At 71.8% G+C, this 54,493-nt stretch carries 55 protein-coding genes and 1 pseudogene (2 of these 56 running past the window's edge); 24 read left to right on the forward strand and 32 right to left on the reverse strand.

Annotated elements, in window-relative coordinates; genetic code table 11:
• Positions 1-21, forward strand: the 3' portion of a protein-coding gene (locus ACHBTE_RS12320; protein WP_394723732.1) for an esterase/lipase family protein. Its footprint begins 942 nt before the window's first position; the window shows 21 of its 963 coding nt (coding positions 943-963); its start codon lies beyond the left edge, outside the window; its stop codon occupies positions 19-21.
• Between the two features lie 118 nt (positions 22-139).
• Here ACHBTE_RS12320 and ACHBTE_RS12325 read toward each other — a convergent pair whose 3' ends face one another.
• Both ACHBTE_RS12325 and ACHBTE_RS12330 read right to left on the reverse strand, forming a co-directional pair.
• Complete coding sequence (locus ACHBTE_RS12325; RefSeq protein ID WP_394723733.1) at positions 140-2,068, reverse strand: collagenase; 1,929 nt, start codon at positions 2,066-2,068, stop codon at positions 140-142.
• A 215-nt stretch (positions 2,069-2,283) separates the two neighbouring features.
• A complete protein-coding gene (locus ACHBTE_RS12330; protein WP_394723734.1) occupies positions 2,284-3,243 on the reverse strand; it encodes a LysR family transcriptional regulator in 960 nt (319 codons plus the stop codon).
• Between the two features lie 181 nt (positions 3,244-3,424).
• On the opposite strand from ACHBTE_RS12330, the gene ACHBTE_RS12335 reads away from it, so the two are divergent.
• Positions 3,425-4,870, forward strand: coding sequence for a glyceraldehyde-3-phosphate dehydrogenase (locus tag ACHBTE_RS12335; RefSeq protein WP_394723736.1), 1,446 nt, complete (start codon positions 3,425-3,427; stop codon positions 4,868-4,870).
• 264 nt (positions 4,871-5,134) lie between these two features.
• Positions 5,135-5,389 carry an EF-hand domain-containing protein gene (locus ACHBTE_RS12340; protein WP_394723737.1) on the forward strand — a complete coding sequence of 85 codons (255 nt, stop codon included), beginning with the start codon at positions 5,135-5,137 and terminating at the stop codon, positions 5,387-5,389.
• 76 nt (positions 5,390-5,465) lie between these two features.
• Here the strand turns inward: ACHBTE_RS12340 and ACHBTE_RS12345 are convergent, their stop codons facing one another.
• Positions 5,466-6,650 (reverse strand): hypothetical protein, encoded by a 1,185-nt coding sequence (locus ACHBTE_RS12345; RefSeq protein WP_394723739.1) that lies wholly within the window; start codon positions 6,648-6,650, stop codon positions 5,466-5,468.
• A 386-nt stretch (positions 6,651-7,036) separates the two neighbouring features.
• Here ACHBTE_RS12345 and ACHBTE_RS12350 point away from each other — a divergent pair, with 386 nt between their 5' ends.
• Complete coding sequence (locus tag ACHBTE_RS12350; RefSeq protein ID WP_394723938.1) at positions 7,037-8,914, forward strand: protein-arginine deiminase domain-containing protein; 1,878 nt, start codon at positions 7,037-7,039, stop codon at positions 8,912-8,914.
• An 89-nt stretch (positions 8,915-9,003) separates the two neighbouring features.
• On the opposite strand, the gene ACHBTE_RS12355 is transcribed toward ACHBTE_RS12350, so the two are convergent.
• Positions 9,004-9,885, reverse strand: coding sequence for a PhzF family phenazine biosynthesis protein (locus tag ACHBTE_RS12355; protein ID WP_394723740.1), 882 nt, complete (start codon positions 9,883-9,885; stop codon positions 9,004-9,006).
• A gap of 499 nt (positions 9,886-10,384) precedes the next feature.
• Here ACHBTE_RS12355 and ACHBTE_RS12360 point away from each other — a divergent pair, with 499 nt between their 5' ends.
• The gene (locus ACHBTE_RS12360; protein ID WP_394723742.1) at positions 10,385-10,909 is read left to right on the forward strand and encodes a MarR family winged helix-turn-helix transcriptional regulator; all 525 of its coding nucleotides are present in this window, start codon (positions 10,385-10,387) and stop codon (positions 10,907-10,909) included.
• A gap of 9 nt (positions 10,910-10,918) precedes the next feature.
• On the opposite strand, the gene ACHBTE_RS12365 is transcribed toward ACHBTE_RS12360, so the two are convergent.
• The 6 genes from ACHBTE_RS12365 to ACHBTE_RS12390 all read right to left on the reverse strand — a co-directional run bounded on the left by ACHBTE_RS12365 (position 10,919) and on the right by ACHBTE_RS12390 (position 16,724).
• The gene (locus ACHBTE_RS12365; RefSeq protein ID WP_394723744.1) at positions 10,919-12,664 is read right to left on the reverse strand and encodes a PP2C family protein-serine/threonine phosphatase; all 1,746 of its coding nucleotides are present in this window, start codon (positions 12,662-12,664) and stop codon (positions 10,919-10,921) included.
• Positions 12,661-13,734: a SpoIIE family protein phosphatase gene (locus tag ACHBTE_RS12370; RefSeq protein ID WP_394723939.1), complete on the reverse strand. Its 1,074-nt coding sequence runs from the start codon at positions 13,732-13,734 to the stop codon at positions 12,661-12,663. The genes ACHBTE_RS12365 and ACHBTE_RS12370 overlap by 4 nt, the downstream gene beginning before the upstream one ends.
• A complete protein-coding gene (locus ACHBTE_RS12375) occupies positions 13,734-14,177 on the reverse strand; it encodes an anti-sigma regulatory factor (RefSeq protein WP_394723746.1) in 444 nt (147 codons plus the stop codon). Before ACHBTE_RS12375 ends, ACHBTE_RS12370 begins: the two co-directional genes overlap by 1 nt.
• Entirely contained in the window at positions 14,174-14,596 is a 423-nt protein-coding gene (locus tag ACHBTE_RS12380; protein ID WP_394723748.1) for an STAS domain-containing protein, read from the reverse strand. Before ACHBTE_RS12380 ends, ACHBTE_RS12375 begins: the two co-directional genes overlap by 4 nt.
• The gene (locus ACHBTE_RS12385) at positions 14,593-15,492 is read right to left on the reverse strand and encodes an STAS domain-containing protein (RefSeq protein ID WP_394723750.1); all 900 of its coding nucleotides are present in this window, start codon (positions 15,490-15,492) and stop codon (positions 14,593-14,595) included. Before ACHBTE_RS12385 ends, ACHBTE_RS12380 begins: the two co-directional genes overlap by 4 nt.
• A 62-nt stretch (positions 15,493-15,554) precedes the next feature.
• On the reverse strand, positions 15,555-16,724 hold the full coding sequence (locus ACHBTE_RS12390; RefSeq protein ID WP_394723751.1) for a PP2C family protein-serine/threonine phosphatase: 1,170 nt from the start codon (positions 16,722-16,724) through the stop codon (positions 15,555-15,557).
• A 155-nt stretch (positions 16,725-16,879) separates the two neighbouring features.
• Between ACHBTE_RS12390 and ACHBTE_RS12395 the strand changes: the two genes are divergently transcribed.
• A complete protein-coding gene (locus tag ACHBTE_RS12395) occupies positions 16,880-17,359 on the forward strand; it encodes a MarR family winged helix-turn-helix transcriptional regulator (RefSeq protein WP_394723752.1) in 480 nt (159 codons plus the stop codon).
• A gap of 216 nt (positions 17,360-17,575) precedes the next feature.
• Here ACHBTE_RS12395 and ACHBTE_RS12400 read toward each other — a convergent pair whose 3' ends face one another.
• Complete coding sequence (locus tag ACHBTE_RS12400) at positions 17,576-17,977, reverse strand: STAS domain-containing protein (RefSeq protein ID WP_394723753.1); 402 nt, start codon at positions 17,975-17,977, stop codon at positions 17,576-17,578.
• A 343-nt stretch (positions 17,978-18,320) separates the two neighbouring features.
• Between ACHBTE_RS12400 and ACHBTE_RS12405 the strand changes: the two genes are divergently transcribed.
• Positions 18,321-18,791 (forward strand): ATP-binding protein, encoded by a 471-nt coding sequence (locus ACHBTE_RS12405; RefSeq protein ID WP_394723755.1) that lies wholly within the window; start codon positions 18,321-18,323, stop codon positions 18,789-18,791.
• 121 nt (positions 18,792-18,912) lie between these two features.
• Here the strand turns inward: ACHBTE_RS12405 and ACHBTE_RS12410 are convergent, their stop codons facing one another.
• Entirely contained in the window at positions 18,913-19,794 is an 882-nt protein-coding gene (locus tag ACHBTE_RS12410; protein WP_394723756.1) for an RNA polymerase sigma factor SigF, read from the reverse strand.
• Positions 19,795-20,184: 390 nt separating this feature from the next.
• On the opposite strand from ACHBTE_RS12410, the gene ACHBTE_RS12415 reads away from it, so the two are divergent.
• From ACHBTE_RS12415 to ACHBTE_RS12430, 4 genes are all read left to right on the forward strand, one after another.
• Positions 20,185-21,045, forward strand: coding sequence for a SigB/SigF/SigG family RNA polymerase sigma factor (locus tag ACHBTE_RS12415; RefSeq protein WP_394723758.1), 861 nt, complete (start codon positions 20,185-20,187; stop codon positions 21,043-21,045).
• A 92-nt stretch (positions 21,046-21,137) separates the two neighbouring features.
• The gene (locus ACHBTE_RS12420; RefSeq protein ID WP_394723759.1) at positions 21,138-21,431 is read left to right on the forward strand and encodes a DUF5133 domain-containing protein; all 294 of its coding nucleotides are present in this window, start codon (positions 21,138-21,140) and stop codon (positions 21,429-21,431) included.
• A 77-nt stretch (positions 21,432-21,508) separates the two neighbouring features.
• Positions 21,509-21,880: a PRC-barrel domain containing protein gene (locus ACHBTE_RS12425; protein WP_394723760.1), complete on the forward strand. Its 372-nt coding sequence runs from the start codon at positions 21,509-21,511 to the stop codon at positions 21,878-21,880.
• A gap of 159 nt (positions 21,881-22,039) precedes the next feature.
• Positions 22,040-22,480 carry an ATP-binding protein gene (locus ACHBTE_RS12430; RefSeq protein WP_394723761.1) on the forward strand — a complete coding sequence of 147 codons (441 nt, stop codon included), beginning with the start codon at positions 22,040-22,042 and terminating at the stop codon, positions 22,478-22,480.
• Between the two features lie 63 nt (positions 22,481-22,543).
• On the opposite strand, the gene ACHBTE_RS12435 is transcribed toward ACHBTE_RS12430, so the two are convergent.
• The 10 genes from ACHBTE_RS12435 to ACHBTE_RS12480 form a co-directional block, all read right to left on the reverse strand.
• Positions 22,544-22,981, reverse strand: coding sequence for an ATP-binding protein (locus ACHBTE_RS12435; protein ID WP_394723762.1), 438 nt, complete (start codon positions 22,979-22,981; stop codon positions 22,544-22,546).
• 335 nt (positions 22,982-23,316) lie between these two features.
• Positions 23,317-24,693 carry an MFS transporter gene (locus tag ACHBTE_RS12440; RefSeq protein WP_394723764.1) on the reverse strand — a complete coding sequence of 459 codons (1,377 nt, stop codon included), beginning with the start codon at positions 24,691-24,693 and terminating at the stop codon, positions 23,317-23,319.
• A 13-nt stretch (positions 24,694-24,706) separates the two neighbouring features.
• Positions 24,707-25,318, reverse strand: coding sequence for a TetR/AcrR family transcriptional regulator (locus ACHBTE_RS12445; protein ID WP_394723766.1), 612 nt, complete (start codon positions 25,316-25,318; stop codon positions 24,707-24,709).
• Between the two features lie 47 nt (positions 25,319-25,365).
• A complete protein-coding gene (locus ACHBTE_RS12450) occupies positions 25,366-26,268 on the reverse strand; it encodes a 3-hydroxybutyryl-CoA dehydrogenase (protein ID WP_394723767.1) in 903 nt (300 codons plus the stop codon).
• A gap of 33 nt (positions 26,269-26,301) precedes the next feature.
• Positions 26,302-27,474, reverse strand: a complete 1,173-nt coding sequence (locus ACHBTE_RS12455) for an acyl-CoA dehydrogenase family protein (RefSeq protein ID WP_394723769.1) — start codon at positions 27,472-27,474, stop codon at positions 26,302-26,304.
• 38 nt (positions 27,475-27,512) lie between these two features.
• A complete protein-coding gene (locus ACHBTE_RS12460) occupies positions 27,513-28,685 on the reverse strand; it encodes an acyl-CoA dehydrogenase family protein (RefSeq protein ID WP_394723771.1) in 1,173 nt (390 codons plus the stop codon).
• Positions 28,686-28,723: 38 nt separating this feature from the next.
• Positions 28,724-30,778 (reverse strand): acetate--CoA ligase family protein, encoded by a 2,055-nt coding sequence (locus ACHBTE_RS12465; RefSeq protein WP_394723772.1) that lies wholly within the window; start codon positions 30,776-30,778, stop codon positions 28,724-28,726.
• A 1-nt stretch (position 30,779) separates the two neighbouring features.
• Positions 30,780-30,971 (reverse strand): ferredoxin, encoded by a 192-nt coding sequence (locus ACHBTE_RS12470; RefSeq protein ID WP_394723774.1) that lies wholly within the window; start codon positions 30,969-30,971, stop codon positions 30,780-30,782.
• A 71-nt stretch (positions 30,972-31,042) separates the two neighbouring features.
• Complete coding sequence (locus ACHBTE_RS12475) at positions 31,043-32,287, reverse strand: NADH-ubiquinone oxidoreductase-F iron-sulfur binding region domain-containing protein (RefSeq protein WP_394723775.1); 1,245 nt, start codon at positions 32,285-32,287, stop codon at positions 31,043-31,045.
• Positions 32,284-32,700 carry a hypothetical protein gene (locus tag ACHBTE_RS12480; RefSeq protein ID WP_394723776.1) on the reverse strand — a complete coding sequence of 139 codons (417 nt, stop codon included), beginning with the start codon at positions 32,698-32,700 and terminating at the stop codon, positions 32,284-32,286. Before ACHBTE_RS12480 ends, ACHBTE_RS12475 begins: the two co-directional genes overlap by 4 nt.
• Positions 32,701-33,103: 403 nt before the next feature.
• Between ACHBTE_RS12480 and ACHBTE_RS12485 the strand changes: the two genes are divergently transcribed.
• The 7 genes from ACHBTE_RS12485 to ACHBTE_RS12515 all read left to right on the forward strand — a co-directional run bounded on the left by ACHBTE_RS12485 (position 33,104) and on the right by ACHBTE_RS12515 (position 41,216).
• Positions 33,104-34,279, forward strand: coding sequence for an aromatic ring-hydroxylating dioxygenase subunit alpha (locus ACHBTE_RS12485; protein WP_394723777.1), 1,176 nt, complete (start codon positions 33,104-33,106; stop codon positions 34,277-34,279).
• Positions 34,280-34,463: 184 nt separating this feature from the next.
• The gene (locus ACHBTE_RS12490; RefSeq protein ID WP_394723778.1) at positions 34,464-35,588 is read left to right on the forward strand and encodes a spermidine/putrescine ABC transporter substrate-binding protein; all 1,125 of its coding nucleotides are present in this window, start codon (positions 34,464-34,466) and stop codon (positions 35,586-35,588) included.
• Positions 35,589-35,591: 3 nt separating this feature from the next.
• Positions 35,592-36,488: an ABC transporter permease gene (locus ACHBTE_RS12495; RefSeq protein ID WP_394723780.1), complete on the forward strand. Its 897-nt coding sequence runs from the start codon at positions 35,592-35,594 to the stop codon at positions 36,486-36,488.
• Positions 36,485-37,366, forward strand: coding sequence for an ABC transporter permease (locus ACHBTE_RS12500; RefSeq protein WP_394723782.1), 882 nt, complete (start codon positions 36,485-36,487; stop codon positions 37,364-37,366). Before ACHBTE_RS12495 ends, ACHBTE_RS12500 begins: the two co-directional genes overlap by 4 nt.
• A gap of 2 nt (positions 37,367-37,368) precedes the next feature.
• Positions 37,369-38,439: an ABC transporter ATP-binding protein gene (locus tag ACHBTE_RS12505; RefSeq protein ID WP_394723783.1), complete on the forward strand. Its 1,071-nt coding sequence runs from the start codon at positions 37,369-37,371 to the stop codon at positions 38,437-38,439.
• A gap of 31 nt (positions 38,440-38,470) precedes the next feature.
• Positions 38,471-39,790: a flavin monoamine oxidase family protein gene (locus tag ACHBTE_RS12510; RefSeq protein ID WP_394723785.1), complete on the forward strand. Its 1,320-nt coding sequence runs from the start codon at positions 38,471-38,473 to the stop codon at positions 39,788-39,790.
• Entirely contained in the window at positions 39,783-41,216 is a 1,434-nt protein-coding gene (locus ACHBTE_RS12515; RefSeq protein WP_394723787.1) for an aminobutyraldehyde dehydrogenase, read from the forward strand. Before ACHBTE_RS12510 ends, ACHBTE_RS12515 begins: the two co-directional genes overlap by 8 nt.
• Before the next feature lie 36 nt (positions 41,217-41,252).
• Here ACHBTE_RS12515 and ACHBTE_RS12520 read toward each other — a convergent pair whose 3' ends face one another.
• From ACHBTE_RS12520 to ACHBTE_RS12530, 3 genes are all read right to left on the reverse strand, one after another.
• Positions 41,253-41,681, reverse strand: coding sequence for a hypothetical protein (locus ACHBTE_RS12520; RefSeq protein ID WP_394723788.1), 429 nt, complete (start codon positions 41,679-41,681; stop codon positions 41,253-41,255).
• Between the two features lie 12 nt (positions 41,682-41,693).
• The gene (locus ACHBTE_RS12525) at positions 41,694-42,392 is read right to left on the reverse strand and encodes a hypothetical protein (protein ID WP_394723790.1); all 699 of its coding nucleotides are present in this window, start codon (positions 42,390-42,392) and stop codon (positions 41,694-41,696) included.
• Between the two features lie 124 nt (positions 42,393-42,516).
• Positions 42,517-43,134, reverse strand: a complete 618-nt coding sequence (locus ACHBTE_RS12530) for a DUF2867 domain-containing protein (protein ID WP_394723792.1) — start codon at positions 43,132-43,134, stop codon at positions 42,517-42,519.
• A 95-nt stretch (positions 43,135-43,229) separates the two neighbouring features.
• Here ACHBTE_RS12530 and ACHBTE_RS12535 point away from each other — a divergent pair, with 95 nt between their 5' ends.
• Positions 43,230-43,790 carry a TetR/AcrR family transcriptional regulator gene (locus tag ACHBTE_RS12535; RefSeq protein WP_394723794.1) on the forward strand — a complete coding sequence of 187 codons (561 nt, stop codon included), beginning with the start codon at positions 43,230-43,232 and terminating at the stop codon, positions 43,788-43,790.
• Positions 43,791-43,898: 108 nt separating this feature from the next.
• On the forward strand, positions 43,899-44,405 hold the full coding sequence (locus ACHBTE_RS12540; protein WP_394723796.1) for a hypothetical protein: 507 nt from the start codon (positions 43,899-43,901) through the stop codon (positions 44,403-44,405).
• Here ACHBTE_RS12540 and ACHBTE_RS12545 read toward each other — a convergent pair whose 3' ends face one another.
• The 3 genes from ACHBTE_RS12545 to ACHBTE_RS12555 are packed head-to-tail and all read right to left on the reverse strand — an operon-like array spanning position 44,406 to position 47,436.
• Entirely contained in the window at positions 44,406-45,395 is a 990-nt protein-coding gene (locus ACHBTE_RS12545; protein ID WP_394723797.1) for an acyl-CoA dehydrogenase family protein, read from the reverse strand. It abuts the gene before it with no gap.
• Positions 45,395-46,564, reverse strand: a complete 1,170-nt coding sequence (locus tag ACHBTE_RS12550; protein WP_394723799.1) for an acyl-CoA dehydrogenase family protein — start codon at positions 46,562-46,564, stop codon at positions 45,395-45,397. The genes ACHBTE_RS12545 and ACHBTE_RS12550 overlap by 1 nt, the downstream gene beginning before the upstream one ends.
• Positions 46,564-47,436 carry an enoyl-CoA hydratase gene (locus ACHBTE_RS12555; protein WP_394723801.1) on the reverse strand — a complete coding sequence of 291 codons (873 nt, stop codon included), beginning with the start codon at positions 47,434-47,436 and terminating at the stop codon, positions 46,564-46,566. Before ACHBTE_RS12555 ends, ACHBTE_RS12550 begins: the two co-directional genes overlap by 1 nt.
• A gap of 116 nt (positions 47,437-47,552) precedes the next feature.
• Between ACHBTE_RS12555 and ACHBTE_RS12560 the strand changes: the two genes are divergently transcribed.
• Genes ACHBTE_RS12560 through ACHBTE_RS12570 form a run of 3 tightly spaced genes read left to right on the forward strand, consistent with a single transcriptional unit; the run spans position 47,553 to position 50,193 of the window.
• Positions 47,553-48,344, forward strand: coding sequence for an SDR family oxidoreductase (locus ACHBTE_RS12560; RefSeq protein WP_394723802.1), 792 nt, complete (start codon positions 47,553-47,555; stop codon positions 48,342-48,344).
• Between the two features lie 51 nt (positions 48,345-48,395).
• The gene (locus tag ACHBTE_RS12565) at positions 48,396-48,983 is read left to right on the forward strand and encodes a TetR/AcrR family transcriptional regulator (protein ID WP_394723803.1); all 588 of its coding nucleotides are present in this window, start codon (positions 48,396-48,398) and stop codon (positions 48,981-48,983) included.
• Positions 48,984-49,035: 52 nt separating this feature from the next.
• Positions 49,036-50,193: an acetyl-CoA C-acetyltransferase gene (locus tag ACHBTE_RS12570; RefSeq protein ID WP_394723804.1), complete on the forward strand. Its 1,158-nt coding sequence runs from the start codon at positions 49,036-49,038 to the stop codon at positions 50,191-50,193.
• A gap of 99 nt (positions 50,194-50,292) precedes the next feature.
• Here the strand turns inward: ACHBTE_RS12570 and ACHBTE_RS12575 are convergent, their stop codons facing one another.
• The 4 genes and pseudogenes from ACHBTE_RS12575 to ACHBTE_RS12590 all read right to left on the reverse strand — a co-directional run bounded on the left by ACHBTE_RS12575 (position 50,293) and on the right by ACHBTE_RS12590 (position 53,898).
• Positions 50,293-51,357, reverse strand: coding sequence for an NAD(P)H-dependent flavin oxidoreductase (locus ACHBTE_RS12575; protein ID WP_394723805.1), 1,065 nt, complete (start codon positions 51,355-51,357; stop codon positions 50,293-50,295).
• Positions 51,354-52,109 carry a CoA-transferase subunit beta gene (locus ACHBTE_RS12580; RefSeq protein ID WP_394723806.1) on the reverse strand — a complete coding sequence of 252 codons (756 nt, stop codon included), beginning with the start codon at positions 52,107-52,109 and terminating at the stop codon, positions 51,354-51,356. Before ACHBTE_RS12580 ends, ACHBTE_RS12575 begins: the two co-directional genes overlap by 4 nt.
• 158 nt (positions 52,110-52,267) lie before the next feature.
• A pseudogene (locus ACHBTE_RS12585) lies at positions 52,268-53,113 on the reverse strand (CoA transferase subunit A); the annotation flags it as partial.
• A gap of 14 nt (positions 53,114-53,127) precedes the next feature.
• Entirely contained in the window at positions 53,128-53,898 is a 771-nt protein-coding gene (locus ACHBTE_RS12590; protein WP_394723807.1) for an enoyl-CoA hydratase family protein, read from the reverse strand.
• Positions 53,899-53,975: 77 nt separating this feature from the next.
• Here ACHBTE_RS12590 and ACHBTE_RS12595 point away from each other — a divergent pair, with 77 nt between their 5' ends.
• Positions 53,976-54,493 carry the 5' portion of an SDR family oxidoreductase gene (locus ACHBTE_RS12595; protein WP_394723808.1) on the forward strand. Its footprint extends 289 nt past the window's final position, so the window shows 518 of its 807 coding nt (coding positions 1-518); the start codon lies at positions 53,976-53,978; its stop codon lies off the right edge, out of view.

Raw genomic sequence — 54,493 nt, forward strand, 5'->3', positions numbered from 1 at the left:
GCCCGGCGTCCCGTCTGCTGAGGCCCCCGCCCCCCGTGGCCGCGCGGCTCACCCGCGCGGCCACGGGGTAGCGTCTCAGCACTGCCCGATCTCAGGGCTGCCTGGTCTCAGCGCAGCCTGCTCTCAGCGCAGCCTGCTCTCAGCGCTGCTCGGTCTCCGCGCAGGCGCCGGCGGCGCAGGCCGTCAGCCACGCGTCGAAGTCGGCGTCGTAACGGGTGCCGATGTCGGTCGCGTAGACGGCGTGACCGCCCGCGTAGTCGCCGACCCGGAAGCGGGCGAGCATGCGCTGGATGTCGGCCGGGTGCTTCTCGAACATGTACCGGACCGCGAGATAGCCCCACGGGTATGTGCGGGCCACGTCGCTGTTGGTGTACGTGTTCTGGAACAGGGTGCTCAGCCGGTAGGTGTGTCTGCCCGCCTCGGCCACCGCCTGGTCGTAGGTGAGGCCGCGGTAGCCGTAGGAGACGTACTCGGCGAGTCCCTCGATCCACCAGACGTCCGGCACCGAGGTCTGCTGGGCGAAGTCGCCCTTCATGTCGAACCGGGCGTCGAGGTAGTGCGTGTACTCGTGGTTGAGGTTCCAGATCCTGGCGGCGTGCTGGTCGTCCTGGCTCTTCTGGTACATGACCGCGAACGGCTCGTTGCCGGGATCTGCCGGGTCGCCGATCAAGGTCATGCCGCCGTTGTCCGTGCTGATGCCGAAGATCGCTCCGGCGTAGGTCCGGTAGTCCTCGCGGCTGGCGAAGACGAACAGGTCGAGGGTCGACAGATACTGCCCCGGGATGGGCCCGTCGTCCTTGACCAGGTCGTGGACGTACGCGTCCTGGCCCCGTACGTCGGCGCATGCCCCGGCGAGGTCGGCGGAGGTGAGCGACTGGGCCCGGAAGGTGAGCGTGGCGTCGCAGTCGTGGGTGATCGGCAGGGCGGCGCGCGTCAGTCGGCCGGTGAGGTCGCAGACGCCGTAGTAGGCGCAGTCGGTGCCGTCGTAGGCGTCGGCCTGGATGGCGACGGCCACCCAGAGACCCGCCGTGGGGCCGGTGATCCGGGTGAGGTCCAGCAGGTGCCTGGCCTTGGGTCGGACGGTGGTCCGCAGCGGCGGGTGCTCGACGTGCCGGGTCAGGGTCATCCCGGCGTTGGAGGCGAGGTAGGCGCGGTCGGTGCCGAGCAGGTCCAGGTGGTCGCGCGCGAAGGCGTGCAGAGTACGCAGGACGGACGGATCGGCTGCGACCGCCCTGATGTACTCCGGGTTCCAGTTGCCGCGCCACAGCGGGGTGTGGACGGCGTTGACGGACGCCAGCATGCTGGGGATGGCGTCGTAGGAATGGTCGTAGTCCCACAATGTCCGCTGGTAGAACCGCAGATAGCGGGCCTGCTGGTCGGCGCTGTCGGTGAGGATGACGACCTCGCTCAGCACATCGCCGTTGGCTGCGCTGACATCCCGGGAGTGCGGGCGGGCGAAGAAGGCGTCCAGGCCGCGGACGGTGTGCTGGGCCAGGGACGGGCCGTACGGGCCGACGTCGGCCGGGTTGTTGAACTGCACGTAGTAACCGGCCCGCAGGAACAGCACGAGCTGCCAGACGCGGCCGGAGTTGTCGCCGCGATAGGCCCGTGCCCTGCTCGTGAACGCCCTCGCGACGGCGACCATCTGGGCCTCGCGGAAGACGGCGCGCGCGTCGGTGCCGGTGACCGCGAAGAGGGTGTTGACGCAGCTGGTGGTCGATGCCTTGACGAACGCGACGAGCTCGGCGCCGGTCCTGCGTCCGAAGTCGGCCGGCGTGCACGGCGCCGCCTTAGGACCGGCCGCCACACTCGGCCGCGGGGAGGCGGAAGGCGTCAGCGGCGGCAGGAGGGACGGGCTGACCGGGCGGTCCTGTACGGCGGGACGGGCGTCGGAGTGGACGGCCGGGCCGGTCGGCGGTGGCGGTGATGCCGGCCTCGCGGGTGTGGCCGCAGCGGGGACCGGGTCGGGCCGGGCGGCGAGTGCCGGGGTCGACAGCAGGCCGGTGAAGGTGACGCTGGCGGCGAGCGCGGACGCCATGCGTCTGGGCAGCACGAAGCTGTAGCGCATCGGGATTCCTCCACGGACGGATGCGCCTCGGAGTGGGGTGCTGAGGCGTGTGAGGCACTGTCTCAGCGCCATCGGACCCCAACAATGGCGTGTGACATAGCACATGGCGCCGACGGGCCATAACGCGCGGGCACCGACAGGGACGTCCGCGCGGGCGCCGACAGACGCGTCCGCGCGGGCACTGACGGGAAGGTCCGGTTCGGGGCGCGGCTGCGCTACGCCCCGGGTACGCTCCAGGTCCGCGCGGCCCAGGTCCTCAAGTGCGGGGACTGCGCGACGAGTTGGCGGTGGGCGTCGGCCGCGGACTGGAACATGGCGTCGGCCACGTCCTCGGGAACGGCCGTACGCCGCCAGGCCAGCACGTATCGACACCACAGCGGCGACCCGGCCAGCGGCTTGACGACCACGTGCGGGACGGGCCGCATGGTGGGCTGCACCACGGCCACGCCCAGCCCGTCGGCGATCATCCCCTGCAACTGCTGCTGGTCGCCGAGGAATTCATGGGTGACCGCGGGGGCGAACCCGGCCGCGCTGCAAGCCGCGTAGAACACGCCCGGCCAGCCGGCCCCGTCGTCCGGCGTCAGGAACCACGCCTCCTCGGCGAGGTCGGAGAGCGCGACCTGGGATCGCTGTGCGAGCGGATGCCGGGAGGGCAGCGCCACGAACGTCGGCTCGGTGACGATCCCGCGGTGGGCGACCGCGTCGGAGTGCTCGAGCTCCCGGCCGGGGTAGTCGGCGGCGATGGCCGCGTCCACCTCGCCCTCCTCCAGCAGTTCGACGATGCGCGAGGAGGCGTACACACTGCTCACGGCGAGCGAGAGGTCCGGCAGCCGGGTACGGACGCCGGACATCATGCCCGCCAGCATCGGCGAGTTGGTCGCCGCCACCCGCAGGGTCCGGCGCTCGGGTCCGGCGCCGGAGGCGGGGCGGCGGCCGATGGCGGCGGCGCGGGCCAGGACGTCCCGCGCTTGAGCGACCACCTCGAAGCCGTAGGGCGTCAACCGCACTCCGGCCGGGCCGCGTTCGAACAGCGACTCTCCGAAGTACCGCTCGATCCTCCTGAGTTGGGTGCTCATGGCGGGCTGCGAGTAGCCCAGCTCCGCCGCGGCCCGGCCCACGCTTCCCGCATCGGCGATCGCGCACAGCACGCGCAGATGCCGTAGCTCCAGCTCCACCCTTCGCCCTTCCTCGGCCGCCGCGACGGCAGCGGCGCGAATACTCCCGTCATATTGCACCTCAGACAGCGCCCAAATTACCGCAAAATCGGGCACTTCCAGGCCGCTCGGACCCCCCTTTGAAGGATAGTCGCACCCTGCGGTTAGCATATGAGCGCCACCTAGCTCGAAAGATAGGCCCGTGACTGTCAACGACGACTCGTTCACCAATTGGAAGAACCGCGAGGAGATCGCGGAGTCGATGATCCCGCTCATCGGGAAGCTGCACCGGGAGCGGGACGTCACCGTCCTCCTCCACAGCCGCTCCTTGGTGAACAAGTCGGTGGTCAGCATCCTCAAGACCCACCGGTTCGCCCGCCAGATCGCCGGTGAGGAGCTCTCGGTCACCGAGACGCTGCCGTTCCTCCAGGCCCTCACCGCGCTCGACCTCGGCCCGTCGCAGATCGACATCGGCATGCTGGCCGCCACGTACAAGAGCGACGACCGCGGCCTGTCCGTGGAGGCCTTCACCGCCGAGGCCGTCGCCGGTGCCACCGGCGCGAACAAGATCGAGGGCAGTGAGGGACGCGACGTCGTCCTCTACGGCTTCGGCCGCATCGGCCGTCTCGTCGCCCGCCTGCTGATCGAGAAGGCCGGCTCGGGCAACGGGCTGCGGCTGCGCGCCATCGTCGTCCGCGGCGGCGGTGACCAGGACATCGTCAAGCGGGCCTCGCTGCTGCGCCGTGACTCCATCCACGGCCAGTTCCAGGGCACGATCACGGTCGACGAGGCCAACAGCACGATCAACGCCAACGGCAACGCGATCAAGGTGATCTACGCCAACGACCCCAGCGAGGTCGACTACACGGCGTACGGCATCAAGAACGCCATCCTCATCGACAACACCGGCAAGTGGCGCGACCGCGAGGGCCTGTCCAAGCACCTGCGGCCGGGCATCGACAAGGTCGTCCTGACCGCTCCGGGCAAGGGCGACGTCCCGAACATCGTGCACGGCGTCAACCACGACACGATCAAGCCGGACGAGCAGATCCTGTCCTGCGCCTCCTGCACCACCAACGCCATAGTCCCGCCGCTGAAGGCCATGGACGACGAGTTCGGTGTGCAGCGCGGGCATGTGGAGACCGTCCACTCGTTCACCAACGACCAGAACCTGCTGGACAACTATCACAAGTCCGAGCGTCGTGGCCGCAGCGCGGCGCTGAACATGGTCATCACCGAGACCGGTGCCGCCTCGGCCGTCGCCAAGGCGCTGCCCGACCTCAAGGCGAAGATCTCCGGCAGCTCGATCCGTGTCCCCGTGCCGGACGTCTCGATAGCGATCCTGAACCTCCAGCTCGCCCGCGAGACGTCCCGTGAGGAAGTCCTCGACTACCTGCGCGATGTGTCGCTGACCTCGCCGCTGCGCCGCCAGATCGACTTCATCTCGGCGCCCGACGCGGTCTCCAGCGACTTCATCGGCTCGCGCCACGCCTCGATCGTCGACGCCGGCGCGCTCAAGGTGGACGGGGACAACGCGATCCTCTACCTCTGGTATGACAACGAGTTCGGCTACTCCTGCCAGGTCATCCGGGTCGTCCAGCACGTCTCCGGGGTGGAGTACCCGACCTTCCCGGCACCGGCGCTCTGATCCGATCCGCTCGATCCGGCCCGTCCGCCGCCCCCGCGCCGTCGCGCGCGTGGCGGTGGGCGGGCCGCTTTCGCGTCCGGGCTTCGCGGGCTTCCCCGGTGCCTTGGTGCCTCGGGTGCCTCGGGCGCCTCAGGTGCCTCAGGTGCCTCAGGTGCCTCAGGTCGGCAAGCCGGGCGGGAAGAGGGAACCTGGAAGGTGGCCCGGACGTCTTCTCGTGCGAGTGCGGCGAGCGACCTGCTTGCCGACAGGAACGAAGGTGACACGATGAGCGACAAGGCCCGGAAGTTGTTCGAGGCGCTCGACCTCGACCATAACGGGACCCTGACCCGCATAGAGGTGATCACCGCCTTGCGGACGAAGGGCCCCTCGCTCGCGGCGTCCGGAGATCTTCCGTTCTGGGGCCTCGGCGACGACGACGCCTCCTCGGCGCTGTTCGACGCCGCCGACCAGAACGGGGACGAGGAACTGACGCTGGAGGAGTTCGCGGCGGTCGTGGACCGCCGTTTCGGCTGGTCCTGAGCCGCTGCCGGCTGCACCGCCGGTCACGTCCACGAGGCGCCGTGCAACGCGGAGCGTGTGCGCGACTACTGTCGGCTCACGGTTGCTGCCGCGCCGTACCTGACCCCGCGGGCGCCTGCACGGGAGCGGGCACCCCGGTCTCCCGGGATCCGCCGGCCGTCGCCCGCAGGGTCGCGGTGGCCGCGATGCCCGCGATCAGGCCCCAGGTCAGGGCGGCCGGGACACCGCCGCCGAGGCCGGCCGAGAGGTACATCAGGTCCCATCGCAGGCTCGAGCCGTCGGTCACGACCCGCACCACCTGACTCGCCAGCAGTGCGAGAACCGTCGCGCAGACCGTGCCGGCCGCCATCGCCGGGAAGGTGACCCGGGTGAGCAGTCCGGGCAGCGTCCGCAGAGCCCACCACACCAGCGCGAGCAGCAGCACATCGATCGCCCGGTACAGGAGCCAGTCGCCGAGCGGGGCGCCCGACGGGCCCGCCCAGGCGCCCAGCAGCAGCCACTGGCGCAGCAGGTCTCCCGGTTCGGCGAGCAGCCCGTCGGCCGGGGAGGCCGTCTGGATGGCGGCGGCGACGGACTGGTAGGAGAGCACCAGGAGGGATACCGCGATCACCGCCGTTGCGACGGTGGCGGCCAGCCGGGCGGAGCGCGCCGGGACGTCCTGCCGCGGCAGCGGATCGGCGCCCTTGGCGGTGATGCGTGCCGCGAGCACCGTCGCCACCGCCGTGACCAGCGCGGTCACCACGAGGATCTGCCGGCCGGCGGAGATCGCGCTCGCCAGCTGCGGCAGGAAGCGGTAACTGCCGTGGCCGGACGAAGCGATGAGCCACGGCGCGGAGACGGTCACCGCCAGGGTCCCGGCGACCATGCCCCAGGCCCACAGCGCGAGCAGCGTGGCGAGGGCCCGGCCGTTCACCGGCGGCAGCCGGCGCACCAGGAGCAGGGCGCCGGGCACGAAGAAGGCGAAGACCGCGGCGAAGCGGATATGCAACGCGGTCTCGTACAGCGAGAGATAGCGGGAGCCTTCGGCCCCGGCCGGTTCGCCGATCTCGCCGGGCACGCCCGTGCCGAACCGCACCGAGTTCGGTGGCTCGTACGACCATGGGGTGAGCCAGTGCTCGAACTGGGCGGCGACCCGGCCGCCGAGCACTTGGTACGCGCCCGGCAGACGCAGCGCGTCCACGCTCGCCCCCGCCCACCACAGGAGCGCGGTGAGCAGCGCCCCTCCGATCACCGCCGGTATCGCCGCACGCCGGTACTCCATGTGCCGTCCCCCGCCTGGTCGCTCATTCCCTGAACTCCCGTGAGTCCATGGCCCCATGACCCGTGATCCGTGATCCGTGATCCGTGTGAATCCGTGGTCGGGGAGAGACTACGGCGTATTGATCACGCACGGATCACGGCCCTGCCTCGGTCGGCCGCCCCGTCGCCGGCCGCGTAACAGCCCTGCCCGGCAAGGGCCTTGGGAGACGCGGAGGTCGCGCCGCCCGGCAGGAAACTCTGAGCCCCGCAGTGAACGCACGGCTCACGTTCCCCCTCTTGCACGGCGAAACACCCCCCACCTGAAAGGGATACGCCGTGCGCTCACGTACGCGTATACACACGCCCCCCGCGGGCCGAGTCATCCTCGCCCTCACCGCGGCGGGCTCCATGTTCGCCGCTCCGCTCCCGCCCGCCTTCGCGGCGCCGCCCGCCGTGGTGGCCGATCTGCGCGCGGACGTCGACCGTGACGGGCGGGTCGATGTCACCGGTGCCTCCGACTCGGCCGGTGAGGACGGCTGGTCCACCGGCCGCGGGGCGCTCTACCTGCCCAATCTCGACGACGACGACAAGCGCTGCCCGGTCACCGGCCCGGGCGGCAGACCGCTGTCCGACGCCCAGCTGGCCTCCTGCAACGATGCCTCCGACGCCAAGGTCAACGGCGCCGCCGACGCCGCCGACCTCGCGCGGATCCGCTCCGTGCCGATGGCGGACGTGGCGTCAGGTGCCAAGGGCAGCGTGCGGGTGACGAAGGGTGCGAAGCACACCCGGGTCTTCCTCAAGCGCTCCGGCGCCTGGGTCCCGGTCACGCCCCGCACCGAGCTGTCCGCCGCCGAGCTGCGCTCCGGGGTGGAGTTCGGCGTGGAGGCCACCGACGTCATCCGCGACAGCGCCAAGTGGGACGGGCGGGCGGCGATCCGGCTGACCGTGACGTCCGCGGGCCGGACCTCGTCCGACACGGTCACGCTGCGCGTGGCGCCCCTGCTCACCCAGCACCACCTCCAGAACGCCCAGCAGGTCATGGTGACCAAGCTGCGGGGCGGCGGTTCCGGCACAGAGCCGTACCGGCAGTTCGTGAAGAACCTGGGCAAGGAGGTGCGGCGGGCCGGGATCACCGAGCCGCTGGCCACCTTCGACAAGTACGACGACATCTGGGCGCAGGACTTCGTCGAGCCCGCCTATGTCGGCATGACCGGGCCGGGCGGACGCCCGCAGACGATGCGGGTGCTGCTGCGCTCGGCCCAGCCGGACCGCGAGGCGGGCCGGGAGTTGTTCGAGAAGCTGCGCGGACGCGACATCGGCGTCGTGCAGGTGTCCGGGGTGCGCGACTCGGAGGAGTCGACGCTCAACTCGACTGGGAACATGGAGACCATTCCGCCGTACGCGCACGGCGGGCGCTCCTTCCCGGCCGGCCGCGTCATCATGGGGCAGCGCAAGGACACGGGCTCCAAGCCGGCGAAGTCCATGCGTACGCTGCTGACGTCCCAGGGTCTTCAGGACCCGCTGCTGCTGGACACGTCCTGGCTGGGCGTCGGCCACGTCGACGAGTTCGTGCAGTTCCTGCCCGCCGACACCCCGCGCGGCTGGCGCATCGGCATCGCCGACCCGCGGGCCGGGCTGAAGCTGCTGCGCGACGCCAAGCGTGACGGGCATGGCGCGACCAAGATGTTCTCGGTTCCGGGCCTCGGGGACACACCGGCGCCGAAGGAGACCATCGACGAGGCGCTCGCCTCCCGTCATCTGGTGGCCGACAACACCATGGCGGCCGAGCGCATCGACGCCAACCTCGCCGTCCTCAAGCGCGAGACCGGTGTCACCGAGAACGAGATCGTGCGCGTGCCCGCCCTCTACACCCGGGAGGCCGAGGTGTTCACGGACGGCGGGCAGGAGGTGCCCGTGCCGCGGCTGACCCGGATGGGCGGCGACCGGGCGCTCGTGGACACGCTCGACAAGCACGGCCAGCAGCAGTGGCTCTCCCCGGACGGACGTCGCGCCGCAGCCGCCACTCGGACCAGCGCCTACGTCCCCGGGGCGGTCAACGGTGTGGTGCTGTCCCGGGACCGCTATCTCGCCCCGCGCCAGTGGGGTCCGGTGATCGGCGGCAAGGACATCTTCACGCAGGCCGTCACCGCCGTGTACGCGCGGGCCGGGATGAAGGTGGCGTACATCGACGACTGGTACACCTACCACCTCGGCATGGGCGAGGTGCACTGCGGCACCAACACCCTGCGCGACGCCTCCGCCCCCTGGTGGCGCCGGGCGCGCTGAGCCGGCACCCGACGGCCGCCTCGGGTACGGGCGTCGGGCACGGCGATGCCCGGCCGGGGCGGCGCCCCCGCGAGGAGGCGCCGCCCCGGTCAGCGCCGCATGCGGGTGCCCGCGCCGCCGACCCGGATCCTCGGGTCGCCGGCGCGCAGGGTCACGGTCAGCTCACTGGGCCTGCCCATGTCCTCGCCCTGGTGCAGGGTGAGGACCGACTCCGGGGGAACCAGGGCGAGTTCACGCGCGTATGCGCCGAAGGCGGCGGCAGCGGCACCGGTCGCCGGGTCCTCGACGACACCGCCGACCGGGAAGGGGTCGCGGACGTGGAAGACCGTGTCCGCCGCGCGCCACACCAGCTGTACGGTCGTCAGGTCCAGCTTCCGCATCAGGGCCGTGAGCCCGGCGAAGTCGTAGGACAGGTCCGCGAGCCGCGCACGGCTTCCGGCCCCCAGCACCAGATGCCGGGCTCCCGCGAAGGCGATGCGGGCCGGCAACCGCGGGTCGAGGTCGGCCGGCGGCCAGCCCAACGCCGCCAGCGCCTCCGTCAGATCGTCCGGGGCGATCTCCTCGACGCGGGGCTCCACACTCGTCAGGGTCGCCCGGAGCGCGCCGTCCGCCTCGCCGGTGACGGTCACCGGCACCGTGCCCGCGCGGGTCGCGAAGAGCAGGTCGCCCGGACCGATCCGCTCGGCCAGGGCCACGGCGGTCGCGATGGTGGCATGGCCGCAGAAGGGCACCTCCGCCTGCGGACTGAAGTAGCGAATGGTGAAGGCCCGCCCCGGCACCCCGCCCAGCCCGTCCGGCGGGCCGGTCAGGAACGCGGACTCGCTGTATCCCACCTCGGCGGCGATCGCCGCCATCGCGGCGTCGTCGAGACCGGACGCGTCCAGCACCACGCCCGCCGGGTTGCCGCCGTCCGGCTGGGACGAAAAGGCGGTGTAGTGCAGCACCTCGGCGAGTCGATCATTGGTCGTCATGCCATACGGCAACAAGGACGCCCGAGCGCCGATTCCCCGGGCCGCCGAATCGGGGGCCCGCACAATCGTCCGGCGCGGCACACGAGCGCCCCGGCCGGGTGCGAGCCCTTGCGCACTCCTTCCCTTCTCGCCTGGGCCCGGATGATGTCCGCGTACCGGTGGCCACTGCCCTTCACGGTGCGTTTCTGGGTCTCGTAGTCGACATGCACCAGCCTGAGCGGGCGGCGCCGTCTTCGGGGCGGACAGCGTGTGGGCCAGGGTGGCGAGCCGCCTGCCGGGCGCGTCCGACCCGGCCCGATCGGTGTTCGCAGCGCGATTGCGTGGGGATCTCGCGGATGTCGTCGGAATGCCCGTGTAGTCTCCGCCGCTTCGGGTAGGGCGATGCTCTGATGGAGCCCCAGACCGAAGTCGACCGAGAGAAGTGTTCGTGGGTATCGCTGTGAGGCTGTCCGGTCTCTGTAGTGGGGAATCGACAGCGGCCTACGGAGGATGACGGGCCATGCGGCGGGAACATGATCCCGAGATCCCTTCCGAAGCTGCCGGCCGGCAGATGGTCGAAGCCGTGGAGAACCTGGTGACGCTGTGGTTCTCGGCCGTCGAGGACGTCCGGCCACGCCTGCCGCCGCGCCAGGTGCGCGCGTTGCGGGCGGTGCGGCGGCAGCCGACGCTCAATGTCACCGCGCTGGCGGAGCATCTGCGCATCGGGCTGCCCACCGCCAGCCGGCTCTGCGACCGGCTCGAAGCCGCGGGGCTGCTCCTGCGGCGGGTGCAGCATTCCGACCGGCGCGAGGTGCGCCTGGAGGTCACCGCCCAGGGGCAGCGGTTCCTGGCGGACGTCACCGAACGGCTGTCGCTGAACCTGGCCGCCGCCTTCGACGGCGTACCGCCCGCCCAGCGCACCCGGCTCGAACAGGTGTTGCGCGCCTTCCACGCGGGGGGTCTGCGGGCCGACCCGGACACCGGGACGGACGCCGGGACGGACGCCGGCCCCGAGCCGGGTGCGGACACCGGCAGCGAGCGGTGAGGCCCCCGCTCAGGACTCCGGTGTCCCCCGCCGCCGCGCACCGCCGTGCACATGGCACAACAACAGGCATACGTCGTCGTCGTGTTCGGAGTCGTGCAGCAGCGGGTGCAGGAGCCTGTCGGCCGAGATCTCCAGATCCGCGTCCAGCTCCTCCGGACGGAATTCGCCCAGCACCTCGGCGAGACGCTGGATCCCGGGGTCGATACCGCGGGCGCGGCGCTCCACCAGCCCGTCGGTGTACAGCGCGAGCGTAGAACCCGGCGGAAGCGGCACCGTGTGGTCACCGATCTCCTGCTGCAGCGGGATGCCCAGCATCGCGCCGGGCTTGTCGTCGAGCGTGTGCACCTGGCCCTGCGCGGTGCGCAGCACCGGTGGCGGATGACCGGCGGCGGCCCAGGTGAGCGTGGCGCCGTCCGGGTGGACGCGGGCGATGACCGCCGTGGCGTAGAGGTCGAGGCGCAGCCGGTGCAGGAACTCGTGCAGCCGGGTCAGCAGTCGGCCGGGACTGCTGCCGTCGACGGCGTAGGCGCGCAGGGCGGTGCGCAGTTGGCTCATCATGACCGCGGCGTGCAGCCCGTGTCCGGTGACGTCTCCTACGACGGTGATGAGACTGCCGTCGGGCTGGCGGAACGCGTCGTACCAGTCACCGCCGATGTTCAGGCCCCGGGTGGCCGGGAGGTAGCGCGCGGCCAGGCTCAGGCCCGGGGTGGTGGGCAGTTCGGTGAGCAGGGCGCGTTGCAGGGTCTCGGCGATGTCCCGATTGTGCTCGAAGCGCCGGGCGTTCTCCAGGGCGATGCTGGCCCGCCGGGTCAGCTCGATCAGCATGACCGCGTCGTCCGGGTCCCAGCGTTCGTCGGGCGGCGACAGGGTGAGGACACCCTGCGAGGCCCGACGGCTGAGCAGGGGGATGCACAGCAGGGGCCGGCCGGGGTCGAGGGCCGAGGGCGGCTGGTCCTCGACGCCGGGCAGGCCGGCGGGGTGGTCGGCGGCGTACTGGGGCCGGCCGGTGCGGGCCGCGACGACGGCGGCGGCCGGGTGCGGGCCGCTGCGCTGCGCCTCGTCCGCGCCTTCGAACAGCCAGACGTCGACGGTGCGGGCATAGCGCGGCACCAGCAGGGTGGGCAGCAGCCGCACGATGGCCTCGTGGTTCAGGGAAGCCGTCAGGGCGGCGCTGGCGTCGGCCAGGAAGGTCAGTCGGCCGCGGGCGTTCTCGGCCTCCTTGCGGGCCTTCTGCTCCGCGGCGAACAGCTCCCGCTGGGTGCGCCCGGCGGCGTCCAGCTCGGCGTGCAGGGCGAGCACACCCTGGTTGGTCTGGTGCAGTTCCTCGCGGTGGAAGGCGACCAGCGCCTCCTGCTCGTCGAGCCGCTCCAGCAGCAGGGCCGCGTCCTCGTCGGCCCCGAACAGGGCCTCGGCGAGCGCCGCCGGGTCGTCGCCGGCGTGCTCGGCGGCGCCGGAGAGGTCCGCGTCCTCGGCGCAGGGGACCGACACCCGCCAAGGAGGCTGCCGGTCCTCCGGGCCGCGCTCGGCCGGCGCCACCTCGACCCGGAACTCGCCCCCCGCCGGGGACACGACCACCGCCACCGAGACCTGCCACTCGCCGCCCTTGGTGAGGCACTGCCGCAGCTGCGCGGTGAGCGCCGCCACCAGGCGGGCGCGTTCCACGGTGATCACCGCGCACGCGGCGGCCAGCCGCGCCGTGACGATCCGGGCCTGCGCGGCGTCGGTGATGGTGCGGACGTACCAGACGCGGGTCATGAGGAGCGGTCCCAGGGGAAGGGGCTCAGCACGACGACGGCGGTGTCGTCGCGTACCGGACGGGCGGGGCTGCTGGCGTCCCGCACGATCGAGGCGGCGATCACGGCGGGATCGAGGGACGAGGGTGCGTGGACGGCCGGGCCCGGACTCCAGCGGCTGGGCAGGCCGTCACTGTGCAGGACCAGGAGACAGTCGTCGGTCCAGGGCTGCCGTTGGGGCGGCAGATGGGTCGGGAGGTGGGCGCCCACGATGCCGGGCCGGGAGACCAGACCCTGCCAGCTGTCGCCGCGGCGCAGCCGGGCCCCGGCGTTGCCGACTCCGGCGAAGGACAGCTGTCCGGCGCCGAGGTCGAGCTGGGCCACGGCCACGGCCGCGCCCCTGGTGCCGCGCAGGGCGCCGTCCAGCCTGCGCAGCAGGTCCGCGGGCGGCAGATGGGGGGCGGCACGCACGGCCTCCACCGCCGCGGTCGAGGCGTGCGCGGCCTGCGGGCCATGGCCGAGACCGTCGGCCAGCATCAGCGTCACCCGGTCGCCCGAGCGGACGCAGGTCCAGGCGTCACCGGAGAACTCCCCGCCCGCGAAGGGGAGGTTGATCCCGCCGGCCCGCACCGGGAACGGGCCCGAGTCCTGGGCCGATGCTCCCCGGTTCGGGCGGGCGGCGATCCTGGCCAGGGCCACCGTGCCCTGGCCGGGGGCGCTGTGCAGGCCGAAGTCGTCGGCCGTGCGCACACAGGTGCCGAGGCCGGCACCGAGGGAGGCCGTGGTCGAGTAGCCGTCGCGCAGCGCCACGGCGGTGTCGGACATGCCCGGTCCGTGGTCGACGGCCGTGATCTGCACCAGGGCCGTCGTCTCGTCGGCGTACGGCGGAACCGGATGCCCCACGAGTTCGAGAACTATCCGTCCGCCACCGGCGTGCTTCAGCAGATTGGTGGCGAGTTCGGTGGCGACCAGCTCGGCGGCGGCGACCCGGTCCCCGGCCAGCCCGGCATGACCGGCCGCGTCCGCGGCGGCGACCCGGACGTCGCGGACCCGGGTCGAGTCGTGCACCGGCACCTCCCAGACGCGCGGCATCAGGGCGCCTCGCGCGGGCGGGGCGGCCGGGACGTCCATGACGTCACCGTGACGGTGGTGCCCGTGCCGCGGCTGCTGTCCACGGAGAACTCGTGGACCAGGCGCCGGGCACCGCCCAGGCCCATCCCGAGCCCCTCGCCGGAGGTCCAGCCGTCGCGCAGGGCCTGCTCGAGGTCCGCGATGCCGGGGCCGTCGTCCGTGAAGACGAGACGCAGTCCCTGGGCCCCTCCGCGGGTCACTGTTGTGCACTCCATCTGTCCCCCGCCGCCGTGGACGAGAGCGTTGCGAGCCAGCTCGCTGGCCGCGGTGACGAACTTGGTCTGCTCCACCAGACCGAATCCGAGTTGGGCGGTCATCTGCCGCACATGCTGCCGCACTCGCACCAGATCGAGGTCCGAGTGGATCGGCAGGCAGGCGGAGACACTGCCGGTGCTGTGGGTCACGGGCTCTCCCGGCGTGCGCGCCCGGTGACGGCCGGCGCCGACACCTCGGCGCCGAGCAGACGCATGGCTTCCTCGGTGCTGAGAGCGGTGCGCAGGCCCGGCAGGGTCAGACCGAGTTCCACCAGGGTGATGGCCACCGCCGGCCGCATCCCCGCCACCACGGTCTGCGCCGCGAGCAGCTTGGTCATGGCCGCGACATCGCTGAGCACCCGGCCCATGAAGGAGTCCACGATCTCGACCCCGGACAGGTCTATGACCACGCCGGTGACAGCGCTGTCGGACACGGTGGTGCCGATGTCCTGCTGAAGCTGTTCCGCCGTGCTGTCGTACAGGTCGCCCTGAAGGGTCACCAACAGGACCCCGCCGAGCCGCAGTACGGGGACGTGTCCTTCGTACGGGGAGAGGGGCAGGCCGGTCACCGGGACTCCGTGGCCGAGGCGGGGGCCGGGACGATGTGCGCGCCCTGCTGCTGAAGGGCGTAGGCCAGGGCGTCCGCGAGGCTGGCGCGGGTCAGCACCGAGCTGAGGTCGATGCCGAGGTGGACGATGGTCTGCGCGATGGCCGGGCGGATCCCGGAGACTATGCACTCCGCCCCCATCAGCCGAGCCGCCGCCACTGTCTTCATCAGATGCTGCGCCACCAGGGAGTCGACGGTCGGCACTCCGGTGATGTCCAGGATCGCGATGCGGGCGTGCTGTTCGACGACGGCGTCCAGGAGCGTCTCCATCACCACCTGGCTGCGGGCGCTGTCGAGCGTACCGATCAGCGGTACGGCGACGATGCCCTCCCAGAGCTTGATCACGGGGGTGGCGATCTCGAGCAGCTCCAGGCGCTGTCGGTTGATGAGTTCCTGCCCGGCGGCGGTGTTCGTCTCCAGCATGACCAGGCGGAGCGTGCCCATCAGCACGGTCAGTGTGGTCGCGCACTCCCGCCGGTACTCGGCGGGCGCGGCGGACAGCTCCTCGAGCAGGAGGTCGGTGATGGGCTCGCGCAGGGCGTCCGCCTCGGCGGAGATCTGCGCGATGGAGGCGCCGGCACGCGCCCTGGCGTGCGCCGTACGCGCCAACTGCTCACGCACGACCGCGAACCCGTCGGCCTCCGAGTCCTCCACGCGGCCCGCGGAGGCCACCGCGGCCAGCGCCTCCACCACGGCCCGGCCGGCTTCCACCGCCTCGTCGCGGGAGACCGTGAACACGGTGCGGAACAGCGCCGCGTCGGCCCAGCGCTGGGCGATCTGCTCCCGTCGCTCCCGCAGGAACTCGGCGATCTCCTGCGCCGGGTCCCTCTGATGTCCTGCCGCTTGCTGCTCCGGCACGTACTTCCCTCCTCCTGCGTTGTGACGCCGCCCCGACCGCCGGGGAGCGCCGGACGGTACGGTCAAGGCGCCTGTTGTGGCCCGAACCAGTCGAGACAGGCCATGAGCGCGTCGTCGTCGGCCACCGGGGTGCCGCGGTGCCCGGCGAGTTCTCTCAGCACGGCACGGGGCACCTCGGCCGCGGGCAGCAGGCTGGTGGAGACGACGGCCCGGGCCAGCGCCCGTTCCCCGTACTGCTCCCCGCCGGGGGCGGCGACGGCGTACACCCCGTCGCTGGCGAAGAGGAGCCGGTCGCCGGGCTCGACGTCGATCTCCTGGGCGATGTAGTCGGTCTCCTCGAACATGCCCAGGGGGAGCTGTGCCTCGAAGTCCACAGCGGCCACAGTACGACCGCGCAGCCGCAGCATCCGCGGGGAGCCCGCGTCGACGACCTCGAGCCGGCCGGTGTGCAGGTCGAGGTCGAGCAGCAGCACGGAGAGGTGGGCCTGCCCGTGGTACTGGGCGTAGACGGCCTGGTCGGCGAGTGCCGCCTGGTCGGCGATGGACAGCCCGGCCCGGCGGGCGTTGCGCAGCGCGTTGATGGCCAGGTTGGTCAGGAGGGCGGCCTCGATGCCCTGGCCCATGCCGTTGGTGATGTAGAGCATGAGGTGGTCGGCGCTCGCGGACCAGTCGAAGTTGTCGCCGAAGATCGCGTACGCGGGTTCCAGCTGGGCGCCGAGGGCGTACTCGGGGCGGGTGCAGGACCGGCCCGGCAGCAGCTGCCACTGCATCTCCGCGGCAAGGGTGAGCCGGTCGGCGCGGCGTGCCCGGAGGTACAGATCGGTGTCGCGGTCGGCGACGATCACCTCGTGCGCCAGCACCTGCGCCACATCGGCCAGTTCGTCCAGGCATTCCTCCGCCTGCTCGGGAGGCAGCGTGACGGTCAGGACGCCGAGCCGGTCGCCGCGCACGGACACCGGCAGGTGCAGGCGCACCAGGCCGTCGACGGGCTTCTCGGCGAAGGGCTCCTGGGACCCGAACGCCCGCCCCGCGGGGCCGGCGTGCGCCGGCACGGACTCCCGCTGGTTCGGAGCCGGGTGTACGGGCTGGAGGGTGGCCATGCCGTAGTCGGCCAGGAAGAGCTGGACGGTCCGCGCCCCGTAGGCGTCGCACAGGACTGCGCGGACCGCGTCCACCAGCTGGTGCGGGGCGGCAGAGCGAAGTGCCCGCTCGGCTGCCACGAATCTGTTCACGATGTCGTCTACGCCATTCTTGTCACGGTGACGGCCTCGGCCCCACGCTGCCGCGAACGCCGTCCATCGGTCCTTCTTGTCGGTATTTAACGCTGTGTACGTATTGTCCGAACCGGTGGGCTGACAGTGCCCGTGAAGCCTGAAAGAGTGGGGGCGTGACTTCCTCCTACTCGCATCCGCGACCGGACGAGGTGGCGCGTGTGACCTCCGAGGCCGCCGAGTTGCTGGAGGTCCTGTGGGGCCGGGCCTCGACGGCACCGGTGTCCGCCTCCCAGATCCGCGTCCTCTTCATCCTCGAGCACAGCGACGGCATCAATCTGCGCAGTCTCGCCGAGGCCATCGGCTCGACGCCGCCGTCGACCAGCCGGCTGTGCGACCGGCTCCAGGCGGTGGGCTTCGTGGAGCGGGGCCCCAGCGCGTCCAGCCGGCGTGAACTGTGTCTGCACCTCAGCCGGAGCGGACGGACCTTCCTGGCGGGGCTGCGCGCACGACGCGAGGCCGCGCTGCAGTCCGTACTGGAGCAGATGCCGGCCGCGAAGCGGACCGCCCTGCTGGAGGGCCTGGAGGCGTTCTGCGCGGCGGCGTCCGCGGAGATCCACGAAGGCGAGGAAACCTCCGACGCCAGGACCGCATGAGCCCCGCGCCCTCAGGGAGGCGACGCCGGAAAGGGTTCGGGCGCACGCCGTCGCCCGGCGACGCGGACTGTCGTCGTTGCTGATCGGCACGTCCCACACCCCTCCCATACCTGACTCGCTCACTCTGTTGCCTCATGGCCATAGTTGTCAAACGGCAACTGTTGACCCTCGGGACACGGCCCCCGCTTGGTGAACTGCCGCTCCGAAAAGCGGGCTTCACTCCTGCGCGGAGGCCGCCGACCCGGGGTCCACGGGTCCGGAGTCCGCCGCTTCGAGCGCCTCCTCCACACTGCCCACGATCGGCACGGTGATACTCACCCCGGTGAGATCCAGGATCCGCCGGACGGCGGGCGTGGGTGAGATGACGTAGACGCCACCGGGGATCTCCCGCACCTCCTGATAGGCCCGCAGGACGATGTTCATACCGGACGAGTCCATGAAGGGCACCCCGGCGATGTCGAGCAGAAAGTGCCGCCGGCCGTGGTGGAGCTGGTTGGCGAGGTGATGCTGCAACTCGGTCGCCGTATCCATGTCCAGGTCGCCCTCGACCCTCAGCAGCACGGCGTCCTCCCGGGGCAGCTCCACCTTGATCGACAAGGGATTCTGGGCCACGGACACAAGTACCTCCACAGACGTTGGCGACCGGGACGGGTGCCCCGACGGACGAAATGAATGCGTCCGGAACGAAGAAATTTCGAGACCGGCGTCTCGCGTTCGCCCACCTACCCCCGAATGCCAGCAGCACACGGGGCGCACGCAAGGAGTGGTGCGCCGTGATGCTTCTGGCCGCTTTTGCGCCCCCGGACGCCGGGAAGCGGTTTGGCGGCCCGCGGGCTGGTCACGCGAAGAGAAGGAAGACATCACGGGAAGTGGAGGAGAGGGCTGGGAAACCGGGCCCGGCCGTGGTCCGTCAGGACGAACGGCGGGTCTGTTCCCTCGCCTGCGCCAGGGAGCGAAAGGGATGAGTGAGATATACCGGACCGACGCCGGCGGGGGCTCGGCAGCCGCGGGCGGTAGGCACCGCGGCCCCCACAGCCCGGCTCAGGCGCGCGGAACCGTGCGGCAGGTGCTGTTGGAGCAGTCGCACGGCCAGGGTGCCGCTTGCACGCCGGACACCCTCTCGGACGCGCTGCTGGTGGCGTCGGAACTGACGACCAACGCGATGCTGCACGGCGGTGGCATCACCGACTTCGACGCCGAGATCGTCGGCCAGAACCTGTATCTGTCCGTCAGCGACCGGGAGCGGCGGCGGCCGGTCATGCGCAGCCCGGTCGACCGGCAGGGCCGCTTCCGCTGCGGAGGCCGCGGTTGGCCGATCGTGTGCCGGCTGTCGCGTGACGTACTGGTGTCGGACCTGCCGTCCGGTGGCAAGCGCGTCACGGCGGTGATCCCGCTGTCGGCGGAGTACGGACATCCGGCCGACAGAACGTGAACCGCACGGTCGGCCCACCCGCACGAAAGGGTGGGCCGCCGGCCGATACGGCCGCGGCCCACCCTTTCCCTTTTCTTCCCTTGTTCCCTTGTGCCGCCGGCCGGGCGGCGCGTGCTGCCGCTCAGGCGACGCCGGGCTCCAGGAGGCCGGCCCGCAGCTGCTTGATGATGCGGCTGATGAGCCGTGAGACATGCATCTGGGAGACACCGATCTGCTCGGCGATCTGCGCCTGGGTGAGCTCCTCGACGAACCGCAGATGGATGATCCGGCGCTCACGGTCGTCCAGTACGGCGATCAGGGGCGCCAACGAGTGGAAGTCCTCCACGAGTTCCAGCGCCGGGTCCTCCTCCCCGAGGAGGTCGGCCAGGACGGACTCGCCGTTCTCGGCGTCCCCGGTGACGGCCGCGTCGAGGGAGGCGGACTGGTAGCAGTTGGAGGCCTTGCGGGCCTCGATCACCTCTTCCTCGGACAGGGACATCAGCTCGGACAGCTCGCGGGTGGTCGGCGTACGGCCCAGCCGGGAGCTGAGCTCCTCCGTCGCCTTGGCCAGCTCCGCGCGCGCCTCCTGCAACCGGCGCGGCACATGCACCGCCCAGCTGGTGTCCCGGAAGAACCGCTTGATCTCGCCGACGATGTACGGGACGGCGAACGTGGTGAACTCGACCTCCCGGGACACCTCGAACCGGTCGATGGCCTTGATCAGCCCGATGGTGCCGACCTGGACGATGTCCTCCAGAGAGTCCCCCCGCGAGCGGAACCGCGAGGCCGCGTACCGCACCAGCGACAGGTTCATCTCGATCAGCGTGTTACGGACGTACTGGTGTTCGTGCGTGCCCTCTTCCAGCATGACCAGTCGGTCGAAGAACTGACGCGACAGCTCGCGCGCGTCTTTGGGGCTCACCCGCGTCGGATCGTCGATCAGCGGCAGCGCCGCCGCCTCGTCCGTCGTGACCGTCTCCTGTGCCGTGGCCGTTGCCTGCACCGCCACCGTCACGGCTGCCATGCCGCCCTCCCGATCGCCGAAGCCTGTTGTCGTACCCCCGCATGCCCCGACTCGCACAAGTCATTCCTCTTGCGTTGCAGGGAACTCGCTGTCCGGGTGGGTTCTGACGAAAAGTCGTCTTTTGGCTGAATCGTTGCGCCCCTGAGGTCACGGGAGTTCACGCCGACCGGAGCCCATTCCCTCCTCTCCCCCGTCCTCGCACGTCTCTTCCACGTCCTTCCACTTCTTCCATCGGCGTTCGTTTGCGGTCCAAGTCCCGGGGCATGCGGGATTTCGTGCTTCGGACCAGAGGCGCACCGGTGCTAGAGGTGTGACCGTTCCGGGGCCCCGTGCCCCGTGCACCGTTTCCCACGGCAATTCCCTGAGAACGCTGTTCAGGAGCTGTTCTGCATGCTGGTTGAGACGTCCGCACATGGTTCCGACCTTCCGACCCGTACCCGTGTGTCCGGCGGACGCGTCCACGACGACGCCCCCGACACCGCGACCGCCTTCACGCGCCTGTCCGCTCTGCCCGAGGGGCCCGAGCGGGACGCGATACGCGACGAACTGACCAAGGCGTGGCTGCCCATGGCCCACCGCATCGCCGGCCGCTTCCGCAACCGCGGCGAGTCGCTGGAGGACCTGCGTCAGGTCGCGGCCCTGGGTCTGGTGAAGGCGATCGACCGCTACGAGCCCGGGCGAGGAGCCTTCGAGAGCTACGCCGTGCCCACCATCACGGGTGAGATCAAGCGGCACTTCCGCGACCGGATGTGGGCCCTGAGGGTGCCCCGCCGCGTCCAGGAACTGCGCAACAAGGTACGAATCGCCCGCCGCGAGCTCGCCGCGAGCTCGGGAGGCGAGACGCCGTCGGTCGCCGACATCGCCGCCCACACCGGGCTCACCGAGGAGGAGGTCAACGCGGGCCTGGAAGCGCTGGAGAGCTTCAGCACCCTGTCCCTGGACGCCGAGATGTCCACGAGCGACGACGGCTTCAGCCTCGCCGACACGATCGGCGCCTGCGACGACGCGTTCGACGTCGTCATCGACCGGGAAGCGGCGAAGGAGGGGCTGCGGCGGCTGCCCGAGCGTGAGCGCGCCATCTTGTACATGCGCTTCTTCGAGGACATGACGCAGAGCCGGATCGCCGAACGCCTGGGCATCTCCCAGATGCATGTCTCGCGCCTCATCAGCCGCTGCTGCGCGCAGGTGCGGGAGCAGGCGCTCGACCACGGTTCGCGGCCGGACCGCCGCACCGGCGACGGCAGGGCCTGAACGGCGCGGGATTGCCGTACACGTTCCATCCACGCCCGACCGCCTCGGCCGGCGGCGGGAACGACGATCACTGCACCCAGGAGCGAGGACCCATGCTGATGCCCCACCCGGCGATGCTGCGCCGGCTCGTCGATGAGTACGAGGCGCTCATGGCCCACGAGGGCGGCGACGGCCCGGCCGGCGCGAGCCGGCCCGACCTGCGCGCCCAGGACCTTGCGTACACGTTGTGCGTGTCCACCGGAACGCGCGATGTGGCCAAGGCCCTGGAAGCGGCCCGCCGTATGCTCGCCGCCGCGCCCGACCCCGTCGCCCCGGTGAACAAGCGACGCCTCGTCACGGCCGGAGCGGACGAACCCCCGGCGCAACGGCCGGCTGTCGTGGGCTGAGCCGGGTGAGCGCGCGCCGCGCGGTGTGAGCGCACGGGGACCGAGCGACGTAAGGACGTAGGGAGGAAGGAAGCGCTGTGAGCACGGACGCAATCTGGTCGTACCCTCCCGGCAGCGGGCATCAGGAGGGCCGGACGCTGGCCGGGTTCACGGTGCAGGCGACCGACGGGGTCATCGGCCATGTGGACCGCCAGGCCGATGACCCTCCCCTGCGGCACCTGGTCGTGGACACGGGTGCCTGGGTGTTCGGCCGCAGTCTGCTGATCCCGGCGGGCACGGTCACCGGCATCGACCCGCGCAGCCGGGTGGTCACCGTGGCATGCACCCGCGAGCAGGCCAAGGGGGCTCCTCGCTTCAAGACCGACCGGGAGACCCTCGATCCCGGGTACCTTTCCGCCGTGGGCAGCTACTACGCCGCTCTCAGCCATGGTTCGGACGAGAGCGGGTAGCGGAGGCATCATGAACGCCTCATGAACAAGGACGGCCGACGAGGAGCGGAGACGACAGCGTGCAAGGAATGGTGAAGTGACGGGAGCCGCAATCCTCTTGACGCGTGCCTGCGATGCTCAGCCAGTGATGAGCATCGCGCAGGCGGCGAACGAGCAACCATGAAGCCGGCGGAGCGCCGGACGGCCGGGGTCGGTGGGACGGCAAGCACCCGGCCGGTCCCGATCAGCAGCGCGGCGACCGCACGCAGCTATGTGCGGTCACTGGTCTCGGAGCACTGGCGTGCCCCGTCCGGGCCGGCGAGTGAGCGAGCCGTCACCGATCTCCTGCTGGTTGTGTCGGAACTGGTGACCAACGCCATCCGGCACGGCCGCGGGCTGGCCGGGTTCGAGGTGGCCCTTCTCACCGAGGGCGTGCGCCTGAGTGTGCATGACTACAGCGACGACGTCCCGTCCGCCGCCTACGGGCCGGGCACGCTGCCGCATCTGCACGAGGGCAGCGGCTACGGCTGGCCGCTGATCATCCGCCTGACCCGGGAGATCCACATCGAGCGCCGCCGGGAGGGCGGCAAGACGGTCAGTGTGCTCGTGCCGCTGATGTGAGCGTGTGCCCTGCGGGCATGCGCGTGCGCCCGGCGGCCGGGCGGCGGCCCGAGCGCGGGCCGCTCACCAGGGCAGGAAAGTGTGCACGTCCTTGCCGTCGTCCCGCACCACCACGCTGACCTGGTCGCACAGGGTGTGGATCAGATACCAGCCGATGCCGCCGCCCGTGCCGGTGCCGGGATGGAAGGGCCGCGGCGCCGGTGGAGTGGTGTTCGTGTCGCTGAGCGTCACATGCACCCCGTCGAAGGACCGGCGCATCGTCAGGGTGAACGGCCCCGGGGCGTACTGGATCGCGTTGGCGGCGAGCTCGGCCACCACCAGCAATATGTCGTCGCGATACTCAGGTGTCGCCGGCGGTGACGACCGCGCCAGCAGGGTCAGATAGTCCTCCGCGCTCAGGCGCGCTCCCGTCACATCACCAAAGCCCCCGTCAAACCTGACCTCGCAGTCCTTGATCTCTTCGGACGGCGGTTTCCCGCCTCCACGTGGTTCGGTCCCCATCACACCTTCTCCGGCCCCGTCTGGCACGGGCCGTGGTGAGTCGTCGTGCAGCTTCCACCGCTGCTGGTTCCCAGGCAGAGCGCGGATACGCGTCCGAACGGGCAGGAGCCGGCGGGACATCGCGGAAGCGTGGGGCCACAGGGCCGGCTCGAGCCCGGCCCGGGAGGAAGCGGTCCCGGCTGTGAGCGGCGAGCGGCGCCTCAGGAGAACCACCTGGTCAGGAGCCCATGCGCGCCCCAGAAGGAGCCGTCTCGGACCGGCCCGCGGAACGCTATGCGCGTAGCCCGGGCCCCCGAGCGGCGTGGCCCGTCGGTACGGCACGAATCCTGCGGTCTTTATTTCCTTGTCGACTTCCCCGGGACGCACAGCCACGCGAGGAGCGCGGCCGTCAGATAGGCGCCCGCGCCGATGGCCATGCTGGTGCGCAGCCCGGTGGTGTAGACGGTGGCGGAGGCGAGCAGGCTGCCGCCGAGCGCCACGCCGGTGGCGCTGCCGATCTGGCGGGTGGTGTTGAACAGCGCGGAGGCGGCCCCGGCGTACGCCGGGGGTGCGGCGGCCATCACGGTCGCGGTCGAACCGGTGAGGGCGAACGACGTTCCGAAGCCGGCGGCCATCATCGGCAGCACCAGCAGCGCGTAGCCGGGATCGGCGCCCGCCGCGGCCCAGCCCGCCAGCCCCAGGGCGGCCAGCAGCATTCCGGAGATCACCAGCGGACGGTCGCCGGTACGGTGCGACAGACGCCCCGACAGGACGGAGGCGAACATGGTCATCGCCACCGCCGGGAACAGCGCGAGTCCGGTGCCGAGGGCGCTGTAGCCGCGTTGGTGCTGGAACTCCAGGCTGGCGGTGAACACCATGCCGTAGAAACCGAAGTTGAACAGCAGGCCGATGACGACGCCGCCACTCATCTCGCGCGAACGCAGCAGGCCGAGCGGGAGAGCGGGATTGCGGGCCAGCCGCTCGCGTACGGCGAAGGCCCCTGCCGCCAGTACGGCGAGGCCGATGCCGGCGAGGACGGCCGGGTCGGACCAGCCCCGGCGTCCCGCCTCGTTGAGCGCCCCGGTCAGCAGGGCCACCGCCGCCACGACCGCGCACTGCGCCGGCCAGTCCAGGGCCCGGTCGGCCCGGCGGGGCGAGCGGGCCACGTGCCGCAGCGTCAGCGCGATGCAGGCCGCGCCGACGGGGAGGTTGATGAGGAACACCCAGCGCCAGCCCACCGTGGAGACCAGCAGCCCGCCCAGCAGCGGCCCGGCGGAGGCGGCGATCCCGGCCATCGAACCCCACAGCCCGAAGGCCCGCGCGCGTACGTCCGGTTCCGGGTAGGCCTGCTGGAGCAGGGCCAGGGAGCCGGGCACGATCAGCGCGGCGCCGAGCCCCTCCACCAGGCGGGCCACGACGAGGAAGGGGGCGCTGGGCGCGAGTGCGCAGGCGGCCGACGAGACGGTGAAGACCGTGACGCCCGCGCAGAAGACCCGGCGGTTGCCGAGCCGGTCGCCCAGTGCGCCGCCGGTGAGCAGAAAACCCGCGAGGACGAGGGTGTATCCGTCGGTGATCCACTGGATGCCGGTGAGGGAGGCGGACAGTTCCCGGCCGATCACGGGGACGGCGACATTGATGACCGTGACGTCCAGGATGACCATGAAGTACCCGGCGCACACCGCCAGCAACGGCACCCAGGACCTGCGTTCCGTTTCGGCCACGGTCACCACCATAGTGACCGGACGATCACTCAGCCGGTACCTCGGCGGGCAGGCCGAGTGCCGTGGACACATGGCGCCATATGGCGGCGAGCGCCGTGTCCAGGGTGACCGCGGGGTCGCGGAGCATGAGGCGGATGCCGTAGCCGTCGCTCAGGGACAGCACGAGCGTGGCCAGCTCGTCGACGTCGGCCGGCGTGAACTCGCCGGAGGTGATTCCCCGCCGGACCGCGTCCCCGACCCAGGCGTGCAGTTGCGCGTAGAGGTCCACGGCGAAGACCCGCGTGGCCTCGTCGCGCAGCGCCCGCACCCACAGCTCCTGCCAGAGCCGCCAGTCCTGGTGCAGTTCGGGATCCGTCGGCAGCAGGTTGCGCAGGATGCGGGCGAGGGTGACCGCCGCCGGGGCCGTCTCCGCCTCGCGTTCGACGTCGACGGCCGTATTGGCGAAGGAGTGGGTCATCGCCTCGGTGAACAGCTTCTCGCGCGTGTCGAAGTGGTAGTGCAGCAGGGCCGTCGACACCCCTGCCCGCTCCGCGACCATGCGCATGCGGATCTTCTCGAAGCCGATGTCGGCGATGACCTCGCACGCCGCGGTCAGGATGCGCTCGCGCGTGTCTGCCGTGCGCACCTTGGTGGCCACCCTGCGGCTCCCCTCGTTCGTCGGTCCTACGCCATGACCATCTTCCCTCACGGCTGCCTCGCCGGTACGGCAGTTTCGCCCGGCGGCTGCCCGTCGTACACATGGAAGCCCCGCCCGGACTTCCGCCCCAGCAGCCCGGCCTCCACCATGCGGGACAGCAGGGGTGGTGGCGAGTACTGCGGTTCGCGGAACTCGGCGTACAGCGACTCGGCGATGGCCCGCGTGGTGTCCAGGCCGATCAGGTCCGTCAGGGCCAGCGGTCCGAGCGGGTGTGCGCAGCCGAGGACCATGCCGCGGTCGACGTCCTCGACGCTCGCGCTGCCCGACTCCACCATGCGGATCGCGGCGAGGAGATAGGGCACGAGCAGCGCGTTGACGACGAACCCGGCCTTGTCCCGGGTCCGGACCACCTCCTTGCCCAGGGTGGCGGTCACGAACTCCTCGGCCCGTTCCGCCGTGGCGGGCGAGGTGAGCAGCGACGGCACGAGTTCGACGAGCCGCAGCACCGGTACGGGGTTGAAGAAGTGCACCCCGACCACGCGGTCCGGCCGGGTCGTGGCGGCGGCGAGTCTGATGACCGGGATGGAGGAGGTGTTGGTCGCCAGGATGGTGTGCTCGCCGGTGATCACGGAGTCGAGGCGGGTGAAGACGTCGACCTTGAGGGCCTCGTCCTCCGCCACGGCCTCGATCACCAGGTCGTGGCCGTGCAGGGCTTGAAGCTCGTCGGCGACGGTGATGAGGGCGTCGGCGGCGTCCCTCTCCTCGTCGCTGAGCCTGCCGTGTGCGGCGGCACGGTCGAGCGAGCGGGTGATGCGCAGGCGACCGGCCCTGGCCGCCTGCGCGTCGCGTTCCACGACCGTGACCGGTACGTCGGCCCGTGCGCAGACCTCGGCGATGCCGGCGCCCATCAGCCCGCAGCCGACGACCCCTACGCGCTTGATGTCGGTCATCCGTCTCCCTCTCTTGGTCTGCGGCGGCGGGTGTCAGGCGGTGGGCAGGTCCAGAACTCCCGTGCCCCGCTTGACGAGTTCGTTGGCGATGATCAGCCGCTGGATCTCGGAGGTGCCCTCCCAGATCCGGTCCACGCGCAGCTCGCGGTAGAGCCGCTCGACGGCGTACGAGCGGTCGTAGCCGCGGCCGCCGTGGATCTGGAGGCACCGGTCGATCACCCGGCCCGAGGACTCGCTCGCCGAGAGCTTGGCGATGGCGGCCTTGGCGTGCAGCGTCTTGCGGTCCTCGGCCGTCGCCTGGTCGATCTCCCAGGCGACCTGGTGGGTGTAGGCGCGGTTGACGGCGATGTCCACGGCGCAGTCGGCGAGCATGCCCTGGATCAGCTGGTACGAGGAGATCGGCGCCCCGAACTGCTCCCGCTCCACGGCCCAGTCGCGGGACAGCTCCAGTGCGCGTTCGGCGGCGCCGATGGTGCGGGCGGCGATCATCAGCCGCTCCTCGGTGAACCAGGAGCGGGTGATGTCGTAGCCCTCGCCGATGCCGCCGAGGACGGCGTCGTCGCCCACCTGCACATCGGTGAAGGTGAACTCGGGGTGCTCGTAGACGAAGGTGTGCATCCAGCGCGGGACCCGGGTCATCTCGATACCGGGGGTGTCCTTGTCGACCAGGAAGAGGGTGGGTGCGCGCTCCGGGCCTGCCGCGGCGAGGACGATCATGAAGTCGGCGTGGTCGCCGACGGTCACGAACCACTTCTCGCCGTTGAGCACCCAGCCCTGGTCGTTCCTGGTCGCGGTGGTGGCGAGGTTCTGCGGGTCGGAGCCGGCGCCGGGCTCGGTGACGGCGTAGCAGTCGCGGCGCTCGCCGTTGATCACGGGGATCAGGAACCGCTCGCGCTGCTCCGGCGTGCAGAACCGGAGCGCGTTGGCGGGCCGCCACACCATGTCCCACAGGGCGCCGGTGAGCCGGCCCAGCTCCTCCTGCACGGTGACCTGCTCGGCGATGGTCAGTCCGGCGCCGCCCCACTCGGCCGGCATGTTGACGGCCTGGAGCCCGGCGTCGAGGACCGCGTCGCGGACCTTGGCGTGCGCGTCGGCGGGGAGGCCGTTGTCCTCCTCGCACTGCGTCTCGTAGCCGGCGATGAAGTCGGTCAGGGCGCGCGCGTCGCTCTTGAGCTGAACCTGGCGCGGGGTGAGGCGGAAGTCCATGGAAGTCCTCGCTGTGGGTTGCGAAAGGGGTGTGGGTTTCAGTGCGTGGGCAGGGCCAGGGCGCGGGTGCCGCGCTTGATGAGCTCGTTGGCGATGATCAGCCGCTGGATCTCGGAGGTGCCCTCCCAGATCCGGTCGACGCGCAGCTCGCGGTACATGCGCTCGACGGGGTAGGTGCGGTCGTAGCCACGGCCGCCGAAGATCTGCAGACAGCGGTCGGCGACCCGGCCGGCGGCCTCGCTGGCGGCGAGCTTGGCGGTGGAGGCCTTGGCGTGCAGCGTCTTGCGGTCGGTGCCGGGCTGGTCGGCCTCCCAGGCGACCTGGTGGGTGTAGGCGCGGTTGACGGCGATGTCCACGGCGCAGTCGGCGAGCATGCCCTGGATCAGCTGGTACGAGGCGATGGGCGCCCCGAACTGCTCGCGCTCCACGGCCCAGTCCCGGGCGAGCTGGAGTGCGCGCTCGGCCGCGCCGACCGTGCGGGCGGCGATCATCAGGCGTTCGTCGGTGAACCACTCCTTGGTGAGCTCGTAGCCCCTGCCGACACCGCCGAGCACGTCCTCGTCGGCCACGAAGACGTCGGTGAAGGTGAACTCGGGGTGCCCGTTGACCGCTGAGTGCATGAAGTGCGGCAGCCGGGTCATCTGCACGCCGGGCGCGGCCTTGTCGACGAAGAACAGCGTGGGTTCCCGGTCGGGGCCCGCGTCCGCCTGCACCAGCAGGAAGTCGGCGATGTCGCCGCAGGTGACGAACCACTTCTCGCCGTTGAGCAGCCAGCCGCCCTCGGTGCGGGTGGCGGTGGAGGTGCCCGAGGACGGGTCGGATCCGGCGCCGGGCTCGGTGACGGCGAACGCGTCGAACTTCTCCGCGCGGATCACGGGCAGCAGGTACTTCTCGCGCTGGCGCTCGTCGCCGTAGGCGAGGACGTTCGCCGGCCGCCAGGGGATGTCCCACAGGCAGTTGGTGACCTTGCCGAACTCCTCCTCGACGATGACCTGGTCGAGCAGGCTGAGTCCGGCGCCGCCCCACTCCGCGGGCATGTTGATGGCGTAGACACCGGCGTCCATCGCGGCCCGGGTCAGTTCGGTCACGAGTTCCTGCGGCAGCGGGCCGCCGGCCTGCTCGGACTGGTCCTCGTAGCGCATGAGCAGCCGTGCGTAGTCGGCGGCGCGCCGCTTCAGGTCGGCCTGCTCGGGGGTGTAGCGCATGTCCATGGGGGCCTCTTCCAGAGGGTCGGGCGGGTACGGCTGGGTCAGGCGAGTACGGCTCGGGAGTCGAGGGCCAGCACTCCGTCGGGGCGTACGAGCAGGGGGTTCACCTCGAGTTCGGCGATCTCGGGGTGGGCGGCGGCGAAGGCCGTGATGGCCTCGACGGCCCGGGCGGCGGTGGCGATGTCGACCGCCGGTTTGCCCCGTACGCCGTCCAGGAGGGCGGCGGTGCGCAGTTGACGCAGCAGGGTCTCGGCCCGCTCGGCGCCGACGGGGGCGAGGGTGAAGGCGACGTCGTGCAGTGCCTCGGCGAGCACACCGCCGAGGCCGACCATGGCGACCGGGCCGAAGCGCGGGTCCTGGTTGACGCCGACGATCAGCTCGATGCCGTCGGTCAGGTCGGCCATGGCCTCCACGGAGTAGGAGGAGGCGCCCAGCCGGGCGTGCATCTCCCGGAACGCGGCGAGCAGTTCGCCGGGTCCTGCGAGGCCCAGCGCCACTCCGCCGGCGTCGGACTTGTGCAGCAGGTGCAGGGCCTTGAGGACGTACGGTCCCTCGAACTCCTCGGTCGCGGCCAGCAGTTCGGCCTCGTCGTGGACCTCCCGGGCGGCGGGGAAGGGGATCCCCGCGCACTCCAGCGCACGGCGGGTCTCCATGTAGCCGCTCTCGCGGAGCGGGGTGGCGGCAGGGGGCAGCGGTGCGACACCGGTCCGCTGTCCGCCGGGTGCCACGGTGGCCAGGGCGCGGGCCGCGTCCTCGGTGGCGGAGAAGACCGGTACGCCGGCGGCGGCCAGTGTGCGGCAGCTGGGCGACTCGGGGTACATGGACTGCACCACCAGGGGTTTCGCGGTGGCGCGGTGCCGGGCGGCGATGAGGCGTGCGGCCTCCTCCTCGCCTCGCGCGAGCGCCGTCCCGCCGCCGCCGAGGCCCCCGTCGGCCGCCGCGTAGCCGCCGAAGTAGCCGGTCATCAGCACGGCGTCGACCTCCTCGGCCGCCAGCAGCGCGGTGACGGTCTCGGCGTAGGATCCCGGGTCCTGCTCGCCCATTCCGGCGAGGTCCACCGGGTTGGCGACGGCCGACTGGTCCCACAGGGCTTCGCGCAGCCGCTGCCGGGTCGGCTCGTGGAGTTCGGGGACGGTCAGCCCGGCCGCCTCGACGGCGTCGGCGGCTATGACGCCGTGTCCGCCGCCGTCGGTGAGTACGGCGACCCGGTGTCCGGTGGCCCGGCGTGCGCCACTCGACGCGGCCAGGGCGACGGTGAGTTCGCGCGGGGTGGCGACCAGTTCGACACCGGCGTCACGGCAGGCGGCGGTGACGACGTCGGCGGAGGTGGTCAGCGCGCCGGTGTGCGACTGTGCGCTGCGCGCGGAGGCGTCGCCGCGTCCGGCGCTGAGCAGCACCACGGGCTTGCCGGCCTCGGCGGCGGCTTCGGCGAAGGCGCGTCCGTCACCGAAGTCCTCGGCGTAGACGGCGATGGCCCGGGTGCCGTCGTGCCGGGCGCAGTCGGCGAGCAGATCGACGAGGGTGACGTCGGCCTGGTTGCCGAGCGAGACGAACCGGGAGAAGCCGAGGCCGTGCGGGGCGAAGCGGAGCTGGAGTTCGAGGGCGAGGTTGCCGCTCTGGCTGAGGAGGGCGACACCACCGGGGGTGAAGGTGTCGGAGGCCAGGAAGAGTTCGGTCGTGTTGTCGGCGATGCCGAGGCAGTTGGGGCCGACCATCACGGCACCGGCGGCGCGCACGCGCTCGGCGACGGCCTGCTGCCGTATCCGCCCGGCGTCCCCGGTCTCGGCGAAACCGGCGGTGATGGCGACGATCGCGCGGGCCCCGCAGCGCAGGGCCTCGTCGACGGCGTCCTCGAAGCCGGCGGCGGGCACCGACACCACGGCCAGGTCGACGGGCTCGCCGATCGCGCTCAGGCTGGTGGCGGCGGTGCGGCCGAGGACCGTGCCGCCGCGGCGGTTGACGAGGTGGACGGGGCGGCGGCGTCCTGCGCGGACGGCCTGGACGGCGATGGCGTGGCCGTACTTGGCCGGGTCGTCGCTGGCTCCGACGACGGCGACGGATACGGGGTCGAAGAGCGCGGTCAGGTCACGTCCCATGTCACTTCACCAGCCTCAGCGCGGAGTTGGGGCAGGCGGCGACGGCGGCTTCGGCGGCGTCCTCGCCGCCCGGCGGCACTTCGGTGACCCGCACCGTGGCATAGCCCCACTCGTCGAGGTCGATCAGCTCGGGTGCGGGTTCCTGGCAGAGGCCGTAGCCCTGGCAGCGGGTGGAGTCCAGCAGGAGTTTCATGGCGGGGTCCTTTCGGCGCGGCGGGGTCGGGGCGCCCCGGGTGCGGGAGCTTCGAGGGGCCGGGGCGCGGCTCAGGGCACGGGCACCGTGAACCGGAGCCCGTCCGCGGGGGCCGTGCCTTCGCAGGCGGGGCAGTCGGCGTGACGGTGGGCGTCGACCCGGTCGGGGAAGTGGGCGAGCAGGGTGGCGACGATGCGGGCGGCGGCGTCGAGCAGTCCGCAGGCGCCTCGCCCGGGCAGCTGGCGTGACCAGCGGTCCAGCTTGTCGAGGGCGTCGTGGCCCGCCTCACCGCAGCCGACGGATTCGAGGGTTCCGGCCAGGGCCCGGGTGCCGGAGACGCACACCCCGCACTGCCGGGCGCTCTGTGCCGCGAGGTAGGCGGCGGCCTCGGTGGCGACGGCGACCGGGCAGTCCTGCGGGCGCAGGAAGTGCAGCGCCCCGCAGCCGAGCGCTGCCCCGGCCGCGCGCAGGCCGTCGTGGTCGAGCGGCAGATCCCGCCAGCCCTCGCCGTACAGCCCGCCGAACAGGCCGCCCAGCAGAACGGCGGGGGCCGTGCCGTGGCCGCACAGGTCGGCGAGGACCTTCAGATGCGTGCCCGCGGCCACCTCGACCAGGGCGGCCGCGCCGTCGGCCCCGGCGAGCGTCACCAGATGGGCGCCGGCGACGGCGGCCATGGCGTCGGGGCGCGCGTGCATCCACGCGACGCGGGCCAGCGTCTCGACGTTGGCGACCAGGGTGGGCGCGCCGCCGACGCCGCTCTCGAAGGGCCGCGGCGGCTTGGCCGTGGGCAGGGCCGGACCGCCGTCGATGCGGCGGACGACCGCGGTCTCCTCCCCGGCGACGTAGGTGTGCTCGGTGCGTACGACGTCCACGGGCAGGTCGAAGGGGCGCTCGGCGAGGGCCCGCCGGACGGCCTGCTCGGCCGGGGCGTCGGAGAGGTACACATGGCCGCGGTCGGCGCCGGTGACGGCGGCGGCCAGGCGCAGGCCGTCCAGGACCAGGTGCGGGCGGTGCCGCAGCAGCCAGCGATCCTTGACGGAGCCGGGCTCGCCCTCCTCGCCGTTGGCGACGACGACGGGTGTGCCCTGCGCGTCACGGACGGCCCGGAGCTTGACGGCGGCCGGGAATCCGGCGCCGCCGCGGCCACGCAGTCCCGCGGCCTCGACCCGGTCGAGCAGCAGGCCGGGCGCGGCCGGCGGTGTGTAGCCGCCCGCCGCACGGTAGGAGGAGAGGTCCTCGCCGGCGCCGGGCGATGCGCTGCCGGCCGGCGGCGGGACGAGCAGCCCGTCGGGGACGAGCGAGAACACGCCGGTCATACGGTGCTCCTGAGCTCAAGGTGGCCTTGGGGGGCGCGTGACCTCAGCCGGGCGAGCGCCCGTTCCAGGTCCCGCCGCTGTGCGGCGGTGCGGGCGTAGCCGGTGCCGGGCAGGCCGATCAGCATGCGGTGGTGGTCGAGGACGACCTCGCCGGCCAACAGCGCCGCCCTCGGGTCGGCGGGCGCGGCGTCGGCGGCTTCGACGACCAGGTCGGCCACCTCGCCGAGGTAGCGCAGCCAGGCGCGCTGCGTGCCGCGCAGCACCAGTCGCTCGACGCGGTTGCGCTCGGCGGCGACCAGGGCCGTCGGTGGCCGGCCGGCCGCCGGGGCGCGCAGGGCGGCCACCGCGGTGGGCAGTTCCTGTTCGGGCTCCGGCGTGAGGCCGAGCCATACCAGACTTCGGCGATCGCTCATACGTGCCTCCGGGGTCACACCGCTTCCTGGGGCTCGGAAGCGGGGGTGACGCGGCGATGAGGTGGGTGGGGATGCTCCGGTGCCGTGACGCGAGGGGCGGGGAGCGGTGCGGAGTGGCCGGATCCGGCACCCGCTGTGGCGTGGACCGTGGTCCACGGGCGAGCGGACTCGGGTCCGGGCATCGATCCATGAGCCCGGGCCGTCCGCTTGCCCAGGAGACTAACTAACTAATTAGTCAGCCCACAAGTCTTGACTTGCTCCCTCGGCACCCCCAGTCTGACTAACCAATCAGTCAGCCGGATCGCGGCAGGTCCGGAAGCCACAGTTGCGCTCCGCCCCTGCCCCCGCACCGGCCCGCCGCCTCACCGCCCATCGCCGCCGCAGCGGCGCGGAGGAGGACCCCATGCACCCCGCGACCACCCGGGCAGAAGACCTCTCCACTCCCCCACCGGAGCCGCCCCCCGCGCACCCCGGGGAGGCACTGCCCGCGCGTTACTACACGGATCCGGCCATCGCCACAGCCGAGACCGAGCACATCTTCGCCAAGTCCTGGCAGCTGGTCTGCCACGAGTCCGACCTCCCCGGCCCCGGCGCCCGGCTCGCCGCCACCGCCGCCGGCCGCGAGGTCCTGGTCGTCCGCACCGAGGACGGCGGACTCGCCGCCCATCTCAACGTCTGCCGGCACCGCGGCACCCGTCTGGTCAGCGCCCCGGAGCCGGAGGGCAAGGCGATCCGCTGCCCGTACCACGGCTGGACCTACAAGCTGGACGGACGACTGGTCGGCGCCCCCGAGGCGCGCCGGATCCCCTGTCTGGACAAGCCCAAGCTGGGGCTGCACCCGGTCAACGTGGAGTCGTTCCTCGGCTTCGTCTTCGTCAACCTCGACCTGGAGGCGACCCCGCTGGCGGAGAGCTGCGCCGGGCTCGCCGAGGCCGTCGGCCGCTATGCCGGGGCCGGTCTGGTGCCGGTCGGCAAGCACCGCATCCACGACCTCTTGGGCGGCGAGGAGCAGAACGCCAACTGGAAGGTGATCGTCGACAACTATCTGGAGGGCTATCACGTCCCCGTCGCCCACCCCGCGCTCATGCGACTGCTCGACTACGGTGCGTACACGGTGGACGTCCAGGAGAACTACGTCCTGTTCGAGTCGCCCCTGCGCGACAAGCCGTCCTCGAACTGGACCGAGCGTCTCTACCAGCGGCTCGCGACCCCGATGCCGGGGCTGACCGAGGCCGACCGGCGGGTCTGGCGGTATGCCGTGATCTACCCCAACACGCTCATCGACTTCTACCCTGACCACGTGCTCGCGTGGACCGCCCTGCCCACCGCCCAGGACCGGGCGGCGATCCCCGGCGCCTTCTACACCCGGACCGGGGAGGGCCTGCGCACCCGGCTGGCCCGGCGGCTCAACATCCACATCGGCTGGGTCACCAACGACGAGGACGCCGAGCTGGTGGAGCGCGTACAGGCCGGGATGCAGACTCCCGGCTTCGAGCCGGGCCCGCTGTCGCAGCGCGAGGCCGCGGTCGGCTGGTTCGCCCGCCGGGTCAGGGACGACCTGGAGGGGGCTCCGCGGTGACGCCCTCCAGCACCGATCGCGCGTACCGCGCCGTACGCCGCCCGTCGGACTTATCGCACGTCCGCTGACGCGCGCCTACGCACCCACCCCAGACCGGTCTTCACTGCGGAATCAGGGCCTGAAGTGAGCCGACCAGCCGGTCCCGCCCTGGACTTGTGCCGTTCCTCGACGGAGAGGACGTTCCATGTCCCTCGAGGTATCACCGCCGTCCCGACGCGCCGTGCTGCGGGCAGGCGCCTGCGGTCTGCTGGGCGCTGCCGCCGCCGGCTGCGGGTTCATGCCCGCGAAAACGCCCAGCGCCGAACAGCTCGCGCCCGTCAAGGCGCGCGTCGACGGTGATCTCGTCTATTTCAACTGGGCCGACTTCGTCGACCCGTCCGTGTTCAAGGGCTTCGAGAAGGAGTACGGCGTCAGGGTCGTCCAGTCGAACTTCGACTCGATGGAAGGCATGGTCGCCAAGCTCAACGCCGGCAACCGCTACGACATCGTCTTCCCCTCGGCGAAATGGGCCCAGCGCCTGGTGCGCGGCGGCCGGCTGCGCCGGATCGACCACTCCCAACTGGCCAATTCCCAGGCCGTGTTCGGCGCGTACGACTATTTCGCCGACCCCTGGTACGACCCGGGCTCCGCGCACACCGTCCCCTTCACGGCGTACAAGACCGGCATCGGCTGGCGCCGGGACCGTATCGGTGACCTCTCCGACTCCTGGCGTGATCTGTGGAGCGAGCGGGCCAAGGGCAAGGTCTTCCTGCTGGACGACCGCGACGAGGTGCTCGGCATGGGCGCCCTCACGCTCGGCCTGGACGTCAGCACCGGGGACGCGGGTGACCTCGACAGGATCACCGCCCTGCTGGGTTCGCTGCGGCCCCGGCTGCGCGGTTTCTCCAGCGACAGCTACAACAACCTGCTCAACGGCAACGCGCTGATCCAGCAGGCCTGGAGCGGTGACATGGCCGCCATGCTGAACCAGGCCGAGGACCCTTCCGTGTTCGGGTTCCAGGCACCCAGGGAGGGCACGCCGATCAACTCGGACTGCTACGCCATCCCCTGGAACGCGCCCCACCCCGGCACCGCGATGCTGTTCATCGACTACATGCTGCGGCCGGAGAACGTGAAGAAGAACATCGAGTACATCGGCTACCCGATGCCGGTCGCGGGCACCGAGAAGGTCTACGCCGACCTGGTCGAGCCGTTCCCCGAGTGCCTCGTCACCAAGGACGACCTCGAGGCGGACCTGTTCTTCCGCAACGGCGCCCGCGCGGCGGAGGACGCCCGGGACGCCGCCTGGACCCATGTGAAGGCGGGCTGATCCATGGCACTGCTCCGTCCCTCGTCCCGCACCCGCCGCGGCCGGGACTCCGACGGCACCCGCATCTGGACCTGGCTCATGCTGCCCGGCACCCTGTGGATGACCGGCTTCCTCATCGCCTCGCTCGTCCTCGTGGCCGTCCTGGCCGTCGGCACCACGGACCAGCTCGGCAATCCGCGCTTCGGCTTCAGCCTGGCCGGCATCCGTGCCCTCACGGACCCCGCCTACACCGAGGTTTTGGCCCGCTCCCTCGGCTACGCCCTGCTGACCTGCGTGATCTGTCTGCTGATCGCCTACCCGGTGGCGTACACGATCGCCCTGCACGGCGGACGGTACAAGCACGCGCTGATCGCGGCGATCGTGGTGCCCTTCTTCGCCAACTACCTGGTCCGGATGTACGGCTGGTCGGTGGTGCTCTCCGACGACGGCCCGGTGCTGCGCACGCTGCGCTCGGTCGGCCTGGCCGACGCGGGCACGAAGATCCTCAACAGCGGCTTCGGCGTCGTCGCGGGACTCGTCTACGGCTTCGTCGTCTTCATGATCATCCCACTGTACGCGGCCCTGGAACGCCTGGACGTCTCCCTGATCGAGGCCGGCCGCGATCTGTACGGCGGCCCGGTCCGCACCTTCTTCTTCGTCACCCTGCCCGCCACCCGGCAGGGCGCGGCGGCCGGGCTCGTCCTGGTCTTCCTGCCCGCGATGGGCGACTTCGTCAGCGCACAGCTCATGGGAGGCCCGGACCAGATCATGATCGGCAATCTCATCCAGGACAAGTTCTTCCAGGGGCAGAACTGGCCGCTGGGCTCCGCTCTGACCATGCTGCTGATGCTGGTGCTGCTGATCGGGATGCTCGGTTATCTGCGGCGCACCCGCAAGGACGAGGCGGAGGCCCGCCGATGACTCTGCTGCGCATGCCCTCCTCCACCGTCCCGGAACGCACGGTCACCCGCCCCCGGGCGCGGCGCGGCCGTGCCCAGCGCAGGCCCCGGGTGCTGATCGCGGTCACCGGCCTGTTCTTCGCGCTGCTCTACCTGCCCATCGCGGTCGTGGCGCTGTTCTCCTTCAACTCCCAGAAGTCGCTGACCGTCTTCGACGGGTTCAGCCTGCGCTGGTACCGCGCCTTCGCGCAGGACGACGTCCTGCTGGCCTCCCTGGGCACGAGCCTGCGCATCTCCCTGGTGGCGATGGCCGGCTCGGTCCTGCTCGGGGTGGCGCTCGCGCTCGGCCTGGTGCGCTGCCGCACCCGGCTGGGCTCCCTGGCCGGGCTGATCATGCTGGTGCCGCTGATCACGCCGGAGATCGTCACGGGCGTGGCGTCGATGCTGCTGTTCAAGGGACTCGGCGTGCCGCTGTCCACCGGCACGGTGATGCTCGCCGAGATCACCTTCTCCATCTCCTACGTCACGGTCATCCTCCGCTCCCGGGTCGCCGCGCTGAACCCGGAGGTCGAGGAGGCCGCTATGGATCTCGGCGCCACCCGCTGGCAGGCGGTCCGGCTGGTGACCCTGCCGGCGCTGCTCCCCGCCGTGCTGGCCAGTGCCGTACTGATCTTCGCGCTGGTCTTCGACGACTTCGTCCTCGCCTACTTCACCACCGGCGTCGATCCCCAGCCCCTGTCGGTGCGGATCTACTCGGCGATCCGCTTCGGCGTGCAGCCCACCATCAACGCGGTCGGCACGCTGATGCTCGCGGGATCCATCGCCCTGATCGTCCTCGCCCTGTTCATCCCGCGTCTCTTCGGCCGCCGCGGCGGCCTCGACCTCCTCTCCGGGAAGTGACCATGGACACGACCCCCGCCGTCCGGCTCGACGGCGTCTCCAAGCAGTACGGCGAGTCCTACGCCGTCCACCACCTCGACCTCGACATCGCGGCCGGCCACTTCTTCTCCCTGCTGGGCCCGTCCGGCTGCGGCAAGACCACCACGCTGCGCATGATCGGCGGGTTCAGCGACCCCACCGAGGGCGCGGTGCTGCTCGCCGGTGAGGACGTGACGGCGTTGCCGCCGAACCGGCGCAACGTCAACACGGTCTTCCAGAGCTACGCCCTCTTCGACCATCTGAGCATCGCCGACAACGTGGCCTTCGGCCTCAAGCGCAAGGGCGTCGCCCGGGCCGAGATCCGCGAGCGGGTCGGCGAGATGCTGGAGCTGGTCCAGCTCGCGGGCTTCGCCGACCGCAGGCCCGGCACGCTCTCCGGCGGCCAGCGCCAGCGCGTCGCCCTCGCCCGGGCGCTCGTGAACCGTCCGGCCGTGCTCCTCCTGGACGAGCCGCTGGCCGCCCTCGACCTGAAGCTGCGCCGGCAGATGCAGGTGGAGCTGAAGCAGATCCAGCGCGAGGTCGGGATCACCTTCGTCTTCGTCACCCACGACCAGGACGAGGCGCTGACCATGTCCGACCGGATCGCCGTGATGAACGAGGGCCGCGTCGAACAGTGCGGCACCCCCGAGGACATCTACGAGCACCCCGCCAGCAGCTTCGTCGCGTCCTTCATGGGCACGTCCAACCTGATGACCGGCACCTACCGGGACGGCGAGGTGCAGCTGGCGAAGGGCCCGGCCCTGCCCGTCGGCGCCCGTTCCGAGATCGCCGACGGTGCCGCCGTCAGTGTGTCCGTGCGCCCGGAGAAGATCTGGCTGTCGGACTTCGAACCGGGCATGTCGATGCTCAGCGGTGTGCTCCGCGAGACCGTCTACAGCGGTCCGACCACGACCTATCTGATCGAACTCGCCCCCGGCGTCACGCTGTCCGTACTGGAGCAGAACACGGCCCGCGCCCGCATGGAGGACCGCTGGAGCGGCGGCGAGACCGTGGAGTTCGGCTGGCGGCCGGAGCACTGCCTGGTCCTCGCCTGAACGCCCCCGAACCTCTGACGAAAGCGAAGCCATGCATCACGACGTGATCGTGCTGGGTGCCGGGCTGGCGGGGCTCGCCGCCGCCCGGGACCTGGCCGCCGCCGGCACCGATGTGCTGGTCCTGGAGGCCCGGGACCGGGTCGGGGGCCGGGTCGAGCAGACCCGCACACCCGACGGCCGTACCGTCCAGCTGGGCGGTGAGGTCGTCGGCCGAGGACACACCTCCTATCTGGAGCTCGCCAAGGAACTCGGCCTGGAGCTGGTCCCCAGCTATGTCGCCGAGCCCGGCCGGATGACCCGGGCCACCGCTCAGGGCCGTTCGGCCGGCGAGCCCCCGCACTGGTTCGGCCCCGGTGACGCGGCCCTGCACGAGCGCCTGAGCGCCGAGTTCAGCGCACTCGCCGCCACCGTCGACCCCGACGATCCCTGGTCGCACCCCGAGGCCGACGCCCTCGACCGGCTGTCCGTGGCCGACTGGCTGCGCTCCCGGCAGGCCACGCCCGCCGTGGTCCGGCTGTGGGACATCGGACAGCTCGCCCTGGCCGGGGGTTCCTACGAGCGGATCTCCCTGCTGGCGGCGGTGCGCAAGAGCGCCGCGGTTCCCGGCTCCGGCAGCGGCGACTACGACTACGAGGACTGGGAGGGGCTGCGGCTGGCGGACGGCTCGGCGACGCTCGCCGAGGTCATGGGCCGCGAGCTGGGCCCGCGCATCCGGCTGGGCTCCGCCGTCGCCGCCCTGGACGTACGCCCCGGCCGCTGCACCGTGCGGCTGGTCACCGGTGAGGTCCTCACCGCGACGGCCGTGGTCAGCGCCCTGCCCGTCGGCCCGCTGCGGGATGTCGCCGTCACCGGCGTCAGCGAGGCCCGGCTGGCCTCCCTGCACCGCCAGCGCCATGCCACGGCGGCGAAGTTCGCGGCCGTCTACGACCGCCCTTTCTGGCGGGACGCCGGCTTGAACGGCCTGTCCGAGACCGAGGGCGTGCTGGGCAGCACCTGGCCGCAGAACGAAGGCGTGCTGTCGGCACTCGTCCCACCGGAACGCTACGGCGTGCTGCTGGGCACCCCGCCCCAGCTTCGCACGCCCGAACTGCTCGCCGAGATGGCCGGCATGTTCGGCGACGAGGCACTGCGCCCGACCGCCTGCCATCTGCGGCTGTGGGGCACCGATCCGTGGACGCAGGGCTATGTCACCCAGTGGCCGCCGGGCGAGGTGATGGCGGTCGGCCCGCTGCACGGCACCCATGAACCGCCGTTCTACGTCTGCGGCTCCGACCAGTGGGTCGCCGGATACATGGAGGGCGCCGTCCGCACGGGCCGCGCCGCCGCCGAGGAGGCGCTGCGCCGTGGCTGACACCGCCGACCTCACCGTGGTCCTCAATCACATCGACGGAAAGGAGACACCCGCGGCGTCCGGGGCGACCTTGCGGCTGATCGACCCCGCCACCGGCCTGGCGCACGGCATGGCGCCGCTCTCCGGCCCGGAGGACGTGGACGCCGCGTGCCGGGCGGCCGAGGAGGCGTTCGCCGGCTGGGCGGTGACGACGCCGGCCGAGCGGCAGACCGCGCTGCTGCGGATCGCCGACGCACTGGAGCGGGAGGCCGGCGCGGTGGCGGACGCCGAGGTCGCCGACACGGGCAAGCCGCGGGCCCTGTTCCTGGGCGATGAACTGCCGGCGATCGTGGATGTGTTGCGGTACTTCGCGGGGGCCGCCCGGAACCTGCCGGGGGCCGCCGCCGCGGAATACACGCCGGGCCGCACCTCCGTACTGCGGCGCGAGCCGGTCGGGGTCTGCGCCCAGATCACACCGTGGAACTACCCGCTGATGATGGCCGTCTGGAAGATCGCGCCCGCGCTGGCCGCGGGCAACACGGTCGTCCTGAAGCCGTCGGACACCACGCCCTCGTCGGCCACGCTGCTGGCCCGGCTGGCGGCCGAGCATCTGTCGGCCGGTGTCCTCAACGTCGTGTGCGGCGACCGGGACACCGGGCGGTCCCTGGTCACCCATCCGCAGGTGCGGCTGGTCGCCGTCACCGGAAGTGTCCGCGCCGGGCAGCAGATCGCCACCGCCGCAGCCGCCGACCTCAAGCGGCTCCATCTCGAACTGGGCGGCAACGCCCCGGTGCTGATCCACGCCGACGCCGATCTGGACGACGCGGTCGAGCAGTTGTCGGCGCTGTCCTACTACAACGCCGGCCAGGACTGCACGGCCGCGACCAGGCTCCTCGTCGACCGGCGGATCCACGACCGTTTCCTGGCCCTGTTCGCCGACCGGGCCGCCAGGCGGCTGCCCGGCTCCCCGGACGAGGGGCAGGCCGACTTCGGCCCGCTCGCGAACTCCGCCCAACTCGCCACGGTGTGCGGCATGCTGGACCGGCTGCCGGACCACGCCGAGGTGGTGGCGGGCGGGGCCGCCCTGGACCGTCCCGGCTACTTCCACCAGGCCACGGTGGTCGCCGGGGTGCGGCAGGGGGACGAGATCGTGCAGGGCGAGGTGTTCGGACCGGTCGTCACCGTCCAGCCGTTCACCGACGAGGCCGAGGCATACCGGCTGGCCAACGGCGTGACCCAGGGCCTCGCCGCGAGTGTGTGGACCCGCGACCACGACCGGGCCATGCGGGCCAGCCGCGCGCTGCGCACCGGCATCGTCTGGGTCAACACCCATGGCACGACGGTCTCGGAGATGCCGCACGGCGGCGTGGGCCACTCCGGCTACGGCAGCGACCTCTCCCTGACCGGGCTGCTCGACTACACCCAGGTCAAGCACGTCATGCTCTGACATCGTCGACAAGCCCCTCCGGTCTCCAAATGCCGGTCAGACCGTGGAGAGGTCGATGGCCCGGTCGACGTCCTGTGGCCGCAGCACCCGGAGGATGCCCTCCAGCAGGTAGTAGTCGGCGTACGGGAGGGAGATCTCGATGCCGTCCTCGGCCGGGCGGTTGCGGGTGCAGCGTGCCACCACCGCCTGCGCGCGGGACGAGTTCGTCGTCAGGCACGTCTGCGACAGTGCGGTGAGCAGCCGCAGCGCCACCTCACGGTAGGCGAGCCGGCCGGTGGCGGCGGCCAGGTCGAGGAGGCCACAGGCCATGATCGCCCCGGCCGACGCGTCCTTGATGTCGTGGGGCTGCTGCGGCGCGCGGTAGTCCCACACCGGGACGTGGTCCGGGGTGAGCGCCTGGACGGCGTAGTCCGCGAGTCGGCGGGCGGTGGTCAGGAAGTCCCGGTTCCCCGTCCTGCGGTACATCGTGGTGAAGCCCTACAGCCCCCATGCCTGTCCGCGCGACCAGCACGACGTGGGGCTGTACCCCTGCACGGTGCCCGGGCCGAGGGGTGCGCCGGTCTGCGGGTCGAAGTCGTAGACGTGCGGGGTCGATCCGTCCGGGCGTGGGAAGACCCGCTGCGCCGTCTTCGCGTGTTCGACGGCGATGTCCAGGTACTTCGCGTCGCCGGTCCGCTCGCTCGCGAAAGACAGCAGGTCGAGGTTCATCATCGTGTCGATGATGACCCGGCCGGCGTTGTTCGGATCGTCCAGCGCGCCCCAGGCCCTGATGAACCGTCCGCGCGGGTTGTACCGCCGGATCAGGGAGTCGGCCGCCCGCAGCGCCCCGGTCCGCCACGCCTCGTCGCCGGTCAGCCGCCAGGCGGTGACCCAGGACGGGTAGAACAGGAAGCCGAGGTCGTGCGTGGTGGTGTCGTACTGGCGAGGGGCCAGCTTCCGCGCGGAGGCCAGTGCCTGTGAACGGAACGTCGCGTCCCCGCTGTGCAGCCATGCCATCCACAGGGTGCCGGGCCAGAACCCGCCGACCCAGTCGCCGTTCTGCGAGTAGGTCCACCTCTCGAACTTCGTGCCGACCGGGAAGGCGGTCACCGTGGGCGCCACGTCCCGGAGCTTGTCGACGGCGTAGTCGGCCGCCGCGCTCAGCTTGCGCAGGGTCGGTGTCATTGTGAACGGCACGGAACAGAACGAACCGAACGGAGCGGAGAGGACAAGAAGGTGAGGTCTCCTGCCGCGTCCCCCTCGAACGCGGCAGGAGACCTGTGTGCGCCGACCCCCGTCCGGCGCACCTTGGCGGGCCCCGTCAGCCCGCGGTCCTTGGCCCGGCGGCGCGCTCGGCGGCGTTCGCCTGCCACTCGCGGCCGATCGAGCGCAGCAGCGCCGGGTACACCCCGACGTAGCGGAACGGCTTGATGGCGGCCATGTAGAGGGTGCCGAGCACTCCGTTGGGCTTGACCAGGACGGCCATCCGGCCGCGGTAGTCGCCGGAGTCGTCCTGGACCCAGCCGATGTGCATGACCGCGTGCACGGTGCTGTTGGCCATCTCGGCGGCCCACTCGTCGTCCCGCTGATACAGGGACGTGAACGGGGACGAGCCGAGGTCGGGACCCCGGGGACCTTCGCGCAGATCGGCCGGCATCCGGTCGCGCAGGGAGGGCAGCCGGGTTCCCACGCCCGTCCCGGGCTTGTCCCAGCCGAGCAGCGCCCCGAGCTTCCAGCGGACGGAGAAGAGCACGCGGGAGACGAAGCCGTCTCCGTTGACCCCGCCCCTGATCCCGTCGGCGATCTGGCGCACGAGCCACACCAGGTCGTCCGGACCGCCGGGGGTGGGCAGGTCCCACACGTCCTCGACCGTGAAGTCCGAGGCGATCTCATGGATGCGCCAGGGGCGGTCGGTATGGGCGGCACGAGGAAGTCGCATGAGCAGACCCCTGTCTATACGGTGGCGTATAGAACGAGCATACGACCATCTATACGCCACCGTATACTCGGGGGTGACGTGAGGAGGCACACACCATGGGCGCGACCCGTACGCCACGGGGCAAGTGGATCGAGGAGGGCCTGCGGGCACTGGCCGCGGGCGGCCCCGAGGCCGTGCGGATCGAGGCGCTGGCGCAGTCACTGGGCGTCAGCAAGGGGGGTTTCTACGGGTACTTCCGCAATCGTGAGGCGCTGCTCACGGAGATGCTCGACACCTGGGAGCACGAGGTCGCCGAGAGCGTGATCGAGTACGTGGAGAGCGGCGGAGGGGACGCACGGACCAGGCTCGTGCGGCTGTTCGGCCTCGTCGCCGACACCGCCGAGGGCCCGGTGCGGGGCGTCAGCGCCGACATCGCGGTCCGTGACTGGGCGCGCAGGGACGCCGCCGTCGCCGAGCGGCTGCGCCGGGTCGACAACCGCCGGATGGACTACCTGCGTTCGCTGTTCTCGTCCTTCTGCCCCGACGACGACGAGGTCGAAGTCCGCTGTCTGCTGGCCGTCTCGGTGCGCATCGGCAACCACTTCTACGCCGCGGACAACGGCACGCGCAGCCGCGAGGAGGTCATGGAGCTCATCCGGCAGCGGCTGCTGGCATAGCCGGATCAGGTCCCCCCCGATGGTCCCTGCGGCGCACGCCCCCTCCCCCGCGCGGTGGAGAGGGTCCGCCGTGCCGGACGAGGCGCGAGCGCCCCGCCCGGGGCCAGCATGGACGTCATGACGACAGCGACCGCTCCCCTCCCCCTCGCCGCCCCCGCCCCCAGGTGGGCCCGGCGCGCCGCCCACGCCATCGCGTGGTGCGCGGTGCCGTCCGGGCTGTGGCGGCTCGCCATGGCCTTCGGTGTCCCGGTGGGTTACAGCGACCAAGTGCTGCGCGACGTCTTCGACATCCCGGGCTGGGGCATCGCCTACGTCATCGGCCTCTCCGTCCTCACCGAACTGGCCGCCCTGCTCCCGCTGCTGCTCGTCAGCGACAGATGGCGGCCACTGCGCCCCCGTACTCTGACGCGGCTGGCCTGGATCGCCTCGGCCGTCCTGATCGCGTTCGCGCTGTGGCAACTGGTCGTCGCCTTCACCGTCGAGAGCCGGACGTACATGTCGAGCGAGACCGCACAGACGGTCTGGGCCGTCGTCTTCGCGCCGCTCTTCGCCGTTCCCGCCCTGATGACGGCGGTGACGTGGTCCTACGCGAGGCGGCACCGCGGGCTTGCCTGATCACTCCGCGAGGACCCGGGCGCGGCACGCCGCCGGGGTTCCCCAAGCGGTGCGCAGGGCACGGGCTTTGCGGATCCACAGGGACAGGTCCAGTTCCTCGGTGTAGCCGAGGGCGCCGTGGCAGTGCAGGGCCGTGCGGGCGGCGCCGTAGGCCGCTTCGCCTGCCGCCAGCTTCGCGGCGGCGAGGTCGCGGGGGCCGTCGCAATGCCCGGCCGCCAGAGCGACCGCCGCCGCGTGCACGAGCGGTTCGGCGAACTCCAGCGCGATCAGGACGTCCGCCAGTCGGTGCTGCACGGCCTGGAAGGAGCCGATCGGACGCCCGAACTGGGTGCGGTGCTTCACATGGTCGACCGTGCGCTCGAGCAGGGTCCGGCCGAGCCCCAGGGCCTGGGCGGCGGTGGCCAGTGCCGCGAGGTCGGCGGCGCGTTCGGCGGCGGCCCGCACCTGGGGCCCCCGGGCGTGGACCACGGTGCCCAGTGGGCGGGCCAACCGGCGGGCGGGGTCGGCCGACGGCTGGACGGGGCCCGCCGACTCGGCCAGCCCCACGGTGTCCTCGGCCACGACGAAGACGGCGTCGGCGGCGTCCGCGTCCAGGGCGTACGGGCTGTCGGGCGTCAGCAGGCAGAGCGAGGCGGCGGTCCTGCCGGAGGCGATGCCCTGCAGCCAGGTGGCGGCGAGCGTCTTGTCGTCGAGGTGGTCGAGCAGCGTGGCGGCGGCCACCGTCTCCACGAGCGGTCCCGGTACCGCATGCCTCCCCAACTGGGTGAAGGCGACGGCCAGTTCGACCGGGTGCGGGTCCAGGCCGCCGTGCTCCTGCGGAACCGCCAGGGCGAAGACGCCTGCCTCCGCGAGGCGGCTCCACAGCGCGCGGCCGGGGCCGTGGTCGCCGGCCGACCAGGCGCGTACGGCCGCCGGGGTCCGGGCCGCCGTCAGCATGCCGTCCAGCGAGCGGGCGAACTCCCGCTGTCCGGCGTCGAGGAGGAACCGCATCACCGGCGTCCCTTCGGCAGACCGAGCAGGCGTTCGGCGATGATGTCGCGCTGGATCTCGTTGGTGCCGGCGTAGATCGGTCCGGCGAGGGAGAAGGTGTAGCCGTCGGCCCAACTGCCGTGCGCAGGCGCCTCGGTGGCGTCGTCGGCGAGTTCGCCGTAGGGGCCCAGGAGGTCCAGGGCGGTCTCGTGCAGGGCGATGTCCAGGTCGGACCAGAAGACCTTGTTCAGGCTCGACTCCGCTCCGATCGATCCGCCGGCGGCCAGGCGTGCGGCGCTCGCGTAGGTGAACAGCTGGTAGGCGCGGGCGCCGGCCACCACGTCGGCGACGCGGTCGCGCAGCGCCGTGTCGGAGGGATCGGCGTGGCCGCGCCACAGCGTGGTGAGCCGGTCGGCCGCGGCCGTGAACCGGCCGGGGCTGCGCAGGGTGAGGCCGCGTTCGTTGCCGGCCGTGCTCATCGCGACCCGCCAGCCCTGTCCGGGCTCGCCGATGACGTCCTCGTCGGGTACGAGGACGTCATCGAGGAAGAGTTCGGCGAAGGCCGGTTTGCCGTCCAGCCGGCCGATGGGGCGTACGGTCACGCCGTCGGCGTCCAGCGGGAACATCACGTACGTCAGGCCCTGGTGGGGCTTGGCGGTGTGCGGGTCGCTGCGGAACAGGCCGAAGGCGCGGTCGGCGAACGCGGCCCGGGAGGACCAGGTCTTCTGACCGGAGAGCAGCCAGCCGCCGTCGGTGCGGCGGGCCGTCGAGCGCAGGGACGCGAGGTCGGACCCCGCCTCCGGTTCCGACCAGGCCTGGGCCCAGATGGTCTCGCCGCTCGCCATCGGCGGCAGGACGCGGGCGCGCTGCTCCGGGGTGCCGTGCTCGAAGAGGGTGGGGGCCAGGAGATTGATGCCGTTCTGGCTGACCCGGCCGGGGGCTCCGGCCGCGTAGTACTCCTCCTCGAAGATCAGCCACTCGAGGATCGAGGCGCCCCGGCCGCCGTACTCCTTCGGCCAGGCGACCACCGACCAGCGGTCCGTGAACAGCGTGCGCTCCCAGGCGCGGTGGGCCGCGAAGCCCTCCGCCGTCTCCAGGGAGGGCAGCGGGGCGCCGGGCACCCGGGCGGTGAGCCAGGCGCGGGCCTCGGCACGGAAGGCGTCCTCGGCGGGCGAGAAGGAGAGGTCCATCAAGAGCCCGCCTTCTTCATCGCCCGGATGTCCATGCCGCCGAGGGAGTCCGCGGCGGTCTCGGCGTTGTGGGCGTGGGCCAGGTGGTGCAGGCCGAAGACGGAGTCCAGGCCGGCGTGCAGGCCCTGGAGGTCCTCGGCCTGGTTGACGGCACGCTTGGTCAGGGCCAGCCCCATGCGGGGCATCTCGGCGATCCGGGCGGCCAACTCCAGGGTTCGGTCGGTGAGTTCGGCGCGCGGTACGACCCGGTTGATCATGCCGATCTCGTAGGCGCGGCGGGCGGTCATACGGTCGCCGGTGTAGAGGAACTCCTTGGCGATCCGGGGCGGCATCGCCCACGGGTGGGCGAAGTACTCGACGCCCGGGATGCCCATGCGGACCACCGGGTCGGCGAAGAAGGCGTCCTCGGAGGCGACGATCAGATCGCACACCCAGGCGAGCATCAGCCCGCCCGCGACACAAGCGCCCTGCACGGCGGCGACGGTCGGCTTGGGCAGTTCCCGCCAGCGCCGGCACATGCCCAGATAGACCTCGGACTCGCGGGCGAAGCGGCTCTCCGCGCCCTGCTTGTCGGAGTGGTCCCACCACAGCCCGGCCCGGCGCTCGAACGGCAGATGCGCGTCGCGCTGCGGGGTGCCGATGTCGTGCCCCGCCGAGAAGTGCCTCCCCTCCCCCGCGAGGACGACGACCCGCACCGCGTCGTCGTCGGCCGCGCGGTAGAAGGCGCGGTCCAGGGCGTAGGTCATGGCCGAGTTCTGGGCGTTGCGGTACTCGGGGCGGTTCATCGTGACCACGGCGACGGGTCCGCGGCGTTCGTAGCGCACCGGCTCCTCGGCCGGGCCGGTGTCGGGTGCCGTCCGGGAGGTGGACATCGACCCCTCCTTTCCCTAACAAGTGTTTGGTAGATTAACTGGCGGGGCGTCAGCCGTCGAGAGCGGTCCCGAGTCGCCGAGCGGGTCCCCGGCCCGCCGATGGAGGAGGCGCGTCCGTGACGACCACACCGCCGCCGTACGTTCCCGGCCATGAGCTGCTGAGCGGCCGTAGCGCCGTAGTCACCGCCGCCGCGGGGGCCGGGATCGGTGGGGCGACGGCGCGTCGGCTGCTGGAGGAGGGGGCGCGGGTCGTCGTCTCCGACGCGCACGCACGCCGGCTGAAGGAGTCCTCGGCGCGGCTGGCCGACGCCTTCGGTGCGGACCGCGTCGCTGCGCTCCCGTGCGACGTCACCGACGAGGCGCAGGTCGCCGCGCTGTTCGACCTCGCCGAGGAGCGGTTCGGACGACTGGACGTCGTGGTGAACAACGCCGGGCTCGGGGGGACGGCCGACCTCGTCGACATGACGGACGAGCAGTGGGAGAAGGTCCTCGACGTCACCCTGAACGGCACCTTCCGCTGCACCCGTGCCGCCCTGCGCCGAATGAAGGCCGGCAGTGCGGGTGGCGGGGTGATCGTGAACAACGCGTCGGTGATCGGCTGGCGGGCGCAGCGGGGCCAGGCGCACTACGCCGCCGCCAAGGCCGGGGTCATGGCGCTCACCCGGTGTGCGGCGCTGGAGGCCGCCGAGTTCGGGGTCCGTGTCAACGCTGTAGCGCCGAGCCTCGCCATGCACCCGCACCTGGTGAAGGTGACCACGCCCGAACTACTGGAGGAACTGACGGGCCGGGAGGCGTTCGGACGGTACGCCGAGCCGTGGGAGGTGGCCAACGTGATCGTCTTCCTGGCGTCCGGCTACTCGTCGTACATGACCGGCGAGGTCGTCTCGGTCAGCAGCCGGCATGCGTAGGGCGAGAATGACCCGGTGCCGAACAGCAACAGTGACCGAAAGAAGACGGCGATGAGCGCCGCGCCCGAGCGACGCGAGGAGATTTTGGCCACCGCCGCCGATGTGTTCGCCGCGCAGGGCTACCGCGCCACCACCGTCCGCCGGATCGCGGACGAGGCGGGGATGCTCGCGGGCAGCCTCTATTACCACTTCGACTCCAAGGAGTCGATGCTCGACGAGATCCTCTCCGGCTTCCTGGGCGGCCTCTGGGCCCGCTACGACGCGGTGCTCGCCGCCGGTCTCGGCCCCAGGGAGACGGTCGAGGCGCTCGTGACCGAGTCCTTCCGGGAGATCGACCGGCATCACGCCGCCGTCGCCATCTACCAGAAGGAGGCCAAGCACTTGCAGGCCCAGCCGCGCTTCGCCTATCTCGCGGAGTCGCAGGTGAAGTTCGAGAAGGCGTGGCTGGGCACGTTGGAACGCGGAGTGGCCGAGCGGGCCTTCCGCGCCGACCTCGACGTCCGGCTCACGTACCGCTTCCTGCGCGACACGGTCTGGGTGGCCGCGTCCTGGTACCGGCCGGGCGGACAGCACAGCCCGGAGGAGATCGCCCGGCAGTACCTGTCGATGGTGCTGGAGGGCATCACGCTGCGCGAATGACCCGAGCGCTCCGGGGACCGTCCCGTCCCGAGAAGCCCTTAGAGGAGTGGCCATGGCCGAGGCATACATCGTCGAAGCGGTCCGCACCCCGGTCGGCAGGCGAGGCGGCGGGCTGTCCGCCGTGCATCCCGCCGATCTGGGCGCGCATGTGCTCAAGGCGCTGATGGAGCGTTCGGGCGCCGATCCGGCAGCCGTCGAGGACGTGGTGTTCGGCTGCCTGGACGCCGTCGGTCCGCAGGCCGGTGACATCGCCCGCACCTGCTGGCTGGCCGCCGGGCTGCCCGAGGAGGTGCCGGGGGTGACGGTGGACCGGCAGTGCGGTTCCTCGCAGCAGGCTGTGCACTTCGCCGCGCAGGCCGTGCTGTCGGGCACGCAGGACCTGGTGGTGGCGGGCGGTGTGCAGAACATGTCGATGATCCCGATCGCCTTCGCCACCCGCCAGGCCGCCGAGCCGCTGGGCCTGACCCAGGGCCCGTTCGCCGGCTCCGAGGGCTGGCGGGCCCGGTACGGCGACCGGTCCGTCAATCAGTTCGCCGGCGCCGAGATGATCGCCGCGAAGTGGGGCATCTCCCGCCCGGACATGGAGAAGTTCGCGCTGCGCTCGCACCGGCGCGCCCTGAGCGCGATCGACGAGGGCCGCTTCGACCGCGAGACCGTGCCCTACGGGAACGTCACGACCGACGAGGGTCCGCGCCGCGACACCAGCCTGGCGAAGATGGCCGGGCTGAAGCCGGTGATCGACGGCGGCAGCATCACCGCCGCCTGCTCCTCACAGGTCTCCGACGGAGCCTCCGCGATGCTGCTGGCGAGCGAACGGGCCGTACGGGAGCACGGCTTGACCCCGCGTGCCCGCGTCCATCATCTCTCGGTGCGCGGCGAGGACCCGATCCGGATGCTGACCGCGCCGATCCCGGCCACGGCGTACGCGCTGAAGAAGTCCGGGATGACGCTCGACGACATCGACCTGGTCGAGATCAACGAGGCGTTCGCCCCCGTGGTGCTGGCCTGGCTGAAGGAGACCGGCGCCGACCCGGGCAAGGTCAACGTCAACGGCGGTGCCATCGCCCTCGGGCATCCGCTGGGCGCCACCGGTACCAGGCTCATGACCACGCTGCTGCACGAACTGGAGCGCACCGGTGGCCGCTTCGGCCTCCAGACGATGTGCGAGGGCGGCGGCCAGGCCAACGTCACGATCATCGAGCGGCTCTGAGAGACGGCCGCCGTCGCCGGGGGCGGCGGGCCTCGGCGGACGCGAGGCCCGCCGCCCGGCTCACTCCGCACGGGCAACCGCCGGCATGCCGTGCGCGGCTCACTCCGTACGGGGCAGCCGCGCCAGCGTGCCCTGCGCCTCGGCCATGATCCGGTCCACGAGCTCGGCACAGGACGGCAGGTCGTCGATCACCCCGGCGACCTGGCCGGAGGCCATCACACCGAGGTCGGTACGGCCGTCGACCATGGCCGATCTGAGCAGCATGGGGGTGTTCGCGGCGAGCAGGACCTGACTCCAGGTCAGGTCCTTTCCGTGCTTCATCGCCAGGCCGTCACGGACCATCGCCGCCCAGCTCATGCCGCTCACCCGGCGGAAGGCGGCGGCGTGCCGGACCGCCCGCCACAGGGACGCGGCGCGGCCGGAGCGCTCCAGTGTGTCGACGAGTTCGCTGCGCAGCATCCGGTGCGGCAGGCCGTCCACCTTCGTGGTGACGGTGACGTCCTGGACGGCGGCGGCCAGGTAGCGGGCCTTGACCGGGTCGGGGACGGTGCTGTCGGCGGTGAGCAGGAAACGGGTGCCCATCGCGATCCCGGCGGCGCCGTAGGCAAGTGCCGCGACCAGTCCGCGCCCGTCGTGGAATCCGCCGGCCGCGATCACCGGGATGTCCACGGCGTCCACGACCTGCGGGAGCAGAACCGTGGTGGCGACGCTCCCTGTGTGCCCGCCGCCCTCGCCGCCCTGCACCACCACCGCGTCCACGCCCCACGCGGCGACCTTCTCCGCATGCCGTCGCGCGCCGACGGACGGGATGACGACGACTCCGGCGTCCTTGAGCCGGGCGATCAGCTCCCGCGAGGGCGCGAGCGCGAAGGAGGCGACCTTCACGCCCTCGTCGACGATGATCCGGACCCGTTCGGCCGCGTCGCCCGCGTCCGCCCGTAGATTGACCCCGAAGGGCGCGTCCGTGCGGGATCTGACCTCACGGACCGCCGAACGGAGCTGCTGGACCGTCATGGTGGCGGAGGCGAGGATGCCGAGGGCACCGGCGTTGGCGGTCGCGGACACCAGGCGAGGGCCGGCGACCCAGCCCATGCCCGTCTGCACCAGCGGGTACCGTACCCCGACCAGCTTCGTCAGCGGTGTGTCGATGGCGGGGCCGCTCATGCCGCCGGCACCTCGCGCTCGCGAAGCCCCTTCGGGTCGATGACCTCACGGATCAGTCGTAGTTCCGCGGGCGTGGGGTCGCGGGTGTACGGCACCTCGTCCGGGACCGCCAGCGGGAATACCGTGGCTCCGGTGACCTGTTCGACGGTGACGCCGGGGTGCAGGGAACGCAGCCGCATGGTGCGGCCGGGTGTGGTGAAGTCGAACACGCCCAGGTCGCTCACGACTTGCGCGAGGTGGTGGTAACGCGTGGCGGCGGGCCCGGCCTCGGCGGCACGGTCGTGACCGACACCGCACACCATGTCCACGCGCTCGACGAAGACCCGCCTGGAATGCCGTGGAATCCAGTAACTGGTGGGGTTGTTGAGGGTGTTGACGGGAGCGCCGCGCACGCCCAGCAGCTGCCTGGCCGGCCGGGTCCAGTCTCCGATGCAGGAGATGTTCTGGTTGCCGTACCGGTCGATCTGGGCGGCGCCCATCATCACGTGCCGCCGCCCCGTGGACACCAGGGCCAGGTGCTGGCGGTAGGGCAGCCAGCCCTCGATCACCTCGGCCTCGGTGCCCAGCGCCGCGACGTCGGCGGTCAGCAGCGCCTCACCGTCGGTCAGGAGCAGGTCGGGGGCGAAGGTCAGCTTCGCCAACCGGGCGCCGATCGACGGGACGGTGCCCATGGGGGCGGCCAGGACCTCGCCGGCGTCCCGCCAGGCTTCGGCGCAGGCGATCACGCAGTACTCGGCGCGGGTCACCGTCATCGGACTTCCTCCCCGGGCGGCTTCGTGGAACGGCGTTCGGCTTGCTTCTCGGACGGCTTCGCGGAGCCGCCTTCGGTTTTCTTCTCGCCTTCGGCCTTCTTCTCGGCTCCGGCCTTCTTCTCGGCTCCGGCCTTCTTCTCGGCTCCGGCCTTCTTCTCGGCTCCGGCCTTGTGGAAGGCCGCCACCGCCGCCTGGTACGCGTCCTCGTCCCCCGACAGGAAGCGCTCGGCGAAGGCCCGCCAGGTCTCCGGGTCGCGGGCGGCCTGGGCGTAGGCGCGCTGGAAGGGCTCGTCGCGGTCGTGGTCGGGGGCGCAGGAGGTGAAGTGCGCGCCGTTGGGTGTCTCCACCACGCCGGTCACGAAGGGCCGTTTGACCAGGAGGGTCTGCGGGCCGGCGTCCTTGAGCAGGTCCGCCGTGTCCACGATCCGTTCGCAGGAGACGTAGGCGGCGTCGGCGGCCTGGCAGAAGAGGTCGTCGAAGTAGGGGTCGGCGCCCAGGTACTGGGCGTTGCCGTGCGGGTCCGCGCGGTTGAGGTGCACCAGCGCCGCGTCGAGCCGCAGGGCGGGGACCGCGACGAGTTCCTCGCCGTCGGCGTACGGCGAAGTCACTGTGCGCAGGTGCGGGTTGACCCGCATCACGTCCGAACCGAGACCGGCGCGCATGGGCAGGAAGGGCAAGCGATGCGCCGCGGCGGTCAGGCCCCCCATGAGCATGGCCTCGTCCAGTTCGACCAGTTCCAGGGCGCCTTGCTGCCGGGCCGCCGTGAAATGCGGTTCCAGGGGGATGGAGTCCAGGGTCGCGAACGCCGCGACCAGCTTGCGGATCTTCCCGGCGGCGGCGAGCAGGCCGACGTCCGGGCCGCCGTACGAGACGACGGTGAGGTCCGTGATGTCGGAGCGCAGCAGTGCGCGCACCAGTGCCATGGGTTTGCGTCGTGATCCCCAGCCGCCGATGCCGAGCGTCATGCCGCTGCCGAGGCGGCCGACGACCTGTTCGGCGGTCATGGTCTTGTCCCTGCTCACGCCCGCTGCTCCTTCCCCGAGGAGGTGCCGGAGGTGCCGAAGGTGTCGCGTATCCGGTCGGCGACGCCGCTGAGGTTCGCCTCGAAGGTGAAGCCCTGCTCGAAGCGGTAGCTGCGGCGGACGTCGACGGGGTCGATGCCGTTGATGGCGGCCTTGGCGAGGCGGATCAGCGAGCCGTCCTTGGCGGCGATCTCGCGGGCCAACTCCAAGGCGGCCGAACGGAGTTCCTCGCGCCGCACCACCCGCCACACCGACCCGTGCCGGTGCAGCTCCGCGGCGGTGACCGTGCGCGAGGTGTAGTACAGGGTCCGCATCAGATGCTGAGGGACGAGACGGGCCAGATGGGTGGCCGCGCCGAGCGCACCCCGGTCGAGCTCGGGCAGCCCGAAGGTCGCGTCGTCGCTCGCCACGATCGCGTCCGCGTTGCCGGCCAGGCCGATGCCGCCGCCCACACAGAATCCGTGCACGGCCGCGACCACCGGGACCTCGCAGTCGTAGACGGCGGCGAACGCCTCGAAGCAGCCGCGGTTGACGCCGATGAGGGCCGTGTTGTCCGCGCTGCGCTGCAACTCCTTGATGTCGACACCGGCGTTGAAGCCGCGTCCGGCCGCGGCCAGCACCACGCAGCGCACCTCGGGGTCGGCCCCGGCGGCGCGTACCGCCGCGGCCAGGTCGTACCACCCTTGCACGGGAAGGGCGTTGACGGGCGGAAAGTCCACGGTGACGACGGAGACGCCCTCTTCCGGGGCGGAGGTGGAGACACCCATGAGCGGATCAGCTACCTTTCCACCAAACGTTTGTTAGGCAAAAGTAGCAGCGGTCCACGCCCCGCGGGAGGTCTCCCTTGGCATCGGTCATCGATCTGTCGGGGTCCGTCGCCGTCGTCACCGGCGGCACCCGAGGCGTCGGCGCGGGCATCTCCCGCGCCCTGCTGGCGGCCGGCGCCGAGGTCGTCGTCTGCGCACGCCGCGCCCCGCACACACCGGTCGAGGCGGGTGGTCGCACGGCCCGCTTCCTGCCGGTCGACCTGCGCGACCGGGCGGCGACCGTCGCCTTCTTCGAGCGGATCCGGGAGGAGTACGGCCGCCTGGACACGCTGGTCAACAACGCCGGCGGCACCCCGTACCGCATGCTCGACGAGGGCGGGGCCGAACGGCATGTCCGGGTGGTGGAGTTGAACCTGCTGGTGCCGCTGACCGCGTCGCTCGCCGCGTACGAGGTGATGTGCCGTCAGCCGGGCGGCGGGTCGATCGTGATGATCGGCAGTGTGAGCGGCGCCCGCCCCTCCCCCGGCTCGGCGGCGTACGGTGCCGCCAAGGCCGGGGTGGAGAGCCTGGCCCGGTCGATGGCCGTCGAATGGGC

It is taken from the genome of Streptomyces sp. M41 (assembly GCF_043673425.1).
GTDB lineage: Bacteria > Actinomycetota > Actinomycetes > Streptomycetales > Streptomycetaceae > Streptomyces.

Bases quoted from the DNA above. Each gene is read 5' to 3' on its own strand.
- ACHBTE_RS12325 (WP_394723733.1), bottom strand. From the start codon at position 2,068: ATGCGCTACAGCTTCGTGCTGCCCAGACGCATGGCGTCCGCGCTCGCC.
- ACHBTE_RS12340 (WP_394723737.1), top strand. From the start codon at position 5,135: ATGAGCGACAAGGCCCGGAAGTTGTTCGAGGCGCTCGACCTCGACCAT.
- ACHBTE_RS12345 (WP_394723739.1), bottom strand. From the start codon at position 6,650: ATGGAGTACCGGCGTGCGGCGATACCGGCGGTGATCGGAGGGGCGCTG.
- ACHBTE_RS12350 (WP_394723938.1), top strand. From the start codon at position 7,037: ATGTTCGCCGCTCCGCTCCCGCCCGCCTTCGCGGCGCCGCCCGCCGTG.
- ACHBTE_RS12355 (WP_394723740.1), bottom strand. From the start codon at position 9,885: ATGACGACCAATGATCGACTCGCCGAGGTGCTGCACTACACCGCCTTT.
- ACHBTE_RS12360 (WP_394723742.1), top strand. From the start codon at position 10,385: ATGCGGCGGGAACATGATCCCGAGATCCCTTCCGAAGCTGCCGGCCGG.
- ACHBTE_RS12365 (WP_394723744.1), bottom strand. From the start codon at position 12,664: ATGACCCGCGTCTGGTACGTCCGCACCATCACCGACGCCGCGCAGGCC.
- ACHBTE_RS12370 (WP_394723939.1), bottom strand. From the start codon at position 13,734: ATGCCGCGCGTCTGGGAGGTGCCGGTGCACGACTCGACCCGGGTCCGC.
- ACHBTE_RS12405 (WP_394723755.1), top strand. From the start codon at position 18,321: ATGAGTGAGATATACCGGACCGACGCCGGCGGGGGCTCGGCAGCCGCG.
- ACHBTE_RS12410 (WP_394723756.1), bottom strand. From the start codon at position 19,794: ATGGCAGCCGTGACGGTGGCGGTGCAGGCAACGGCCACGGCACAGGAG.
- ACHBTE_RS12415 (WP_394723758.1), top strand. From the start codon at position 20,185: ATGCTGGTTGAGACGTCCGCACATGGTTCCGACCTTCCGACCCGTACC.
- ACHBTE_RS12420 (WP_394723759.1), top strand. From the start codon at position 21,138: ATGCTGATGCCCCACCCGGCGATGCTGCGCCGGCTCGTCGATGAGTAC.
- ACHBTE_RS12430 (WP_394723761.1), top strand. From the start codon at position 22,040: ATGAAGCCGGCGGAGCGCCGGACGGCCGGGGTCGGTGGGACGGCAAGC.
- ACHBTE_RS12435 (WP_394723762.1), bottom strand. From the start codon at position 22,981: ATGGGGACCGAACCACGTGGAGGCGGGAAACCGCCGTCCGAAGAGATC.
- ACHBTE_RS12440 (WP_394723764.1), bottom strand. From the start codon at position 24,693: ATGGTGGTGACCGTGGCCGAAACGGAACGCAGGTCCTGGGTGCCGTTG.
- ACHBTE_RS12450 (WP_394723767.1), bottom strand. From the start codon at position 26,268: ATGACCGACATCAAGCGCGTAGGGGTCGTCGGCTGCGGGCTGATGGGC.
- ACHBTE_RS12455 (WP_394723769.1), bottom strand. From the start codon at position 27,474: ATGGACTTCCGCCTCACCCCGCGCCAGGTTCAGCTCAAGAGCGACGCG.
- ACHBTE_RS12460 (WP_394723771.1), bottom strand. From the start codon at position 28,685: ATGGACATGCGCTACACCCCCGAGCAGGCCGACCTGAAGCGGCGCGCC.
- ACHBTE_RS12465 (WP_394723772.1), bottom strand. From the start codon at position 30,778: ATGGGACGTGACCTGACCGCGCTCTTCGACCCCGTATCCGTCGCCGTC.
- ACHBTE_RS12470 (WP_394723774.1), bottom strand. From the start codon at position 30,971: ATGAAACTCCTGCTGGACTCCACCCGCTGCCAGGGCTACGGCCTCTGC.
- ACHBTE_RS12475 (WP_394723775.1), bottom strand. From the start codon at position 32,287: ATGACCGGCGTGTTCTCGCTCGTCCCCGACGGGCTGCTCGTCCCGCCG.
- ACHBTE_RS12480 (WP_394723776.1), bottom strand. From the start codon at position 32,700: ATGAGCGATCGCCGAAGTCTGGTATGGCTCGGCCTCACGCCGGAGCCC.
- ACHBTE_RS12485 (WP_394723777.1), top strand. From the start codon at position 33,104: ATGCACCCCGCGACCACCCGGGCAGAAGACCTCTCCACTCCCCCACCG.
- ACHBTE_RS12490 (WP_394723778.1), top strand. From the start codon at position 34,464: ATGTCCCTCGAGGTATCACCGCCGTCCCGACGCGCCGTGCTGCGGGCA.
- ACHBTE_RS12495 (WP_394723780.1), top strand. From the start codon at position 35,592: ATGGCACTGCTCCGTCCCTCGTCCCGCACCCGCCGCGGCCGGGACTCC.
- ACHBTE_RS12500 (WP_394723782.1), top strand. From the start codon at position 36,485: ATGACTCTGCTGCGCATGCCCTCCTCCACCGTCCCGGAACGCACGGTC.
- ACHBTE_RS12505 (WP_394723783.1), top strand. From the start codon at position 37,369: ATGGACACGACCCCCGCCGTCCGGCTCGACGGCGTCTCCAAGCAGTAC.
- ACHBTE_RS12510 (WP_394723785.1), top strand. From the start codon at position 38,471: ATGCATCACGACGTGATCGTGCTGGGTGCCGGGCTGGCGGGGCTCGCC.
- ACHBTE_RS12520 (WP_394723788.1), bottom strand. From the start codon at position 41,681: ATGTACCGCAGGACGGGGAACCGGGACTTCCTGACCACCGCCCGCCGA.
- ACHBTE_RS12530 (WP_394723792.1), bottom strand. From the start codon at position 43,134: ATGCGACTTCCTCGTGCCGCCCATACCGACCGCCCCTGGCGCATCCAT.
- ACHBTE_RS12535 (WP_394723794.1), top strand. From the start codon at position 43,230: ATGGGCGCGACCCGTACGCCACGGGGCAAGTGGATCGAGGAGGGCCTG.
- ACHBTE_RS12540 (WP_394723796.1), top strand. From the start codon at position 43,899: ATGGACGTCATGACGACAGCGACCGCTCCCCTCCCCCTCGCCGCCCCC.
- ACHBTE_RS12545 (WP_394723797.1), bottom strand. From the start codon at position 45,395: ATGCGGTTCCTCCTCGACGCCGGACAGCGGGAGTTCGCCCGCTCGCTG.
- ACHBTE_RS12550 (WP_394723799.1), bottom strand. From the start codon at position 46,564: ATGGACCTCTCCTTCTCGCCCGCCGAGGACGCCTTCCGTGCCGAGGCC.
- ACHBTE_RS12555 (WP_394723801.1), bottom strand. From the start codon at position 47,436: ATGTCCACCTCCCGGACGGCACCCGACACCGGCCCGGCCGAGGAGCCG.
- ACHBTE_RS12565 (WP_394723803.1), top strand. From the start codon at position 48,396: ATGAGCGCCGCGCCCGAGCGACGCGAGGAGATTTTGGCCACCGCCGCC.
- ACHBTE_RS12570 (WP_394723804.1), top strand. From the start codon at position 49,036: ATGGCCGAGGCATACATCGTCGAAGCGGTCCGCACCCCGGTCGGCAGG.
- ACHBTE_RS12575 (WP_394723805.1), bottom strand. From the start codon at position 51,357: ATGAGCGGCCCCGCCATCGACACACCGCTGACGAAGCTGGTCGGGGTA.
- ACHBTE_RS12580 (WP_394723806.1), bottom strand. From the start codon at position 52,109: ATGACGGTGACCCGCGCCGAGTACTGCGTGATCGCCTGCGCCGAAGCC.
- ACHBTE_RS12590 (WP_394723807.1), bottom strand. From the start codon at position 53,898: ATGGGTGTCTCCACCTCCGCCCCGGAAGAGGGCGTCTCCGTCGTCACC.